The following is a 57,671-nucleotide window of genomic DNA, read 5'->3' as shown; positions in this document are numbered from 1 at the left end:
ACGTGCCGCCAAGGGCCAGGCCAATACCGATAACCTCGCGCATGCGCGGTTTGCGGCGATCGGTGATGCAGGTATATCCCATGATGATGACCAGCTGCAGGCACTGAAGGACCGTCGCGGTTCCGGCATTGGTCAGGCGCACGGCCGAAAGATAGCAAAACTGGTTAAAGAGCAGGCCAAAAGCGGTAAAGAGCAGCAGCTGCTTGCGATCAGCGGGCGTCGTCCAAAGCTTGACCAGGCGTGCGCGGTCGCGCGTGACAACCACGACCATAAAGAGCAGGCCGGCGAGAATCTGTCGTATGCTCATAAGCCACAGCGTATCGACATGGTAGGTATCGAACAAAAAACTCGCGCTGGTGCCCGAGAAGCCCCAAAACGAGCCGCCCACGAGCGTAGCCAACATGCCCACGATCATCTTGCGCGTCTGGGCATCGTTGAGGCGGTCGCGCCATGCACGGCGGGTGCTGCGGCTGAGCTCATCGGTGCCCTCGGGCACATCAATGTTCGATATATCGGTCATCGGCACCGAAGCCCCTGCGCCTTCGACCTGCTCGACACGCTCTTTGCTCATCCCGCTCCCCCGAAACAGCCTGGAAACAATTCGGCTTACCTTACCACGGCGAAGGCACCAGCTGGGGGCTTGTCCGCTTATCGGTAGGACAATTCCGCGGACGTCTCTTCCATGGTTCGGCATCGCAACGGCTTTGCATTATGCGATAGCCAAATCACGGCAGCGAGCTCTTTTAAAATGGGCGCGACAAAGCCCTTTGATTCCACAACGTTAGCGATTTTAAAAAATATTCTTGCCACCGAGTTCAAGCTCCGTTATATTATCCCTTGCGCACTTGCGCACCCTTGATCGGGCGTTTAGCTCAGGGGGAGAGCGCTTCCCTGACACGGAAGAGGTCAGAAGTTCAAATCTTCTAACGCCCACCAAATGTTCGCAGCCCAGATGCTATGCCTCTGGGCTGTTTTGTTTTATGTGCTAAGCCAAAAGGGCGCCGTGGCACCCAAAACCGCTTCGGCAGCTCCAATAACCATCCCAATCGAGGCTGATACCGCCTCTACATAACCGGCAATCATCCCGGCAGACCCCAAGTTGCTTCGGTATCGCCGGCAATTACCCCTGCCACACCCAAAGTCGCCCAGACAACCCCGGCGACCGCCCCAATCAGCCCCAAAATTACCCAAACAGCCTTGGCGACCGCCCCGATCTGGCCTTCGCAAGCCTCGCGGCCACATCCGGACAGCCTTCCCATAACCAGGTCTAATACTTTTCCCGAGAAGTGAACGACCTTATTTGGACCCCTGAAGCATCCACACTTTTTACAGCCAAAACCGCAGGATTCCAATGATAAAACCGCAGGAAATAAGCCACCAAAAGTGTCGATGTTTCGGGGGTCCGTTTTGACTCGTTCACTTCTCGGGAAAAGTATTAGACCTGACAATGAGGCCCTTGGTCCCATGCCCAGCAACCGCCCCTACCAATGTTGACGCGCCTCGATTACGGCCTGCCAAAGCTTAAACCGCTTCGCTTCGACGCGCTTGAGGGCAAAGTATCGCTGCTCCTCGCTCATGGGCTTGTTAAAAATGGGTCGCTTGTTCCGGTGCAGCTTCCGTCGGATGCGTTCGCACAGCCGAATGAGCTTGTCGTAGTCATTTGCCTGCTCAGTCGTCACGGTGAAGTGTGCCACGCCGCTCAACAGCTCCAACTCGTTGCGGCGCTCGGCATCCTTGTAAATCTTCTCGCGTCCGTCATGAATGGCATCGCTGTCGTAATCGACCATCGCGGTCAGCACCTCTGGCAGCAGCCCGGCCTTTACTTTATCCATGCCCACCTCGACTTTAGCCGTAAGCGTTATGTCGGGTGTGCGCTCCAACACGCGAAGCTTGTGATCACGTCCGTCATTGTATCCATCGCGAATGAAGACCTTCTTGTTAAGTTCGGCCTTGCCCAATGCATACCCGCCGTAGCGCGCAGGCAGCGACATAAACATGCAGAGCCCCGACTCCCTCGGAGAGCGCGACCCCTCGATCACATATGCAAGCAGCGCCTTTGCCTTCGCGATACCCCTCACCTTGGGTGACTTCTCGATATACGCCGCGATGAGCTCCTTAGTCGTGAGCCTGCTATCGCGCATGCCCGCATCCCTGCCTGTTACCCCACCGGGAGCAAGGTTATCCAGCCGGTAATCCGATGTCATCGCATAGCCGGCATAGACGGCCGCTGCCACATCGCCATCGTGCACAGCCTGCAAAAACGCCAGCTCGGGAGAGCACACATACGCATCAAGGTCGCCCATCCAGTGGCCCAGCGAGATAAACGAACCCGCCGGGAGCTCGTTGGTGCACAGATGCGTCTTAACATGCTTGCTCTGCCGACGGCCGGCGCGCGACGGCACCAGCAAATCCAGCGTTTCGATCCCCAGGTCATAGCGATCGATAACCTCCTGCGCTTCTTGGTCCAAGAGCGCACAGGCACCTGCAATCGACACGACCTCTGGCTCCGAATCCCCAAAGCGAGGGTTCGGCATGTGCGCCAACAGCGCCAATGCGGCGTTATGTGAAACGATAAAGTACCTCATGGCGCGAAGATAGCACGCACGCCGGCGGCGGCTGGCGGTTCTGCTAAGTTTCCGGTAAACGACCGGCGGTTTTTTCGCCGAGGTGCGCCAAAGTGTTCATTCGCCGATGCCCAAACCGCAATCCGTCAAGCTTTTGGCAAGGTTGCCGCCCAACTGGCCAAAAGCCGACCATCTACTTGCCAGTTTATCCAAGGCGTAACCAACCAGTCCGCACCGCGGCTTCTCGGCAAAACGCCACAACGTCCACACCCTGCGGTATCCTTGAGCCACTTACACCTGCAGCACCAAGGAGCCACCATGCGCACCGAGCTCGATGTTCCCTTTTCACACAAAGAAGAAGCCAAAGCGTTGGGCGCCAAATGGGACCGGACCAAGAAGATCTGGTATGTACCCAGCGGCGTCAACCCCGAGCCCTTTGCCGAGTGGCTGCCCGGTGTTGACCGATCCGACCCCTCTGCGCCGTATATATATCTAGTACTGGGCAAGCGCGAATGCTGGAAATGTCACAAAGAGACCTCGGTCGCGGCCTTCGGCATTCCCTATCGAACCGATGACAGCGAGGGCATCGCCATTGCGCACGCACCCAACAAGGCCGGGCATATTGCCATCGACACAGCCAATGCCAACGCGCTCGCCATTGTTCCCGCTCTTGGCTGCGTCCCGGGCGAGATCCGCGACTATCTTTCTAAGCGCTGTGGCTACAAGCCCGTAGGCGCGCGAGCCTCCAAAGCCCCATCGCTCGGCAACACGTGCACCAGTTGCGACGCGCTGCAAGGCAGCCGCTATCTGTTCGAAGAACCCACGTCCCCGTTTGCCCTCACTGCCATCAACAAGCTGCCGGCACTGGAGTTTGTGCGCGTCGAAGTTGCCGGCGTCTTTGGCGTCCCGGCCACGCGTACCAATTTTGACCAGGCACTCTTTACCTGGGCACGCGACCATCACGCCGAGTTCCACAAGAAGCTCGGTGAGGGAATTTATTTGTAGAGACGGAGAGGCCTTCACAGCCAGCTCCTCCGCATCGCCTATCCCTCGTCGCAAACGTCATACACGATATCGAGGCCGCAAACAGGGCATTTCTCCGGATACACCGGCATATGAACGCCCGTCCGTTTTCTCACTTCGTCGCTGAGTCTGTCGCGCGCATCGATGAACCGAATATCGAGACACGATATTTGTGAGCCGCAATAAGGACAGGCGACGGCAAACGACCCGCAATCAACCTCTACGCCCGGAAACATATTGTTGTCGATAAGGGCACACGGCAGTTTTCCGTACTTCCCCATCGCAATATCGCCTCGCCAGCTCACACGCGCTCCTCTCTCGCTATCCAAATCAGGAAGAGCATGCACCGGCGGGCGTGCACGAGATTGCATCGCCACGCGATCCGATCAAACAACACGATCGTAAAAGACCGCCGAAGCCAAATACGCTAATACGGCAGAAGCCCCGCCTTTTCACGCTTCTTTTCCGAGCGATCAAACTCAATGCGATGGGCCTCGAGAAACACCGCATTGGGTCGCCACTGACGCTCATTCGGCTGCCTTAGCGTCGCACCTGCAAAGGAAGCGTAGTCGGTCTTATCCAGCAGGTACGATCCGCACAGTCGATATTCGCCGCAAACAGGCTCAAACGAAATCAGATGAGCATCGAATAGAGCATGAAAGTCGCGCCGAAGTAGAATGCCGTTGCTGGCAACCTGCGATTTGGGTCCCGAGTAATTCTCGATATGTGCAGCCTCCAGTGCCTCGTTAACCCCACAACCCGACACCGCGCAGCGACCATCATAGGCGGCAATGAGCTGCTTGCGGAACCATTGCTGCCCCAATCGCTCGCGTCTCAACGCATAGCGAGCTTTTTCGTCATCGGTCGCACTCTGTCCGGCAAACTCAATGTCGGCTGACATGTGCTTCAGATAGCTCATGTCGGACGCAAAACGAGGATCAGGCCCGCCTTTATGAACGGGACCATGCAGAACAAACCAGCCGTTTTCGGGCTCAAACCGTTCAACAAACGCAAGGCCGAGCACCTTATAGCCCACCTCGGTTGCAAATATGACTCCAACTGGAACGCCATATTCCATGCAGTTGAGCATTTTACGGTTGTAATTCTGGTCTCGAGAACCAACGACACCTGGCGTTTGAACCGAATACTTAATGACCCACGTACCGTCATCCAAATAGAGCGGAGGAACATCGGTGTAGAAGCTCTTTTTAGAGTTATGGACCGAAAGCGCAAAGATCTTATTGGGATCTTGCTTCACCCGATCCTGGCCCGGCCAGAAGATCCCTGAATCCCGCGTTACGGGAAAGAAGTCCGCGCCAATTCTCAAACGATACTGATACTGAGGGCTATCTTCCTTGGTGCGGTGCGGAAGGCTGGTCCAAACGCCGCCGCGCTGCTCCTCACCCAGAAACCACTCCCATGCCTCAACGTATTCGGAAGGCACGAGACTGCAGGCACGGTCATAGCTTGGTCCATCCATCAACGGAGCAGCAAGGTCAATGTCGTTCATCGCCAGCACCTACAACCATACGAACGCGAGTCATGCCCCTCAATAATATGGCCGAGAGTCAATTATTACGAGATCTCATTCCGCGATCGGCACATCGTTGATGCTCTCGGTTTGCCGCTGGCGCGCTCATACCCCGCTATCCCACTCCCCTGTATACTGATGTAGCACATGTTTCATCCGGGCTTATTGGGCCGGATTGTTCATGGGAGGGTCTTATGGCTGCTTCGAATCCGCCTAAGGGAAGCGTTTCTTCTTCGTCCATCAAGCCGGTGACGCGCAAGGCCGTGCGCTGCCAGCGCGAGGTCGCTTGGCTTGTCACGCAGGCGGCGGGCAGGCTCGTGGCGACCACGGAGGACGTCAATGCGCCTACGCCGAGCTTTGTGTTAGCGGCGGCGCTGGATTTTGTGCGCCAATTGGAGCTTGCCGCACAGGATGCCAGCGGCCACCTCGACTACCAGAATGTTATGGCGCCCGACCTGCAAACGTTCTGCCACATGGCCAAGTTGCCCGCCGCGCCCAATGCACTTTCGGACGCGGGCTACATGTTTACGCTTTCGGGCGCGGACCTTATCCGCGACATCTATGCATACTGCAGCGAGCTCGCCGAGCGCCACGTCTTTGGCACGGCAGAAATCAAACCGGGAAATGTCATCAAGCTGGTTCTTAGGCTGTTCCTGATGGATGGGTTCGGGACTATGCCAGCGTAAGCCGGATTTTTAACTTCGCCGTCGACTGGGCAACAACCGCCTTACCTTAGCGGGCGCCAATCGAGAGTCGATTATTGGGTCACCTCGTCCGCTGGCGCATTTATTCCGCACGCTCCGACAGTCGATACTTGCGGTTGCGACTCGTCGCCGGCGCTGTAGGCTCAAGCTCGCCTTGAGCAATGAGTGTGTTGACGCGCGACCTAACCTGGGAAATTGTGAGCCCTGTGTGCTCCGCCAACTCGCGCGTACCCAGCTCACCGCAACGCTTAAGTGCCGCCACAATTAAGTCACCGCCGTGGTCGACCGGCTCGACCTTTGAGCGATAGAGAACCACTTTGAACCGATCGAATCCCGGGCAGAACAGGGGCTCGGCCAAACCATGAGCACACATGGCGTCGATCATCATCGGAATGCCCGAGCCATTGCCCTCAGCCGGCGAACCTGCGCCATCCGGCAGCGGAACAATCGACATGAGTTTCATGAGCGTCGCGTTGCGGCACCGGGAGCTGCCGTCAAACAAGTTCTCGCGAGTCTTTCCTCCGTATAGGCCGCCGGGGTTCGTCACTTCGATACGGTCATCAAAGACGTCAACAGCGACCGACTGCCCACAGAACCGATCTCCGTATTCTCGGTGGATTACGGCGTTGGCGATTGCCTCGCGCAGGACCTCCTCGGGAATCTCCAGCGAGTCGACACGCGAGACGCCTTGGATCGTCGAGGTTCGCCGCAAATTCTTGGCGACTGCCGCGACGGCATCCGAGATCATTTCGCCCAACGTTCCCTCGCAGATCGTACGGTCCATGAACCTCAACGACCCCGCCGCGCCCTTCTGCGTTCCGGCATAGACCGCCACATCGATAAAGAGCTTAGGATAGAACTGCTGAGGATAGGCACCCGCAGCCAGGAGCCCGGCCTTAGTAACTTTGCCCTGGGAGTCGAGGAAATTCAGGCGCTCCAGCTTCGTTTTCTTGTCCGGCGCGCCGCGCATTGCCCGAGGTGTCAGCGAGAAAGCACGCTCTATCGTGCGATCGGCCAGTGCCTCGTCAAGATCGCCTGCAACCGCGCCGGGCACTGCATCGCGATCGCTAGGACTCGTCCGCTCGTATGACGACAGTGCCAAAACCTCGGTCGATGAAAGTGGCACGTCTTTGTCATCAATGCGCTTGTAGCTGCCGCCCTGGGCGCCGCGTTCTATTACATAGCAGGGCTTGCTCGACGGGTCGAGCTCCTCAATCGTGATAACGAGAACCACGGTGCCCCGAAGCTCCACGCGCTCAATAGTGTATTTGGGCGGATTGGCCAGTTTTCCGCGACCGCCGGCATCACCCATGCCTGCGACAAATTGGTTGAGCACCTTCTCGGTCTCAAAGTCCTCAACCGGGACAAAGCCCGCGCGCTCGCTCACGCCGAGCACGATAATTCCGCCGGCGGTATTCGCGAATGCGCTAACCGTTTCCCATACGTCGCGAGAAAGCGTCGTGGCGCTCTCCTTGACCTCGACGCTAAGATCGTCCGAGCCCATGCGCCTTAAAGACTCGAGCAGACCGATCAGCTCGTTCTCGTTCATCTGCACGTCCTTTCGCTCGGTCCGGCGGAGAATGCCGCGAATAGATTTCCTTCGTCTCTCAGTTATCTCTCGTAATTATCTCTTGTCTCTCTGTTATCTCTCGTATTAGAGATGAGTGAAAGATGAGAGATAAGATATCTACCATCTGTTTCATTTAAACATGTTTTTGCTGGTAGAACAATCAGTATTGAGACAATACCGTGATTTCTTGTCTCTTTGCTGCTCAGTTATCTCTCATATTCATCTCTCGTCTTTCTGTTATCTCTCGTATTAGTGACGAATGAGAGATGAGAGATGAGAGATGCGCGGGCGGCGGATGAGCGTGGATTTTGGACGGTCGGGAAATGAGGGTGGATATTTGGACGGTTTTTGGACGTTTTGAGGCTGATTCCGTCCGAAAATCCACTCTCATTCGATAGGCGTCCAAGTTTCCACGCTCGCGCGGCGGGCACGCGGGGCCTTTGTCCAATCCGCCGACATCGTCTCCAGTTCGCCGCAGAGCCGCAGCCCCATATGGGTATACTCACGAGGATTCGACTCGATTCGCCCCCGCTGGGGCGTCAAAGGAGACTGCATATGCCCACCACCTCAACCGACCCGCGCGCCGCTGCCGCCGCGCTGCTGGTGCCCGGCACCACCTGTCACGGCTTTGCCGTCGAGCGCTGCGAGACCGTGCCCGAGCTCGACTCGGACGCCTACGTGCTGCGCCACACCGCCTCGGGCGCCCGCCTGCTGTACCTGGCGTGCGACGACGAAAACAAGGCTTTTGCCATTGGCTTTAAGACGCCGCCGGCCGATTCCACCGGCGTGTTCCATATCCTCGAGCACTCGGTGCTGTGCGGATCGGCCAAGTTTCCCGTCAAGGAGCCGTTCGTCGACCTGATCAAGAGCTCCATGCAGACGTTCCTCAACGCCATGACCTACCCCGACAAGACCATCTACCCCGTTGCCACCACCAACGAGCAGGATCTGTACAACCTGATGGACGTGTACCTGGACGCGGTGTTCAACCCGGCCATCTATACCAAGCCCACCATTTTTGAGCAGGAGGGCTGGCACTACGAGCTGGACCTGCCGAAGGGCGCCGAGGGCGAGGGCAACGGCAGTTCCGCAAGCCTGCGCGAGGGAACGCTACGCTATAACGGCGTGGTGTTCAACGAGATGAAGGGCGCGCTGTCCGACCCCATGAGCGTGCTGGACGACGCCGTCAACGCCGCGCTTTATCCCGACACCGCCTATGCGCACGAGAGCGGCGGCGACCCGCGCGCGATTCCTGCGCTCACCTACGAGCAGTTCCTGGACACGCACGCGCGCCACTACAATCCTTCCAACTCCTACATCACGCTCTACGGCGACCTGGATGTGGACCGTGCACTGGCCTTTTTGGACGAGCGCTATCTGTCGCAGCCAAGTGCCGCGAGCCGCCGCATGGACGCAGCCGTCGCCGCCGGCGAGGACCCGTCCACGCTGGCGCCCAATCCGCTGGTCGTGCAGGCGCCCGTGACCTGCGAGTACAAGCGCGTCGAGATGGCAACCACACCCGAGAACGCCCTGGTGGGCCTGGGTCTTGTGCTGGGCAGCGCGCTCGACCGCAAGCGCACGATCGCGGCGGACATCCTGTTCGAGGCACTGCTGGGTTCCAACGAGGCACCGGTTAAGAAGGCCATTCTGGCCGCCGGCCTGGGCGGCAACGTGGTGAGCTACACCGCGGCCGAGAGCCTGCAGCCCTACGAGCTCATCATGCTGCAAAACGCTCAGCCCGGCGTGGCGCGCGAGCTGCGCCGCGTGTTCCAGGACGCCTGCCGCGACCTGTGCGAGCACGGCGTTCCGCGCGAGCGCCTGGAGGCCATCATCAGCAGCAACGAATACGACCTGCGCCAGCGCGACTACGGTATCGCCGACGGCGTGGCCATTGCATGCGACGCGCTGAGCACCTGGCTCTACGATGACGACGCCGCGACGCTGGCGCTCAAGTACGGCCCGGTGTACGAGGAGCTGCGCGGCGAGCTGGACGGCAGCTACTTTGAGGACCTGCTGCGCGAGCTCGTGCTGGAAAACGACCACATGGCGCTGGTCGAGCTGGTTCCGGTGGATGCCGCCGAGGGTGCGGAGAGCGCCGAGGCCGCCGAGCTGGTAGCCAAGCGCGATGCCATGACCGATGCCGAGCTGGCCGATGTGGTCGAGCGCACGGCTGCGCTGCGCGCCGCGCAGGAGGCGGATGACGCGCCCGAGGCCAAGGCCACGCTGCCACGCCTGCGCGTGTCCGACATTGGCGAGGCACGCCCCGAGCCGCCGCTGGTCGTGGACACGACCGCGCCCATCCCCTGCCTGCGCCACGGCATCCCCACCAACCGCTTGGCCTACGCCATGCAGTATTTCGACCTGAGCTGCGTCGCGTTTGAAGACCTGCCCTATGTGACCCTGCTCTGCCGCCTGCTCAAACAGCTACCCACGAGCGAACACTCGGCCGAGGAGCTCGACAACCTCATCGCCGGCAAGCTGGGCTTTTTGAGCTTTACGACCGAGGTCATGACCCAGCCCGACGTGGACGGCGTGCGCCCCTACCTGCTAGTGAGCGCCGGCGCCCTGTCCGAAAAGATCGATGCGCTGGCGAGCCTGCCGCGCGAGGTGTGGTCGAGCACGCTGTTGCTCGATGCCGAAGCCGACCGCGTGCGCGACGTGCTCACGCAGATTCGCATTGGGCTTGAGCAGGGCTTCATTAACAACGGTCACTCGGCGGCGCTCGGTCGCGCGATGAGCTACAGTTCGCCTTCGGCCGTGGTGCGCGAGCAGCTTTCGGGCGTGGACTTCTACCTGTTCCTGCGCGATCTGCTCGACCACTTTGATGAGCGCCTGGACGACCTGCGCGCCAAGCTTGCCGAGCTGGCAGGCCGCATCTTTGTGTCCGATGGCTGTCTGGCGAGCTTTACCGGCAGCGATGAGGACTTTGACGCGTACTGGGCCGCCGCGGGCGACCTGGGGTTGGGCGCGGGCGACGGTGCTGTTGCCGGCCGCGACACGCTCGTGGTGCCGACGCCGTGCGACCGCCACGAGGCTTTTGTCATCCCCAGCGACATCTGCTTTGCGGCAAGCGCGTGCGACCCGCGTCGCCTGGGCATTGACGTGACGGGCGCCTGGGCGGTTGCCGCCAACGCGCTCTCCTACGACTACCTGTGGAACGAGATCCGCGTGAAAGGCGGGGCGTACGGCTGCGGATTCCGCGCGGCAGGTGAGCGTCAGGCGGCGTTCTACACCTACCGCGACCCGGCAATCGACCCCTCGATTGAGCGCGTGGCGCGCGCAGGCGAATGGCTCGGCGGTTTTGAGCCCGACGAGACAGCCTTTGAGGGCTTTATCGTGAGCTGCGTGAGCGGCATGGATGCGCCGGTGAAGCCGTACGCGCTCACCAAACGCCGCAACACGACCTACCTAGCCGGACTCAATCCGCATGCACGCGAGGAGCGCCGCGCCCAGATGCTCGCCGCCACGCCCGGTGAGCTGCGCTCGCTCGGCGCCGACGTGACGCGCATTGCAGCCGTCTCGCCCACCTGCGTCTTTGGCGGCCGAGACGTCATCGCCAAGAGCAACGCCGGCTTCAACGTCATCGACCTGCTGGGCTAACGCACAGCAAAGGTAGATTTTTGGGACATGCCTGAAAATCTACCTTTTCTTTTGCCGCTGCCTGGGCGGGGCAGCTCAGCCCGTCACACCAGTTTGTCTAAATCTGTAACATCTAGGCGGCAATATTGGCTCCAGATGTTACAAATCGAGACGTTTTCGGATGACGCCGGCCCTTTGTCTCAATCTGTAACATCTAGGCCCGATTTTGCCGAGTTACTGTTACAGATCGAGACACACCGCCGCGAACACCTACTCTTCGTCAAAACCCACGAAGGTGTCCATGAACTGCTCCCCTTGCGATGGTTTGCGTGGTGGTTTCGACATTTGACCAGATAAAACCTACCAAAATAAACCTGTCCCTTTTTGGTAGGTTTGAGAGAGGGGCCGGGATGGATAAGGCCGAGTTGCGGCGGGCGGTAATTGCCCGGCGCGATGCTCTAGATTTGGATATGCGGGCGGCAAAGTCTGCTGCTGTATGCGCGCGGCTCGTTGAGTTGCTGGGCGGCTCGGGTCCCGTGGCCCCGCGCACCGTTGCCGTCTATGCCGCCATGGGCTCCGAGGCAGATCCTGCCGCGTTTGCCGCAGCGGCCGCAAAACACGGCTGGCGCGTGGCCTATCCGTGCATGTTCTCGGCAGCTGACACCGTGGCTTGTGGCCAGCGCATGTGCATGCGGGCAGTTGCTGCCGGCGATGCGTCCGAGGCCCCGTTTATCGCCCACCCTACGCGGGCCTTCGCAGCCACGGACGTCGACAGCAGCCGCTTTCCTATCGTGCCTGCCGAGGCGCTCGATATGATCGTCGTGCCGCTCGTAGCCTTCGACCACACCGGCGCGCGCCTGGGCTATGGCGGCGGCTGCTACGACCGCTACCTGCCCACGCTCTCGCCCGCATGCCAAATCATCGGCATCGCCTTTGACGAGCAGCGTGTCGACCACGTTCCCACCGACACCCACGACCTGCCGCTGCCCCACATCATCAGCGCCTAACCGCCGTTGTATCGCACCCGCAAGATGGGCATCCGAAAATCCACGCTCGTCACGCCGCAGCCGCAGCCACAACCGCAACCGCGGCCGTAGCCTAGTGTTCCTCGCCGGCGCGGGCCAGGTCGTAGGGCGTGGTCTGGTAGACGTAGTAGTTGAGCCAGTTGGTGTAGAGCAGCTGGGCCTGGCTGCGCCAGACGTTGCGCGGCTCGGCGGTGGGGTCGTCACCTGGGAAGTAATGCGCCGGCACCTGGGGGTTGAGCCCGCGCTTCACGTCGCGCTCGTACTCCAGGCGCAGCGTGTCGGTATCGTACTCGGGATGGCCAAAGACAAAGAAGCGGCGGCTGTCGGTCGACTTGACGATGTACAGGCCCACCTCGTCTGATACGGCCACGACCTCAAGCTGCGGCTCGGCCTCCACGTCCTCGCGACGCACATCGGTATTGCGTGAGTGCACGGCATAGAAGCGGTCGTCAAAGCCGCGGACCAGCGGGCTTTGCGGCTTCACCAGATAATGCTCAAACACGCCGCTCGCCTTGGCCGGCAGGTCGCACTTCTGGATACCGTAATGATGGTAGAGCCCTGCCTGTGCACCCCAGCAAATATGCAGCGTAGAGTGCACGTGCGTGGTGGACCAATCCATGATCTGGCAGAGCTCGGGCCAGTAGTCGACCTCCTCGAACGGCATCTGCTCCACCGGCGCGCCCGTGATGATCAGGCCGTCGTAGTGGATATCGCGGATGTCGTCGAACGTACGGTAGAACGTCTCCAGGTGGCCGGCACTCACGTGCGTGGCCTCGTGCGTCTTGGTGCGTAGCAGGTCCACCTCTACCTGCAGCGGCGTGTTGGAGAGCTTGCGCATGATCTGCGTCTCGGTGGCGATCTTGGTGGGCATGAGGTTGAGGATGAGCACGCGCAGCGGACGGATGTCCTGGTGCAGCGCGCGGTACTCGGTCATGACAAAGATGTTCTCGCTCTCGAGCTGCGCGGCGGCAGGGAGGGCGTCAGGGATGCGAATGGGCATGGATGCTCCTTACGAGTCAGTTGCAGCTATGGTACAACGAGCGGCCCCATCCGCGCGAGTGCATCGCCCCGAGACACCGTCAGCGGCCCAAATCACTCCAAAAGTAGAGATTAAGGCATGTCCCAAAAATCTACGGCGCTTTAGCCTAGCAAAGTGGCAGCAGGACGCTACAATGGTTCGATGCGAAAAACTCGGCCGAAAGGATACGTATATGTACCAGACGCGTAAGATCGGTGTGGTCGGCCAGGGCCACGTAGGAGCACATGTCGCCAACAGCCTGCTCATGCAGGGCATTGCCGATGAGCTGTACCTCTGCGATATCAACGAGGCAAAGGTGACGTCCGAGGTCCAAGACCTGCGCGACTCCCTTTCGTTTGTTCCGTACAACACCAAGATCGTCAACTGCTACGACCACTACGAGGAGCTGGCCTGCTGCGACGTCATCGTCAACGCCGCCGGCAAGGTCGCACTGGCCGCCGGCAACCGCGACGGCGAGCTGTTCTTTACCACCGACGCCGCCCGCACCTTTGCCAAGCGCATCGTCGATGCCGGCTTCGACGGCATCTTCGTGAGCATCTCCAACCCCTGCGACGTCGTGTGCACCGAGCTGTGGCACCTGACCGGCTACGATCCCAAGAAGATCATCGGCTCGGGCTGTGGCCTGGACTCTGCCCGCCTGCGCACCGAGATCTCCAAGAAGGTCGGGGTGAGCCCCAAGTCCATCGACGCCTACATGATCGGCGAGCATGGCTTTAGCCAGCTGGCCGCCTTTAAGGCCGCAACCATCGCCGGCAAGAGCCTCAACGAGCTTCAGGCCGAGAACCCCGACAAGTACGCCTTCGACCACATGGAGGTCGAGGAGCTCGCACGCAAGGGCGGCTATGTGACCTACGCCGGCAAGCAGTGCACCGAGTACGCCGTTGCCAACTCCGCCGCGCGCGTCTGCGCCGCCGTGCTGCACAACGAGCACGCCGTGCTTTCGGCCTCTACGCTTATGACCGGCCAGTATGGCGAGGAGGGCATCTTTACCTCCCTGCCGTGCGTGATCGGCGCCGAGGGCGTCGAGGAGGTCTACACGCTCGACCTTTCCGAGCACGAGCTCGAGGGCTTCCACAAGAGCTGTCAGCACATCCGCGACAACATCGCCCAGCTCGACTGGTGGGACGCCGAGGCCTACGACGCCAAGTAGTCCGCCGGTTGATGCGACAACTCACTCATACGGACACAATGTAAAGCGGGCCGCGCCGGAAACCCACCGGCGCAGCCCGTTTTTTGACTCACGCGACACGCTTGCAGATTTAGGTCTAATACTTTTCCCGAAAAGTGAACGAGCAAAAACGAGCCCCCGAAGCATCGGCACTTTGTGGAGACCATTTCCTGCAGTTCCATTAAGATTTTCCTGCTGTTTTGGCGTCAAAAAATGTCGATGCTTCGGGGGTTCAAAATAGGTCGTTCACTTCTCGGAAAAAGTATTTGACTTCGTTTTTCGACAAACAGAAAGGGGCGCCGTAACGCAAACGGAGCCCGCGCTTGGCGAAGGACCCGTCATGAAAAATCGCGTTCCCCGTTACCTAGTACCGCTCGACGCCCATGTAGCGGCGAACCTCGGGACTGTGGTCAAATACCTTGCCGCGGGCGGCGCGCAGCTCACAGCTCATCGCATAGAAGAAGATCGGCTCCAGGTACGAACGCACGCTGGCGGGCACCTCGCCCACGCCGTACTCAAGCGCATCGAGCACCATGACTGTATCGGTGTGCGTGTTGAGAAATGCCAGTGCGCGCTCCTCCATGGGGCGGCACTCGCCAGCGCCAAGCTGCACAAAGTAGAACACGCCGGGCTCGGTAGCCTCGAAGGGACCGTGGAAATACTCGCCGGAGTGGATGTAGCAGCAGTGCTGCCACTGCATCTCCATGAGCGAGCAGATGGCCATGGCGTAGGTCTGGCTAAAGTTGGGGCCGGAGCCCAGGATATAGAAGAACTTGTGCTGCTGGCAGAGCTCGGCAAAGCGATCGCCCAGCTCGGCGTTGACCTTCTCGCGGGCAGCGGGCAGCAGTGCGTCCATCTGCTTAAGGCCGGCGTACATGTCGGCGAGCGCCTCGTAGCCCTCCTGCTGGTCGAGCAGCTCGGCGGCGATCAGAGCGCCGATGCCCTGCGGAACTTCGGCCTGCGACTCGCCCTTGCCCCACGGGTAAACCCAGGTGGTCCACTTGCCGTTATCGATCTTGGAGCCCGCGTAGTCAGTCATAGTCACGACCTCGGCACCGGCGGCCAGCGCCATCTCGCAGCCGTCGACGACCTCTTGCGTGTTACCGCTGTGGCTACAGGCGATGACGAGTGACTTCGGCCCTAGGCTCTTGGGGGCCATAAGGCAAAACTCGCGCGCCGTGTAGACCGTCGAGGTAAACGTGGTTGCCTCGCGCTTGAGCAGCTCATTAGCCGGCATAAGGTCAATCATCGAACCGCCGCAGGCGATCCAAAAGACATTCTCGATCTTACCCTTGCGCTCGATAATTTCCTGAACCAGATCGTGTGCGTTCACGGTGACGTTCCTCCCTGTGTGGCGGCTTTGAGCGACGAAAGCTCGTACCTGCGGTCGTTCTATGTTGTCCTATTTATAACACGCAAGCTGTCGCAGGTGAATTCATTTCACCAAACTTGTTCTGTATTGTTCTATCTATGGACGTTAGATGTCGAACACGTAGCGCGAGCCCACGATCTTTTGGCGCCCGAGCAGCAAGGGCCGCTCGTCCGCATCGGTAAAGTACGCCTCCATATAAAAGAGCGGCTCGCCGACCGGCACCTCCAACAGCGGGGCCGTCTGAGCATCGGCGAGCGCGATCTCCACGGTACAGGGATCGGACTTGAGCGGTGCGCGGCCCGAATGCACGGCAACGAGCGCAAAAATCGAATTGTCGGTGAGGTCCTCGTCGGCAAGCTGCTGCAGATAGGGATGGTCGGCCAGCACAAAGGCGTTGTTCTCGAGCATGACGGGCACGCCATCGGCCGTGCGCACGCGCTCGACCACGATGAGCTCGCAGCCGGGTTCCACGCCAAAAAACGCCGCGTCCTCGCGCGTCGCCGCAACCACCGTGCGCGACACCAGGCGCGCTCCGGCCGCCATGTCGTTGGCAGCGCAGGCCTCGGTAAAACTCTGGACGTCGCCTTTCTGGACAATCTTGCGCTTGAGCTTGGGCGCACACACAAACGTGCCCCTCCCCTGCTGACGGTTGAGATATCCCGCGCGCGACAACTCCTCAATGGCGCGACGCACGGTAATGCGCCCCACGCCGTAGGACTTCGCGAGCTCCATCTCGGAAGGAATGCGCGAGCCGGCAGCGTACACGCCGCGCGCGATCTCGCCCTTTAGGTCGTCCATAACCTGCTGGTACAGCGGCACGGCGGACACGTCAGTACGGTCGGTCTTGCTATCGGCTACCATCGTTACGCTCCATCCCGTGCATGCTCGGATTCAAACTCTTCAATCGCCGCCATAAACTGCTCGCCAAAGGCGTCGGCTTTTTTCTCACCAATGCCGTTGACCCGGATAAGCTCGTCGCGCGTCTGAGGGCGCAGGCGGCACAGACCGCGCAGGGCCTTATCGGAGAAGACCATGTACGGCGCCATCTCCAGCTCGGTCGAAATCTCCTTGCGGAGTGCCCGCAAGCGCTCGAACAGATCGGCATCGTCGCCCACGCGCGGGCGCTGATCCAGCTCGGCCTCCTCGCGCAGCAGATCCACCGCACGGCGGGCGCGGGCCGAGGCCTTGCGCTTGGATGCACGACGCTTAACGGTAAAGGCAAACGCCTCGTCCTCGACCTCGCCGGCACGCGGGCCCAGTCCCACGACCGGGTACTGTCCCTGTGAGGTTGCCAAATAACCGCGGCCGCACAGCTGGCCGATGATGTCCTTGATGCGCCCGACCGATTCGCTCGACAGCTCACCGTAGCCGCGGTCCTCGTCCAGATGCATCTGGCGAATGCGCTCGGTGTTGCCGCCGTGGAGCACGTCGGCGATCAGCGACTTGCCAAAACGCATGGGACGCGTAGCCACATAGCGCACGGCGGCGCGGGCCATATCGGTGACGTCCTCGACCTCGAACTGCGTGAGGCAGTTGCTACAGTTGCCGCAGCCCTCGGCGTCGTCCGTGGCGGCACCGCTAGCACCGGCTGCGGCGGTATGCTCGGCCGCAGCCTCGTCGCCAAAGTAGCGCAGCATGTATTCGCGCAGGCAGCCGGTGGTATTGCAGTAGCCCTCCATCTGGCTGAGCAGACGGTATCGATTCTGGAGCGCCCACGCGCGTTGCTCGTCATCGAGCGCCTCGTCGGCAACATCGCCGCGATCGATCAAAAAGCGACGCATACGAAAATCATTGCCGTTCCACAGCAAATGGCAGCTGGCTGGGTCGCCATCGCGGCCGGCGCGGCCCGCCTCCTGGTAGTACGCCTCGATGCTCTCGGGCACGTTGTTGTGAATCACGTAACGCACGTTGGGCTTGTCGATACCCATGCCAAAGGCGTTGGTGGCAACCATTACCTGGATATCGTCGTCGATAAAGGCGCGCTGGCTTTGCCGGCGGGCGTCGTTGCCCATGCCGGCATGGTAGCGGCCAACGCGAATGCCGCTGGAGCCCAGCGCCTCGGCAAGCTCGCTTGCCAGCGCATCGACGGTCTTGCGAGTCGAGCAATACACGATGCCGCTTTCGCTCGAATGTGCGATCACATAGTCGCGCACCCACGCGGCCTTGGCCTTGTCGCCCATCTCCTCGCAGCCAAAGTAGAGGTTCTTGCGATCGAAGCCCGTCACCACCGTCGCGGGGTTTTGCAGGCCGAGCATCTGCTGAATGTCCGCGCGCACGCGCTCGGTCGCCGTAGCGGTAAAGGCCGCCACGATGGGGCGCTGCGGCAGGGAATCGATGAACTCGCGAATCTGCAGGTAGGCGGGACGGAAATCCTGGCCCCACTGGCTTACGCAGTGAGCCTCGTCGATGGCCACGAGTGGCACGCCAATGCCGGCGGCGGCCTCCCGCGCAAAAGCTAAAAAGCGCGGCTCGAGCAGACGCTCGGGCGCCACGTACATAAGCTGGTAGCGGCCCTCGCGCGCCCGCTTGAGCACGGTGTTTTGCTGGGCCGGAGTAAGACTGGAGTTGAGATAGCTGGGTCGCGCACCCGCCGCGAGCAATGCACGGGTCTGATCCTCCATAAGCGACAGCAGCGGACTCACCACAAAGGTGATACCGGACAGCATGAGCGCGGGCACCTGGTAGCAAATGGACTTGCCGGCGCCCGTGGGCATAACGCCCAGCGCATCGCGGCCGGCAAGGATCGCATCGACCATGCGGTCCTGCCCCGGGCGAAACGAGGTGTAGCCAAAATAGGCGCCGAGCGTATCGAGCGCCATCTTCTGCATGCTATCGGTCATGGTTTCCTAACGTCCAAGTCATCTGCCGCCGATTATACGCCGCCACGCGGACCGGTGCCGCACGGCTGCCGGCCACGGGCAATGTAATCCGATGGGAACGAGCGTGGATAATCTCCCACTTTGAACCCGTACACAGGCCAAAAACGGTGGGTAGTCATTGGGGACATTCTTGACAAGCGCGGAAACGTCGCTGGTTGAGCATAAGTCAGCGAAAACGCCCCTAAGCGAGCAAGGTGACGTGAAAGAGGAGGGAAGCGTACTTCGGTACGCGACCGACGATTGAACGTCAGATTGCCGCTTAGGGGCGTTTGCAGCGTCGACCGGTCCGCCGTTCGTTAGAACGGCGGAACCAAAGGCGTAGCGTCGAGCCGTTACACGGTTTGGTAAAACCGCGTAACTTATATGACCATGACGTAGCGGCTACCCACGTAATACTGCTTGCCGAGCAAAACCGGCTCGCCATTGGGACCGGTAAAGCCGGCACGCAGGTTGAGCAGCGGATCGTGCGGAGCGATGCCCAGCTCGGCCGCCTGCTCGGCATTGGCGCGAACGGCCTCGACCGTGCGGTAGCCAGCCGAGGCAATCGGCGTTCCACCAACACGCTCGACCTCGGCAAAAATCGACTTGTCCTCAAGATCGGCCGTCAACAGCTCACGGTAGGCGTCAAAGGGCACAAAGATGTTCTCCTCAAAGATGGGCTCGCCGTCGGCCGTACGCACGCGCTTGATATGCAGCAGCAGCGCATCCTTCTGCAGGCCAAAGAACTCCATCTCGTTTTGGCGCGCCGGAACGATCTGGCGATCGATTACATGCGCGCCGGCCTTCATGCCATTGTCGGCACACAGCGCGGTAAACGTCTGCAGCATCGAGGCATGAAACTGGCGGTTGATGTGCGGCGTGGAGACAAACGTGCCACGGCCTTGCTGTTTAACCAGATAGCCATCGGAACACAGCTCCTCTACGGCGCGGCGCACCGTAATACGGCTCACCTCGTACTGCTCGGCAAGCTCAAGCTCGGACGGGATACGCTCCTTGGGTGCATAAACACCCTTCTCGATCGAATCCTTGATTTCGTCGTAAATCTGCTGGTACAGCGGCGCATTTTTGGGTGCAGGCATATCTAATCACTCTTATCGAAATATCGGAATAACAAATACGTATATAACGTCTAGTTTTATGTTACCTCATAACGATAAAACGATACACCCTCCCTACCAAAAAGGGACAGGATTGAGCAGAGCCGGCAAAATGCCAAATACCTTACTTGCCGTCGTCCTGCTGCAGGCTGTCCTGTTCGCTGAGGCGCACCTGCCTGCTGGCCATGCGTGCGGGCTTGTCGGGATCGGGAACGGCCGTGGGCATGGGTTCGTCGACATGACCGCCCCACCAACCGCCCACAAAGTTGAGCGTGTGGAACACGTTGATCACGGCGCCGGGATCAACCTCGCATACCAGCCTGATAATGTCCTGGCTCTCGTAGGTCGAGACAACGGTGTGCAGCAGGTACATCTTCTCGCGGCTGTATCCGCCGACGACCTCGGCGCAGCTAATGCCGTGCTGAAAATGGTTTACGTAGGCAGTCATGACCTCGTCTGCCTTACGCGTCGTGATCTGCAGCGTCACACGATCGTAGCGATGATAGAAACTGTCGATGGTCTTGGTCGAAATAAACTGAAACACAATGGAATACGCCGCCTTGTCCCAGCCAAACATAAAACCAAAGATTGCCAGGATAAAGCAGTTGAAGCCAAAGATGACGCCCCAGATGGTCTTGCCCGTGTGGTTGGAGACCCACAACGCGATAAAGTCGGTACCGCCGGTGGATGCGCCGGACTTAAGCGCGATGGCAGCACCCAGGCCCGAGACCACGCCGCCAAAAATGATGAGCATGATCTTGTCGCCCAAAAATGGAGCGAAGTGAAAAACGTTGAGGAACAGCGACGAGAGCACGACCTGCATCATCGAGAAGATGACGAAGCGCTTGCTAATGCCGTTCCAGCATAGGAGCGCCACGGGGATGTTGAGTGCGAGCATACCGAGCGAGATGTCGATGTGAACGCCACCTAGCGAGGTAACGCGATCGAGAAGGACCGCGACGCCGGTAAGACCACTCGGAAGCAGGTCAGCGGGCCAAATGAACGCCTGGATCAGGAATGTCTGGAGAACGGCAGAGACCGTGACTGCCACGGCAGTAATGGCACGGCGGACGATGGTGAGGCGGCCGAGTACGAGCACGCGGTCCGTGAGCTGATCGATGGCATCCGCCACGCAGGCTCCTTTCGAAGGCAGATATAGTTGTGGGGCATGCCCGCGATTGTAGCATGGAGCGTGCGGGGGCGCCTCAATTCACCCTCTCTCGACAACCATCAGAAGGACCGTGAGGCCGCTCAAAAGAAAAACGCCGTGAAGAGAGCGATCCCTTCACGGCGAATTCGGCATTTGCCCAGATAAAACCTGCCAAAATAAACCTGTCCCTAAATGGCAGGTAGGATGTCACACAGATTGTCGATGACAACGTCGGCGGCAGACTGGTCCAGGTTGACGCCCTCGTGCGGACGCAGCGCCAGGACGCGGGCGCCAGAGCGCTTGCCAGCCTCGATGCCCAGAGGCGAATCCTCGATAACCAGGCACTCGGCAGGCTCCACCCCCAGCGCCTCCATAGCACGCTGGTAGATCTCGGGGTCGGGCTTAAACGCACTGCACTCGTGACCGCTGATGGTGTAGTCCAGCACGTCGGCGATGCCGGCAATCTCCACCAGCTCGTCGATCAGCTCGCGATAGGACGAGCTCGCGATGGCACACTTCACGCCGCGCTCATGCAGCTCACGCATCACCGGCTCCGTCTGCTCGTTGAGAAGCTCGGCATACGGAACGGGGTGGTGCGGGCTGTAGACCTGCTTGTACTCCACGCGCAGGCGCTCACGCAGCTCAACATCGTCGGGTACCAGCGACTTCCAAATGGCCGGCTCGTTAGACCCCGAAAGGTCGGGGATCTCGTCAAAGTGGAACCCCTTCTCTTCCATAAACGCCACGCGGCGACGGTTGTAGAACCACTCGGTATCGACCAGCACGCCGTCCATGTCAAACAGCACTGCCTTGATCATACGCTCCTCCTTCCACCTGCCAAAAAGGGACAGGTTTATTTTGGTAGGTTTTATCTGGGGTTTGCGGCGCGACAAACACGCCCCCCAAAGCAAAAAAGGGGACGGGGCGAAAACCCCATCCCCTCTCAATCAACCCGTAAGGTCTACTTACTTGTGATTAGTAGGAAAGCTTCCACATGTAGCGACGCATGGTCAGCGGATGCTGACGGGCCTCGGCGATCTGGTTGCCGTACTCACGCATAACGGCGAGGTGCAGCAGCGGGTTGAAGTAGGTGACGACGCTCGCGGGCACGGCGTCAGCCAGGCCGTAGTCCTTGGAGTCGATCACAGCGACCTTGGCGCCCATGCGCTTAAGGAAGGTGAGGGCGCGGGCGTCCATCGGACGGGTAGCGCCATCGGACATGAAGAAGACGTAGGGCTTACCCTCGGTGGAAACCTCGAACGGGCCATGGAAGTACTCACCGGTGTTGTAGGCAGCGGCGTCGATCCACTGCATCTCGGTGAACAGGAAGGCGGCGTGAGAATAAGCCATCTTCTCGGAGGCACCGGAAGCCATGAAGTAGATCATCTTGTCGTCCTTGAAGTCCTGAGCGAACTGCTTGGCAAGACCCTTGGCGGACTGAGCGGCGTTCTCGCAGAGCTCGAAGACGTTGGTGAGGCCGGTGATCATGTCCTCGTAGTGGTCATAGCCCTCGGTCTGCTGAAGGATCTCGAGAGCAAGAGCGATGGCGTAGCCGGGCTTCTCGCACTTGGCAGCGTAGTTGGCGTGGAAGCCGTGGATGATGACGTGGTCGGCGTCGACGGTCAGAGCGGAGCCGGCCTTGTTGGTGAGAGAGACGACCGGGCAGTTGTGCTTCTTAGCGGTCTTGTTGGCCTCGACGGTCTCGGGCGTGGAGCCACCGAGGGAGCAGGTGATCACGAAGGTGTGCTCGTTGACCCAGGAGGGCGTGTCGTAGTTGAACTCGTTTGCGGTGAAGATCTGAACGTTCAGCTTGTCCGTGTTGTTGGCCAGGAAGTACTTGGCGGGGTAAAGGTCGGACATGGAAGCGCCGCAGCCAACGAAGGCGACGCTGTGGATCTCGTGGTTGGACAGGACGTCAGCGACGATCTGCTTAGGGAGGTTAAGGTCGATCTCGTACATCTGACACATTCCTTTCGATTTTTGCGGCGCCACTTTGCCGGACGTGCGCAGGATTACCGTGATTTGGACCGAGTCGCCGGCCCATTGAAGATGTGACATAGGGACTGTCCCTTTGACACATTTAGGGATGGAAGCCTGCCTGGGGTATGGGATGCCAGGCAGGCTCCCCGGGAAAAACGGTTAGACGCTTGGGCGCGACTAGGCCAGGATGCCGACCGCGGAGAGGGCGATGCCGCCCACGATGGCGATCACAAGAAGCCAACCGGTGTTGACGTTCTTCTTGATGAGCCAGTACATAAGGCCGGTGAGGCCAAGGGAAATCATCTGGGGCATCATGCCGTCCAGGATGTCCTGGATCACGACGGTGCCGTCAGCGAACTGCAGCGGGGTGGTGGCGCCGATCAGCGTTGCGATCATGCCGCCCACGGACATAAGACCCACGATGCCGCAGACATACATGAGCTTCTCCATGAGGTCGCCGCCCTGAAGCTTGCTCAGGTACTCGTGGCCGCCCTGATAGCCCATCTTGGCTGCGAACCACGTGATCAGCACGGAAGGCACGATGGAGATGAGCATGGCCAGGATCGGGCCCATGATGGAGCCCTGCTGAGCCAGCTGAACGCCCAGACCAAAGGCGATAACGCGGATGGTGCCCTGGAAGAAGGAGTCACCAATACCGGAAAGCGGGCCCATGAGGGAGGTCTTGACCGCGTTGATCGAATCGGGATCGAAGTTCTCGGGATCCTTGGCGTACTCCTCCTCCATGGAGGCGGCGAGGCCCAGGACGAAAGCGCTCGTCTGCGGAGTGCAGTTGTAGAACGCCATGTGACGGCGGTAAGCCTCTTTCTTGGCAGCGAGCTGCTTGGGGTCGGACTCATCCGGATAGAGGCGATCGAGCGTGGGAACCATGCCATAGAGGAAGCCCATGTTCATCTGACGCTCGTAGTTCCAAGAGGCCTGGATGGCCCAGGAGCGCCAGAAGAACTGGCTGACCTTCTTGTTCAGGGACACGTCCTTGGTTGCGGTTGCCATAGTGTGTTCCTCCTTAGTCTTCGTCGTCTTCGAGCGGATCGTAGTCGGAATCGACACCGGCGGCTGCATGGGAACCGTTGAACTTGAAGCCCATGAAGACGACAGCCAGGCACACACCGATCAGAGCGACCGCGATGACGGACAGGTTGAGGTAAGCGGCGAGCAGGAAGCCGATGAACAGGAACGGAGTCATACCCTTCTTGATCATCATGGTGAGCAGCAGGGCCAAGCCGTAGGCGGTCATGATCTTGGTCGAAACGTTAAGACCAGTGGACAGCCACTCGGGGACCATGTTGACGATGGCCTGAACCAGGTCGGTGCCAACAAAGACGGCGAGGAAGATCGGCAGGAAGTACATGACGGCGTACAGACCAGTGCCGACGCAGATGTGCATACGGTAGGCAGTCTTGAACTTTCCGTTATCGATCGCGCTATCTGCCACATGGGTGAGGGCGGCGATGATGGAACGGAACACGATGCCGAGGAGCTGACCCAGGACGGCGACCGGGATGGCGATCGTCATGGCAGTCTCGGCGGAAGCATCGGTCAGGCACGCAAAGGCAGCGGCCACGATGCCGCCCAGGACCATATCGGGCGGAACGGCAGCACCGACCTGCACCAGGCCCATGGACACGAGCTCGACGGCGGCACCGACGGCAAGGCCGGTGGGCACATCGCCCAGCAGCAGACCGACGAGCGTAGCGCCAACGAGGGGCTGCTCGAAGTTAAGACGACCGAGCAGGCGGGAGTCCCACATGCAGAACACGCCGACGAGGCCGACGAGCACCGCACTGATGAACGTATTCATACCCTTCTCCTTTCAGTCAGGCAAAAGCCTGGTTGACTACAGCTTGGCGTCGATGTCGACGCTCTGATACGTGGGGGTCTGCTGGACATAGAGCTTGATGCCCATGTCGAGCAGCTGGTTGATGTCGGCCTTCTGCGTGGCGTCGAAGAAGACGGAGCTGTCCTTGCCGCCGACCTGATCGGCACCGTCGTGGTTGGCGGTAGCGCCCAGGTTGATGGCGTCGAGCTTGTAGCCCTGGCAGAACTGCAGCATCTCGGCAGTGTTGCCAAAGACGAACATGACGCGCTCGCCGAGGGTGTTGAGCTTGTCCATCTTGGCGAGGGCACGCTCGACGGTGAAGACGTTCAGGCGCACGCCCTGGGGCTTGGCCAGCTTAAGAGCGCCCTTCTTGATGTCATCGTTGGCGGCAGCGTTGTCGACGACGATGATGCGCTCAGCCTGAACCTTGGTGGTCCAGGTAAAGACGACCTGACCGTGCAGCAGACGGTAGTCAAGACGTGCGAGGACGATCTTGGCGGGACCGGAGCTGTGACGGGACGCCTTGGCCTTCTTGGCGGGAGCCGCGACGGCCTCGACCGGTGCGTTGGGGTTGGTCAGACCAGTGCGGGCCTCGTTGATGAGGGCCGCGAGCTCGGTGCCCTTGACGGGGGCGGGGCTCATAGCGAGCGTGAGCGCCAGCGGGATGTTGAAACCGCTGACAACCGTGAACTTCGTGCCGTTCTTGGAAAGCTCGACCATGCTGTTGTTGACCGAGCTGCCGAGCATATCGGTCAGCACATAGACGGTGTCGTCCGCGTTGAACGTGGCGATCATGGCGTCCACCTTATTGGTGATGGGCTCCTTGTCGTCACGAGCAAGCGACACGACGTGGACGTTCGACACGTCGCCGAGAACCATCTCGAGCGTGTCTTTGGCGCCTGCGGCCAGGCCGCCATGAGATGCGAGAATGATCTGATTCATCTTGCCTCCTCCTTCTCGTTATGGTCATTATAACGTCTTATACGCTACTTATATTGATGATTAGTATAAAGACCGTTCGCGGTTAAAAATCGACCGTTTACGGGTTTAACGTACTCGAAACGTTGGGGCTGGATAAGCGGACACTGGCTGGATAACCCCAGGTCGGATGCCGCACGCAATTCCCTATCGCACGAAGTACCAGGGACTTTCCTGTACGGTGGGCTCCAGCGCGATGCCGGTGCGTTCCTTAAACAGATCCATGTCCTGCGATTTCTCCGTCCACCACGCGTTGGGCTTAAAGGTCATGCTCTCAATGACATGGCCGACAAACACACTGTTGCGCAGCTTGGAAAAGTCGGTATTCATGATCAGGATGGACGCGAGCACCAGCACGATGCCCAGGACCTTGATCGCGCCGGCGGGCTCGGCGTAGACACCAATGCCCAGCAGTACGGTGACAACTGTCTCGAATGACATTACGACGGGAACTTTCGACGTCTCGAGCCCCATGGACAGACCCTGCATATATAAGATGTAAGCCACGGCTGTGGGGATGAGTCCAAAGCCAAGGAACAGCAGCAGCAGCTGTGGCGACATTGCCGCGGCGACATCCGGCCACGGAGCCGCGATAGCTGCCATAACCGCACCGCCAAAAACAAAGCCCCAAAACGTGACAGCCAGCGGGTGGACCGTCTTGGTTGCTATTCGGCTAAACACCGCGAGCGACGCACCACAAAGGCCTGCAATCACACCCGACGTGACGCCCCAAACCGAAAAATGAAAACCGGAAAGGTCGCCATTGGTCACTGCAAGTACACAGCCAACGATGTTAAAGACAATGGCAACGAGCTTGTTAGGGGTCACGTCCTCGCGATAAAGCATGCGGCCGAGCATGACGCCAAACACCGGCGAGGTGTAGAGCAGCACCGAGGCCGTGGACATGCCCACCTCGCCCATGCACTCGTAATAGCAGGTGTTGGCGGCGGCCAAACCGACGATACCGACAAGCGCGCAGGGAACAAGCTCTTTAGGGCTTGCCTTGAACAGGGCCAGCGGACCCTGAGCCACGGTAGACCCCTCACCCGGGCGGCAGCCCATAAACATCAGGACCGGCGCCAAGATAAGCGCTCCGACCAACAAGCGAAAGGCAGCCATGCTCTGGGACGAAACGCCCATGGCCGAGATGCCGTTTACAAAGATTCCGATGCTGCCCCACATAAGCGCGGCGATCAGCACCAGCACATAGCCCAGATTGCTTTTCTTCAACGCAGCCTCCTCGGTATTGTTTCCAATATGTTTCATACTACGTTATAGTCGTTATATACATTTTTCAAGCCACAAATCGCCGAACGGAAAAATCTGCTCCCCCACATACTCATTGGGGACGTACTTAAATGACTAGTCATTCAGGAACGTCCCCAATGACTAGTCGTTTAAGTACGTCCCCAATGACTACCCAACGACTAGGACTGTCCCCAACTGCCGGCAGAAAGGGAACGTCCTCAACTGCCACATCTGAACCAAGGCGACTCCGATGCTTTGGCAACGTCAGCGAAAACCCGCCAGAGCGAGCAAGGTGCCTTGAAGCGAAGCGGCATTGACCTTCTGGTCATGCCGCCGAAGTTGAAAGGCAGATTGCCGCTCTGGCGGGTTTGCATCGTCGAGCCGTTACGCGGTTTGGCAAAACCGCGTAACTCCTAGTAGTCGAGCTTCCACATGTAGCGGCGCGTCATATAGTCCTTGTGGGTGACGGCAGAGAGTGCACGCATGTACACGTTGTTGAGGATCGGTGCGAAGATCAGGTGGTTGAAGTATTCGCTCACGCTGTCCTTGATGTCGTTGAGGCCGAGCTCCTTGGCGTCGAGCTGATAGACGCGCTCGCCACCGTACTGGTTGACGAAGCGGATGCCGCGCTCGTCGTTGCAGCGGCTGCGGCCGACGCTGATGAGCTGGAACAGCGAAGTGCGCTTGTCCAGGATCTCGAAGGGGCCATGGAAGAAGTCGCAGGTGTTGATGGTGCAGGAGTCGATCTGTAGCATCTCCTGCACGTTGCAGATGCTAAAGACGTAGGCGGCACCAAAGAGCGGACCTTGAGCCATCACGTTGATGCAGGGCTTGTCGGCGTTCTGCTCGGCCCACTTGGTAGCAAGCGGACGGGTGTACTCGACGGCCTTGCGATAGATGGGGTCGACCAAGTCGAAAGCGGCCATAGCGGTCTCGTACTCGGCATAGCCTTCGGTCTGCTGCGTGAGCTCCATGGCGATCATGGTCACGACGGCGGAGTTGGTGCGGCCCATGCAGGACTCGTCGACGGCCAGGCTGTCGTACTGAATCTTGTAGTCGCAGACCTCAGTGAGGGCGGATTCGTCAACATAGATGGCGATGGTGCTGGCGCCGTGGTCCTTGGCGACCTGGGCGGCGACGATAGTCTCCTTGGTGCCGCGCATGGACACGACGACGGCTAAGGTGTTCTCGTTAACGTAGGCAGGGGTGGCGTGCACGAACTCGTTGCTGGTGTAGCTGGAGCTCACGACCTGCGTGGCCTCGTGCTCCATAAAGTACTGGGCAGGATAGTTACCGCCGTTGGATCCGCCGGCGCCAATCCACACGACGCGCTTGATGCCGCCCTTGTCTGCCTTGTCGGCCAAAACCTGGGAGACGACATCCTTAACCTGTTCCTGAGTGGTCATCGTGCATCAGCCTTTCTTCTCGTTTGATGCTCATCACAGGCATACAAGTTACATACATGTTTTGGTTATGTCGACTAGTTGTATGCTATATTTGTCTTAGAAATTTTGCTGCTGTGGTTTTCGGTAGCTCGATACCAGCAGTTTTATTGTTTTATTAAATACATGCTTGCTTAGGTAAGCATACAGGTTAGATATAGGTTGGCAATATGGGCGTCACATCTAAAAAGAAACTGACCCAATACGAGCGCTTGGCGGGCACGCTGCGCGATCGCATCGCTGCCGGCACGTATGCGCGCGGAGACAAGCTGCCGTCCGAGATGGAACTCATGGACGAATCGGGGCTGTCACGCAGCACCGTACGCCACGCCCTTAAGGTGCTCGTTGATGAGGGCCTGGTGCGCACCGAGCGCGGGCGTGGCGCCTTTGTGGCCGACACGCCCGCGCTCCACGAGAACAACCTGGTGTTTTCGAGCTATACCAAGCAGGTCGAAGGCCAGGGCATGAAGCCCACCACGCGCACCGTGGACTCGGGCTTTGCCAAGGCGGCCGGCAGCATAGCTAAGTTCTTTGACGCCGCTGTGGGCAGCAAGCTCGTCAAACTTGTCCGCCTGCGCTACCTGGACGACGCGCCGCTGTGCCTGGAGACCACCTACCTGCCGCCAAGCTTCGAGACGCTCATCGATCGCGATATCAACGGTTCGCTCTACGCCACGCTGCGACAGGAGTTCCATCGCGCACCGGCACAGGGGCATAAGACCTTTGAGGTGTGCTACGCCTCGCAAAACGAGGCGTTTTTGCTCAACGTTGAGCGCGGACAGGCGCTGATCCTGATCACCGACTACGTCTACGACACCGACGGCCGACCGCTCCATGTCTCCAAGCGCATCCAACGCACCGACCGCGCCAAATACACCGAACCCATCGGCTAACCTGCCAAAATAAACCTGTCCCTAAATGGTAGGTTTGGGGAGGTCGGGGAACCAGGTTGGTTTGGGTTGGTTGGGCGTGCGCTCGGCTAGGACCAACTCCATCCAACACATGTCGTACCAGCGACCGAACTTTTGGGCGCAGCGATCGAAGGTGCCCACCAGGCGATATCCCATATGGGCATGGAAATCCTGACTGTTGTGCGTCAGGTACTCGTCGTCCTTGTCGTGCGGCACGGCGATGAGCGCGCACATGTTGGTGATGCCCATCGCGATCAGGCATTGCTTGAGCGCATCGTGCAGCTTGCGGCCCAGCCCGCCGTGGCGCACATCGCGCGCCAGGTAGATCGACGTCTCGACCGACCAGTCGTATGCCTCGCGGCTGTTGAGCGGACTCACATAGGCATAGCCTACCGGACGCCCGTCCAGCTCCATCACCAAATACGGGTAGCGCTTGAGCGTAAGCTCGATACGCCCGGCGAACTCCTCAACGCTCGGCACCTCGTATTCGCAGGTAATCGCCGTCTGGCGCACATACGGCTCATAGATGGCAAGCAACGCCGGCGCATCGTCGGGCGTCGCCAGGCGAATCGTCGGCTCGGACATTTCGGTCATACAACCCTTCCCCCTCAAAAACAAAGGCTGCCCTGCGCCAAGCTCAGGCGCAGGGCAGCCCCTTGTCACTACATCAGGCTACAGGACAGCCGCCAACGCGTCGATGTCCTCCTGCGTCGTGGCCCAGCTGGTGCAAAAGCGCACCACCGTGTGGGTCTCGTCGTACTTTTCCCAGTACTCAATCGAGGCATGCTCGCGAATGCGGGCCATGTCCTCGTTGGGCAGAATCACAAACTGCTGGTTGGTCGGCGTCTCCAAAAAGAACTGGTAGCCGCGCTCGTGCAGCACGCGACGCAGCGCCTGAGCGGTCTCGATCGCCTGGCGACCAATCTCAAAATACAGGCCGTCGGTAAAGAGCGCCTCAAACTGCACACCCGTCAGGCGGCCTTTGGCAAGCAGCGCGCCATGCTGCTTAATACGCGGAATGGGATGCGCCGGGGCGTGCATACCGCAGAACACCACAGCCTCTCCGCAGAGCGCGCCGCACTTGGTACCGCCGATGTAGAACACGTCGCACAGCTGCGCCAGCTCGGGCAGGGTAACGTCGCACTCATCGGCCGCCAGCGCATAGGCCAGGCGGGCGCCATCCACAAACAGCGGAATCTCGCGCTTCTGGCACACTGCGTGAATCGCCGCGAGCTCGGCCTTGGAGTACAGCGTGCCGTACTCGGTCGATAGGCTCACGTACACGGCACCCGGGAACACCGTGTGCTCGTAGCTCTCGTTTTCGTAGAACACCTGGATATAGTTCTCAAGGTCCTCGGCGTGCATCTTGCCCTCGTAGCCGGGGATGGTGAGCACCTTGTGGCCGCCAAACTCGATGGCGCCCGCCTCGTGGCAGGCGACGTGGCCGGTCTCGGCAGCAACGACGCCCTCGTACGGCGCGAGCAGCATGTCGATCACCGTCGCGTTGGCCTGCGTGCCGCCCACCAGAAAAAACACGTCGGCATCGGGGGCCTGACAGGCCTCGCGGATAAGCTGCTTGGCACGCTCGGTATGTGCATCGGTACCGTATCCGGGCTGCGGCTCCATATTGGTGTCGACGAGCGCCTGCAGCACCGCCGGGTGTGCGCCGTGGGAATAATCGTTGTTAAACGCGAGCATGGCAATCCTCTCTTACCGGGTATCGGCCAGATGATTCAAACGGAGCTATTGTACGCCGCTGGGATAGGCAATGCGCGCGGCAAGGCACTCAAGTGCCAGCACCAGGGCAAAACCGCAGCTCACATCACTCAAAAAGTGCGCTCCGACCACGATGCGGCCAAACGCGACGAACGCCACAACCACAGCCGCCGTCCAAAAGACCACACGACGGCGCGACGGCTTTTCCTTAAAGGCCGCTGCGGGAAGCCCGGCGAGCATAAGGCCGATTGCCGCGTGCGCCGCGTGTCCGCTCGCAAACGACTTAAAGCCGTCCTTGACTACACCGGCGGCAATATAGGCCCGCGTGTCGGGGTTGCCGATCACCCACCACGGCTGAAACTCGAGCCCCGGCGTCACCTCGATCACGCGCATGCGCGGGCGCGACCACAGTGGCTTGACGATCACGTTGAGGATGATGGCCTGAGCGACCCACACGGCAAGCACCATGAGCGCCCAGCGTGTGAGCTCGTCGGGCTCGGTCGTGCGCGTGAGGCGATAGACGATAAGGTTGGCGACGATGGCCAGCACAAACGTCAGCACCAACTGAGCCACGATGAGTTTGCCGCCAACCCTCAGGGACGAAACGATCTCGTAGCCGGTCAGGCCAACATTGACGAGGATGCCGAGCACGGCGAGCCATTTGCTCCCCCTGGAGTCGGGACGCACCGCGCGCACGAGCATAACGCCCGCGACGCTCGCCGTCAGCTCAAACGGCAGCTCGCCGGCCGCCTCGATAAAGCGGCCGTACATACTGCCGATGTTGAACAGCGCGCTCGAGATCTGATAATCGAAGAAACTGCCCACGCCCAGGCAGAGGGCAAGGATAACCGCGATAGCAGCGGCATCTTTCTTATAAATGTACCCGAACATGCTTTCCTTTCGATGGAACCAGATTGCCCAAATGGGGCGTTTACAACGTCGACCCGTTAGTCATCGTCGGACGTGCCCAGCTGCTGCAGCAGCATGAGTGCCGCGGCCACGGGGCCGGTGCCGTCGTTGGCGTCGAGACCGCGACCCAGGCCGCTGCCCGCGCCGGCGCCCGCCTTGTAGGGCACCGACAGTTTGCGGCTCTTGGGGAAGTTCACCGCGCCATAGCGGGTCTTAAGCTCATAGGCCACCTTCTTGGGAACGTCGACGCCCAAAAACGTGATGCGACCGCCGCTGAGCGTAACGCTCTCGAGCCCCAGGCGCTCGCCGCGAATGCGGATTCGCGCGCGATTGAACAGGTTGAGTCCCGCCAACGGCAGCTCGCCATGCGCGGCCTCGGTCTCTTCCTGCACCTCGTCGATGCTCTCCAGGTCCCCGGCCGCCGCAAGCTTACGGTATACGAGCACGCGCTGATCCACCGCCGGCAGGTACTCCTCGGACAAGAAGTAGTCGGCCGGCAGGTTAATACCCACGCTCGCCGCCTCCACACCGGCATCGTCGTCGCCGCGCGCCTCGGCCACGGCCTGGCCCAGCATCTGCGTAAACAGGTCAAAGCCCACGCTCGACAGGTTGCCGTGCTGCTCGGCGCCCATGAGCGAGCCGGCGCCGCGAATCTCCAGGTCGCGCATGGCGATGCGCATGCCGCTGCCCAGGTCCTGGAACTCGGAGAGTGCGGTCAGGCGTGCCGTAGCCTCCTCGGTGAGCGGCAGCTCGCCCGGGAACATAAAGTACGCGTAGGCTTGCGTGGCAGAACGGCCCACGCGGCCCTTGAGCTGGTAGAGCTGTGCCAGGCCCAAGCGCTGCGAATCCTCGATGATGAGCGTGTTGGCGGTCGCGTTGTCTATGCCGCTCTCCACGATGGTCGTGGCGATGAGCACGTCGATCTTTTTGGTCGCGAACTCGATCATCACGTCCTCGACCTCGCGAGGGCTCATCTTGCCGTGCGCCACGCCCACGCGCGCCTCGGGCGCGGCCTCGTGCACGCGTGCCACGGCGTCGTCGATGGTCTTGACGCGGTTGGACACGTAGTACACCTGGCCGCCGCGGCCCACCTCCAGGCGAATCGCCGCGCTCACCACGTCGGGGTCGTACTCCCCCACGTGCACGATCACGAGGCGGCGCCCGGTCGGTGGCGTGGTGATCAGGCTCATGTCGCGCACACCGCTCGTGGCCATCTGCATGGTTCGCGGAATAGGCGTGGCCGAAAGCGTGAGCACGTCAATCTGCTCGCGCAGGTTTTTGAGCTGCTCCTTGTGCTGCACGCCAAAGCGCTGCTCCTCGTCGATGATCACCAAACCCAGGTTCTTGGGGTTCACATCGGCCGAAAGCAAACGATGCGTGCCGATGAGCACGTCGATCGTGCCCTCGGCAAACGCCTTGAGCGCGCGCTTTTGCTGCGCCGGCGTGCGAAAGCGGCTGAGCACCTCGACCTCGAGGCCAAACGGGGCAAAGCGCTCAAAGAAGGTCTCGTAGTGCTGTTGGGCCAGAATGGTCGTGGGGCAGAGCACCATGACCTGACGGCCGGAGTCCACGCACTTAAACGCCGCGCGCAGGGCAACCTCGGTCTTGCCAAAGCCCACGTCGCCGCACAGCAGGCGGTCCATGGGCTTGGGCGCCTCCATGTCGGCCTTAATGTCGGCGATGGCCTCCAGCTGGTCGCGCGTCTCGTCGTAAGGAAAGCTCTCCTCCATCTCGATCTGCTCGGGCGTGTCGGGCGGGCAGGCGATACCGGTAATCGCCGAGCGGCGCGTATACAGATCGACCAGGTCAAACGCCAGCTTTTTGGCGTTCTTGCGCGCCTTGTTGGTGGCACGCGTCCAGTCGGCGGTGTTGAGTCTAGTCAGGCGCGGCTTGTCGCCGTCGGGACCAACATAGCGCGTGATGCGGTCGACCTGCTCGAGCGGCACGTAGAGCTTGTCGCCGTCGGCATATTCCAGCAAAAAGTAGTCGCGCTCCTTGCCGCCCACTTCCTGGCGCGCAATCTCGCTAAAGAGCGCGATGCCGTGGGTAGCGTGCACCACGTAGTCGCCCGGCTTAAACGGAAACGTGATCTGCGTAATGTCCACCTTGCGACGGCTGCGCGCGCGGTTGGCGTCCATGCGGGCATTGAGATCGGCGATCGAGAACACGGCTAGGTTGGCATCGGGCACCACCACGCCCTGCGGCAGGGCAGCATCCACAAAGGTCACGCGTCCGCGCGAGATGGTGGGTACGGCAGCACCGGCGGCAGCCTGGGCGGCGCCCGCCTCGAGCGAGCGGGCGTTGAGCGCGTCGGCCTTGCGCTCGCGAATTGCAGCATGAGCATCCTGGCGGGCAGCACGGTCGGCAGAATCTGCCGCTGCCACGCGTACGCGCTCGCCAATAACACCGGCGTTTTCGGGGGCGGCCGTCAGCGACTCCTCAAAGGTAATGCCCTCGTCGCCAAAGGTGAGCTCCATCGACTCGCGCGCTCCGCGGTCGGGAATGGCAAACACGCAGGCATAGCGCTTGCCCACGACTTCCTGAACGCGCGTCATAAAGCGGTTGTCCGAGCCTGCGATAGCCGGCTGCTCAATCTTGAGCTCTGCCGTAACCGCACCGCCGGCGCGGATCAGACTCACGTAGTTCAGGCGCTGCTGAGCACCAAAGTCGAGCTGCTGGGCGCGCACGTACAGGCCGTCCAAGCGGTCAATCCCCGCCTCGCCGGCGCGCGCCTCGATATCCTCGTAGGCACGCAGGCAGTCGTCGAACAGCGAGCGCGGCTCGGACAGAACCACAAGCGCCTTGCCGCTCACGTGCGCCAACGGGCTCACGGTCTGGCCGTACATCACCGGCAAAAAGCGATCGAGCTCGGGTGTGACGATGCGCGCATCAACCATCTCGAGCAGCGCCGCCAGCTTGCTGTCGCTCTGGCTTGCGCGATAGAGCGCCACGTGCATGTTGTGAACGGCTTCGTCGGTAAGCGCCAACTCGCGGCACGGGAAGATCTCGATGCTGTCCTCGTTGCCGATGGTTTGGCCCGTGGAGCTCACCATACGGCGAATGCGATCAATTTCGTCGCCAAAAAACTCAATGCGCACGGGCGCTTTCTCTTGTGCGGGGAATACCTCGACGGTGTCGCCGTGCACGCGGAACAGGCCGGGTGCGTCGGCGGCGCCGGCATTGGTATAGCCCATGCCCACCAGGCGCTGCGGCACTTCGTCAAAAGGAATCTCCTCGCCCACCGCAAAGGTCGTGGACTCCCAGTAGCAGCTCTCGACTGGCGGCACGCAACGCAGCAGCGCGCGGGCCGAGGCAACCATGATGCAGTTGTCCCCGCGCACGATACGCCCCAGAGCCTCGCAGCGCTGCGCCACCACGGCATCGTCGGGTGCCTGCTCGCGCCACGGATAGTCCTTGCGCTCGGGAAAGCGGCACACGTGCGCCAGGCCCACGTAGGCGGCCAGGCTGCGCGCGGCGCGATCGGCCGCGTCCTCGCCGCTCACAATGTAGACCGTAGGGCGCGGGCGGCGCGCAAACTGAGCAGCCGCCATAAGCGTGCGGCCCGACTGCGACACGGCCAGCGTCACATCCTCGCCGGCGTCGAGCCCGGCCTCGACGGTCTGCAAGGCCTCGGCAGTGTAGAGCTGCGCGGCTATACGGTGAATGAGCATGCTGTTCCTCCGGCATCGCAACGCCAAAAGCCCGCCGGGGCAAGCTCGGCGGGTCGTGCGTCAAAAGAGTATTGATTATCATGGTAGCGCATGAGGTGAACACGCCAGCGCACGCCAAACAGCTACCCCAAAACGCGCATGCTCGGGCAAAGGTCTGCCAGCGGGCACTCGTCGCACTTGGGTTTGCGGGCATCGCAGATCTCGCGGCCAAAGGTGATCCACTGGTGGTTGACCGATTCCCAATACTCGTGCGGCAAGATCTTGAGCAGATCCTGCTCGGTCTTGAGCGGCTCTTTGGCGTGCGTCTTGGGACTCAGCATCAGACGGTGCGCGATGCGGTTGACGTGCGTATCGACCGCGATGCCCTCGACAATGCCAAACCCCACGTTGAGCACGATGTTCGCCGTCTTGCGCCCAACGCCCGGCAGCTTGACAAGCTCCTTCATGTCGGCCGGCACCTCGCCACCGTAATCGGCGACGATCATCTGCGCGGCCTCCACGGCGTGCTTGGCCTTGCTCTTATAAAAGCCGAGCGACTTAATGGTATCTGCCACATCGGCAACGCTCGCCCCCGCCATGGCCTCGGGCGTGGGCCACTGGGAAAACAGCTTTGGCGTCACCTTGTTGACCTGCGCGTCGGTCGTCTGCGCCGAGAGCAACACCGCTATGAGCAGCCTATAGGGATTCTCGTGGTCCAAAAAACACTCAACCGGGCCATAGCGACGGTTGAGGCGCTCGCACACCTCAACGGCGCGCTCGCGTTTGGCGGCATTGGTCTCGCGTGGCATAACGACTCCTCGGATTGGCGGCATAACTTACCTATGGGCACGATTGTCCCACGTATGGGGTCTTTACGCCTCCAAAAATGCGCCGGTCTGGCGGCCCCACAAGCTTGCGTACTCGCCGCCTGCCTCAACAAGCTGCGCATGCGTACCGTCCTCGACAATCTCGCCGTCCGCCAGCACCACGATGCGGTCGAGCGCCGCCACGGTGGACAGGCGATGTGCCACCACAATAGAGGTGCGGCCGCGCATCAGGTTCTCAAGCGCCTCCTGCACCAGCGCCTCGGACTCACTGTCCAGGGCAGAGGTCGCCTCGTCGAGCACCAGAATCGGCGCGTCGGTGAGGATGGCACGGGCGATGGCCACGCGCTGGCGTTGGCCGCCCGAAAGCTTAACGCCGCGCTCGCCCACCATGGTGTCAATGCCCCGGGGCAGGCGGTCGATAAACTCCAGGGCATTGGCCAAGCGGGCCGCCTCGCGGATCTGTTCGTCGGTGGCGTCGGGGCGGCCGTAGGCGATGTTCTCGCGAATGGAGCGGTGAAACAGCAGCGCCTCCTGCGGCACGTAGGCAACCTGGCGACGCAGGCTCTGCTGCGTGCAGCGCGAGACATCCTGACCGTCCACGAGTACGCGACCGCCCTGTACGTCGTCCAGGCGTAGCAGCAACTTGGTGAGCGTCGTCTTGCCCGAGCCCGATTTGCCCACCAGGCCCACGCGCTGACCCGCCGCCACATGGAGCGTCAGGTCGTCGAACACGCTCTCGCCCGCCGCGGCGTCGCGGTATGCAAAGCTCAGGTGCTCAAAATCAATCGCGCCCTCGCCCACCTTGAGCTCGGGAGCGTTCTCGTCGTCTGCCACCAGACGCGGCTCGTCCAGCACGCGCGTCATCTCGGCCGCATCGCCCAGCGCGCGGTTGATGCGCTGCATCATGGAGCTTACGTAGTTCAGACGCATGGTGAGGTTGTACGTATAGGTAAAGATCATGACGAGCGCGCCGGCAGAGATGCCAAACCACGCGTTGCCGCCCGCGACGAACACGCTCACCACGGCCATGGTGATGACGATAAGGCCCGAGGTCGTAAAGTTACGCTGCATCATGGCGTGCATCGAAACCGTCTCGGCGTCGCGCGCGGCGCGGTCGGCGCTATCGAACAGGTCGCGCTCAAAGTCTTCGCGTCCGCAGGTCTTGACGGCCAGGATGTTCGTGACCGCGTCGGAAAGCACGCCCGACAGCTTGTTCTGCGCGGCGGACGTCGCGGCCGAAAGCGGCATGATGCGCTTATACATGAGCCAGACAAACGCAATGTAGACGACCATAATGCCCACCAGGATCACGGTAAACGTCGGCACCACCGGAGCGAGCGCCGCCACCGTGCAGACAACCGAGGTGATAGTGGGAATGAGCGAATACACCGTCACGTCCACCAGCCCCGTGTAGCCGCTCATAAAACGGCTCGTCTGGCTCACAAGCGATCCACCAAAACGGCTGGTGTGGAATGTCATGGATTGATTGGAGAGCGTGTCGAAGCACAAGCGCGCCAGGTGATAGTTACCCGCAATCTCGAGCTTGTAGACGGTGTAGTCCTGCAGCTTGGAGAGGATTTGGCCCACTAGGTTAACGAGCACGAGCGCCAGAATGTAGAGGCCAAAGACCTCAAACACCCGGTCGCCCGCCACGGGGCCGGCCTGGACGCGGTCGACGATAAGCGCCATCACGTAGGTGTTGGCAAACGTGAGCAAAAAGATGTAGCCCGCCGACGAGAGCACCGAGAGAAAGACGATCAGCGGCTGCGTGCGCGTGACGTCCCAGAAACGCTGTAGCGTGCGGCGCACGGTTGAGCGTTTGAGCGGACTGGTGCTTCTCTGTGACATGGGCTTCCTTTCACATATGGCGGGGCTAAACGTCATTGTTGCATACTAAAGCGCACTTCAGGCAAGCACGATGCGAAAAGCAGCGGGGCGCCCGCGTTTGCGCCGGTGCCCCACCGTCTTGTTGTGATTATTCCTCGTCTTCTTGGTCTGTGAGAAGGCCCGCGGGCGTGAGTCCCAAGATCTCATCAGCTTGGTCGGCGTCTTCCAGCGCGTCGATGTCCTTGAGTTTGCGCTCCATGACGTTGGTGCGCGTGGTGATGATGCCCTCGACCGTCTTTCCCGCGGTCTCGATTTGCTGCTGGGCGCGGCGCAGCGCCGCCTGATAGCGCGGCAGCTCGGCCTTGACGGCAGAAAGCACGCGCAGCACGTCATCGGTGCGTTTTTGCAGCCTAAACGTTTGGTAGCTCATCTGCAGGCTGTTGAGGATAGCCGCCATGGTGCTAGGGCCGGCAACGTTGACGTGATAGTCGCGACCCAGGGTCTCGATAAGTCCCGGACGACTGACAACCTCGGCGTACAGCCCCTCAAACGGCACGAACATAATGCCAAAGTTGGTCGTTGCCGGCACACTCAGGTACTTTTCGCAGATATCCTTGGCCTCGCGCTTGACCATGGCGTCGAGCGTCTTGCGCGCAGCGGCGACGGCCTCAGCGTCACCCGACTCCTGGGCGTCGAGCAGATGCTCATATGCGTCACCCGGGAATTTGGAGTCGATCGGCAGCAGCACGGGATCGCCCTCGTCTACCGGCAGCTTGACGGCAAACTCAACGCGCTCCGAGGCGCCGGGCTTGGTGGCGACGTTTTCCAGATACTGGTCGGGCGTAAGGATGTCCGCCAGGATTGCACCCAGCTGCACCTCGCCCAAAATGCCACGCGCCTTTACGTTGCCCAGCACGCGCTTAAGGTCGCCCACGCCGGTGGCGATGGACTGCATGTCGCCCAGGCCCTTGTACACGGCCTCGAGCTGGTCGCTCACCTGCTTAAACGATGCCGACAGGCGATCGTTGAGCGTGCGGGAGAGCTTCTCGTCCACCGTCGCGCGCATCTGATCGAGTTGCACGTTGTTATCTTTGCGGATAGCACCCAGCTGGGCATCGACCGTCTCGCGCACCTTGTCCAGGCGGTGCTCGATGCCCTCGCGGTTGGCACCGAGTTGTTGGGCCGTCTCGCGGCGCAGGTCATCCATCCGGTCACCAGCTTGCGAAAACTCGCGTGCGATGTTCAGGTAGCGTTGCTGCTCCACGGCCGCATCTGTCGTCTGCTGCTGCGCGATGGCATTGGCCGTGCGGCGGGTTTCGGCCAGCGCGACGTTCAGGGCATCGAGCGCGTTGTTGGCCTGCTCGAGTGCCGCCATCGCCTCCGCACCGCCATCGCTGCGCTCTCGCAGCTCGGCGCGAAGGCCCTTGAGCTGCAGGGCGCAAGCCACAGCCACTCCTACCGCTACCAAGGCGATCACGACCAGCACAATATCAACAGCAGACATAAACTCAGCCTAACAAACCCAATCGATCATCAATCAAAACCGCGATCAATCTTACCCCGCCACACGCACCGGGCGCCCGGCCCCTTCTTGGGCGCCCCTCTCCTCCGCATATTCCATAATGCGGCGCGCCGTCTCCCTGCTCACCTTTGAGTCATCGCCGGCTAAGTATGCGTACACGTTTCCCTTATTCAGATTCAAATCGCGGCAGAGACCGTAGCGCGTTACGCCCGATTCCCCTAGCGCTCCCAACGTTCTTTTTCGCATCAGAGCGTTGATCCTTCTGTCCGCCACTGGCTTTTCCTTCACCGCTCTATACGCACGCCAAACGTTGGCATAACGATTAGGGAGTTTGTCCTCGGCGCATAGAGATGCCAGGCTACCCGTTTGGGCGTACAAGGACAAAACGCCTCGGTAACCCTCTTCCATCCACGAACCCTCGGATAAGCCCAGAACGTATTCGGCTTTACCCTGCGCCAAAGCGAGCAAAAACAGGGGCTCCGCCACGCGCGGCGCAACCGTCGTCGCCTGCTTAACCAGTTTTCTAAAACTGAGCGACTGCTGTCCGGATAGCTCTCGGCAATAGCCTTTTAAGAATCCCTCAAAGGTCAGATTCAATCGAGCACCTCCTTTTTGTATTGCCTGTATGCGCAGACCATCTCTTGATAACTCCGCTCCGAAGGCGACGACGCCAGCGCCTCGCCCTCGTCGAATATAAGCCGTTCGAGCAGTCCCCAATCAAGTCGGTCGACGAATGCCTGGCTATGAAGATCGACGATGTCGTTCGGACGGTAGGCATAGAGCTTCATTACCGCCAGGTCTTCCAAGGATGGCGTAAAGTACCTGATAAAACGCGCCCCAATATCCAAGGGAATCAAACGATCTTCGTAATTGAATGGCATCTGATTACAATATGCCACCGCCATACCATTCACCTCGGGATATCGAGCTATGATCTCGCGGAGGCACCTGTCTGCCTCAAACACATCAATGTCATGTGTAACCGACCGATTCGTCACATCGTTAAGCATGAAGGCGCTCCCTCCCACCAATACAACGCTCGGTCTATCGTCTCTTGGACCTATTTCCAGCTCCGCCTCTTCGTCAATACCCAAAAGAGTCTGTTCTAAATCCTGCTTATGCATAGCAAAATCATATTATTATTCATCATCAATAATACTATTCAGTCGCACGACAGGACCCAAAGGATGCAAGAATTCTACTCGTGGCGATAATCCCTGCACCCTAGAAGTCCTAATGTGACAAACGCTAACTCTCCCAGCCGGCGCGGATGGTTGTTACGACATCGCCCAGGCGCTGGCCGAGAGCTGTCAAATGTTGGAGCACTTCGCTGGGCGAGGCGCCGTTGAGAATGCACGTGAGGGCATATGAGGCCAAGAAGATTGCCGCGAGTCCCAACGGGATCAGCACGATCATCGCCAGCGTACGCAGGCGCTGGGCCCAGCGACGGCGACGCGCACGACGCTTGTCGAACGCAAGCTCCTGCGCATATGAATCTTGCTGTACGGAATAGGCTCCTGGGTCCACCTCACCCGCAGACGATACCGCGGGCGCGGCGTTTTGCGCAGGAGGCTGGACGGCTGCCCCTTGTATTTGCATCTCCATAAGCCGCTGCTGTTGGCGCAGCATGCGCTCGGCTTGTTGCTGCGGGGTCTCAAGAAACAGATCCATGTTGGCCTCCTCAATAGGAGCATTCGATGCTTGCGCCCAGCATCCCGCACCATCGCGGCCGCGGCAATGAAATCCGCGGCAATAGCCGCAAAGATTCTTTTGCCAGAAAACTGTCGAAAAGTTCAACAACTCCCCTACCAGCACTTTCTTTGAGCTTTTTTCGCCAGCAATCTTTTGCCCTCTCGCCCTTGCGCCATCCGACCAAAACCTAACCAAAAGCTTGACGGAAATTGTGAAGACAGGGACCCCAAACAAAACGTGCCGCCCCAAAAGGGGCGGCACACAAACTAATCTATGAGCCAAAACTCGTTGGCAAGCCCGCGCCGTCAGAACCGCGGCGCATGCCTTTGCCTCGCGCGACCCTGCGAAGCCGTGAGCGAGAGGGAAAGGGATGCGCCGCGGTTCTGATGCCCGGAGCGGCGAGGCCGGCAGTTGCCCTGCGGAGCCGTGAGCGAGAGGCAAAGGTATTTCCCCGCCCTGCGCTCCGCAGCAGCCAGCGCCACGCGCTAGTAGTTCACCACCTGCTCCTCAAAGTACGCCTTGGGATGGTTGCAAACCGGGCACACCTCGGGCGCCTTGGCACCAACATGCAGGTGCCCGCAGTTCAGGCACTTCCACACCTTTACGCCCTCGCGCTCAAACACCTCGCCCGATTCAATGCGCTCGACGAGCTTGTTATAGCGCTCCTCGTGAGCCTTCTCGACAGCGCCAACGCCACGGAACTTCGCGGCGATCTCGGCAAAACCCTCCTCTTCGGCGGTCTTGGCGAACTCGTCATACATCGTGGTCCACTCGTAGTTCTCGCCCGCGGCGGCATCGCGCAGGTTGTCCAGCGTATCCGGAACAGCACCGTCGTGCAGGTACTTAAACCACAGCTTGGCATGCTCGGACTCGTTGCCCGCCGTCTCTGCAAAGATATTCGAAATCTGAACGTAGCCGTCCTTTTTGGCCTTGGATGCATAGTAACGATACTTGGTGTGCGCCTGGGACTCACCGGCAAAAGCGGTCTCGAGGTTCTTCTTGGTTTGAGAATTCTCAAAATCCATAGGTGTACTTCCCTTCAATACGCGCCGCCCATAGACTTTGAGCGGCATTGCCTTTAGGATACCCTCATGCCGAGAATCTAAACCTTACTATCCTGTTCTGCAAATTCGCGTCATCACACACTCAGCCAGCGCTCGCCTTCGGCACGACAAAAGCCTTCGCGCTCCAGGTCGGCAAGAATGCCCGCAATAAAATCGCAACCAACCGGTTCGCGACCCGCTGCGGCCTCCATCTTGTTAACGCCTGCAACAGCTTCAACAAGCGTTATGCCCGCCGGCTGTCCGTCGCGAGCTGCAAGCAGCATGCGCACGATATGGGCACGCTTTTGCCGACGCGAGCCCTCAAACTTGGACTGGCGGCTGTAGCCCGCCGAGCGCCTAGACGGATTGGGCAGCGTCTTTTTAAGATACGCGCCGTAATCCAGCAGCGCGTAATACCACGCGCGCGGCGTATCGGCATCGTCGAGCGGCACGGCAAAGGGAGCGACCTCATCCGCCGCCGCACCGGGCGCCGCCGGGCAGGCCGCCTGGATCAACGGCACCAGCTCGCGGTCGGGAACAGACGGAACGTCAGGAAAAAAGTGATGCAGAAAGACCGTGCGCACATTGGTCTCCAGGTACACTCCCGGAAGATCAAACGCAAACGACCGAATGCCCTGCGCCGTTGCGGGCCCAATACCGGGCAGCGCGACCAGGTCGCGTGTATCACGCGGAAACTCCCCATCCCAGTCCTCCACGAGTCGCTGCGCGGCCTTATGGAGCGCCAAAGCACGGCGGTTGTAGCCCATGCCCTGCCAAGCGTCCAAAACATCAGAAGGAGCGGCCTGGGCGAGAGAATGCACGGTCGGAAAGCGGTCGAGCCATGCCGGCATGCGCGTCTCTACGCGTGGAACCTGCGTCTGCTGCAGCATGACCTCGGAAAGCCAGATGATGTACGGGTCGCGTGTGCGGCGCCACGGAAGGTCGCGATAACGCAGAACCCCTTCCGAACGAATCATCGAACGAAAGGGGTCCTGAATCATAGCTATACTCCTTATGCGGCGCTACTCCTCCCGGCAAGCACACGCGCAAACGGCATACTCGGGAAAGGCGTCGCGGTCGGCGAACTTGGGATCGACGGCGGGGAACTGGCGGCGAGCGACGACATCGTCCAGCGAAACGGAATCGAGGTAGTCACGCATCAGCGCCTGGGCCCCAGCCCACAGGGGATGATAGCAGCACGTGCCCCTGCGCGCACAGTCGCCATCGAGTGCCGTGCAATCATTCATAACCATAGGGCCCTGAACGGCCTCGACGACCTGACGGATAGTGACCTCGCTCGGGTTGACCTTAAGACGCATACCGCCGTGGACGCCACGCAGGCTCTCCACAATACCGGCCTGAACCAAACCGTGTTGGATCGAACGGGCAAACGAATACGGAACATTGACCTCTTCGGCAGCAGTGCGAACAGAAAGCAACCGCTCCGGCTCCTCGGCAAGCATCGCAAGCATGCGGAGGGCATAATCAGTCTTCCTCGATATGTCCATGTTTCCCCTTTCAAGGAATACGAACAGCTCGAACGGGCTCCGGGGCCGAGCTTACGTCGAGACGCTAAATAACCGCCGGGACAACCAAATAGTGAATTAGATGTCCGCTGAAGGTCGAATCCAAAGCAAATTGCATCAGATTAGGCCAACAGTGGAATTTAGTATAACCTAACCCCCTGTTTCGTTGAACGAGTGTTGCGCAACAACCCCCCCCTGTTTAAACCGATATACTTAATTCATTTCCGCATTTCGGAAACAAGGAGCAGAATGAAAGGGACGGCCGAGCGGTTGTCCTATTAAACGCAAAAAGCCACGTCCGAAGACGTGGCTTTAATTGCGTTGGCGGGAAGTACGGGGCTCGAACCCGCGACCTCCGACGTGACAGGCCGGCGCTCTAACCAAACTGAGCTAACTCCCCAGGCAGTCGTTCGCGTTTGTTTCCGCCCGCGTGCGCTGCGGGGATTAGTATACACAGAAGTCTGTCCGCCGCGCAACAACTTTTTTGAAAATATTTTTTGGGTCCCTCCGGGAGGGTCTCCGGGGCCGGCTGGCGCGGGTTAAGTTTGCTGCTCTACAGTCCTGCGCAAGACGGAAAGCACATTAAGTGCTTTCCTTTGCGTGCGGAACTCGCGACAAACGTAACCCGCGCCAGCCGGCCCCGGAGACCCTCCCTGCCGTCACTATGTTCAACCAGTTTTGCGGGCGTGCGCCGCTGCGCGGCTAGCCCGCGTGCTCCTCGGCGGGGTTGGTCTGATTGTTCTTGTTGAAGCTCGGCCTTTGGCTCAAATGGAAACGGGGGATACATTGTGCATCCCCCGTTTTTGTTGCGGTTAGTCTAAGTCAATAAACTTGACGCTTAAGACCTTGCCGTCCTTGACGAGCATTCTGGCCATGGTGGGGCCCCGGGTGCCCCTGGGGTAGCTGGCGCTGCCTGGGTTGAGGACCAAGCAGCGGCCCACCTGGGCCTCTTTGGTTACGTGAGTGTGACCGTTGATGGCTACGTCCACGGATCCCACCGGGAGGTCTTCGCGGTAGTGGGCTACGGCAAACTTAAGGCCCTCGTAGCTAAAGAGCGCCAGACGGTCCACTTCGGGGCCGTAATCACGGTAGTAGTCGTTATTGCCCAGAACCGCTCGCACGGGGGCGATGGTTCGCAGATGTTCGTAGTCCATCTCCGACGTAAGATCGCCGGCATGGATAATCAGGTCCGCGCCGCTCAACTCATCTAAAAGCGCGGGCGACAGATAACCGTGGGTGTCCGAGATGATGTCGATACGCTTGGCGCTTGCACTGTTCATGGGATCCCTTCCGCAAAACGATTTGGTGCGTTCATACAAAAAGCCCCGCGGCTCCGCAGACGATTTTGGTCTACAGGGCTGCGGGGCCGGTGTGCTAGAGGCTCAGGGCCTTCTTGAGCGGTACGACGCGACGGCGCGAAACCGGTACGCGTTCGTCGACGCCCGTAATGCCCAGCTGGATAGCGCCCGAGGGGACCGTCTCGACGTCGGTAACACACGCCAAGTTAACGATATAGCGGCGGTGAACGCGGAAGAAGCCAAAATCACAGAGCTTGGCCTCGAACTGTGCCAGCGAGGTCGTCGACAAAAAACGGTCATCGACGGTATAGATACAGGAGTAATCGTCCTTGGCCATAATGAAGCGAATGTCGTCCACGGGGATGAGCACCTTGCGGCCGCCCTTCTCCACCGGGATGCGCTCGATGGTCACCTTGCTGTCCGCAACGGGCTTCGTGCGCTGCATGACCTTCTCGATTGCACGATCCAGGCGGGCTTCCTCTACCGGCTTCATCAGATAGTCGACGGCATCCACATCAAACGCCTCAACCGCATGATCGCTGTACGCGGTCACAAACACGATCGCCGGCGGATTCTTAAGCTTATGCAGCGCCTCGGCAAGTTGCAGACCCGAAGCGCCAGGCATCGAAATATCGAGGAACACGACATCAACGCGACTCTCCATAAGCATCTCGATGGCGGAGCGAACGCTCGACGCTTCTGTGATCGTGCCGATCTTGCCCGTCTGCTCGAGCAAGAAGCGAAGTTCCGAACGGGCCGGTGCCTCATCATCCACAATCATCGCACGCAGCATGGGGATAAAACCTTTCGTCAACAAACTACATCGGGCATACGCCAACCGGCGTTAAGCCCGTGACCAATTATTCTACTCTTGAATGTCGAAGATGCTCTCCGACAAATCGAGATGTAGGAGCACTTTAGCGCCCTTACCCGGCGCCGATTCGACGCGCGTATAGGAGTGCGGCCCATAAAAGCGATGAATGCGCTCCGAAATATTGTGCATGGCAACGCCGGCGCCGCCACCCTGCGGGGAGCTGGCGTCGGGACGGGCAGAGCGCTCGTCAAACAGTCTGGCAGCGATGCCCTCGTCCATGCCCACACCGTCATCGGCCACCGAAATCAAAATCGCATCGTCACCATCCCTGCGCACCGTCACGTCAATCTTCAGCGCACTGGCATCACCCATGCCGTGACGCACGGCGTTCTCGACAATCGGTTGGATCACAAATGCCGGAACCAGCGTGTCCTCGACGTCCTCGGACACGTCAAAGGTCGCCAGCACGCGATCCTCGCCAAAGCGCGCCTTCTCAAACGTCAGGTAGCGCTTGGTCTGTGCGACCTCGCGCGACACGGGAATGAGCGAGCCCGAATTGTCGAGCGTTGCGCGATAGAACGAGGAGAACTCGCGCAGCAGCTCGCGGGCGCGCAGCGGGTCGGTACGCGTAAACGATGCGATGGTGTTGAGCGTGTTGAACAGGAAGTGCGGGTTAATCTGCGCCTGCAGGGCACGCACCTCGGCACGGGCCGTGAGCTCCTTTTGCACCTCGAGCTCGTGAATGGCGAGCTGCGTGGACAGGATTTCGGCAAAACCCGAGGCGAGCGCATACTGGGTACGGTCGACGGCACGCGGGGTCTTGTAATAGAACTTGAGCGTGCCGACGGTGCGGTCGCCCACCTTGATGGGTGCGATGATGCCAGCGGGGACCTGGTTGTGTGAGCCATCCGAACCCACCACGTCCACCACACGGTTGAACGACTGGACGATACCGTGTTCGATGACGTAGCGCGTGGCGAGCGTATGAATGGGAGAATTGGGCAGCAGCTTTTCCTCAAACTCGCCCGCGCAGGCCAGTACGTTGCTCTCGTCGGTAACGGCAACTGTCATGGCGCGTGTCTCGGGCAAAATGCGCTGGCACACCAGACGTGCTGACTCCTGCGTCAGACCGCCTTTAATGTCCTCGAGCATGGCCGAGGCCACCGAGAGCGTCTCCTCGGTGTACTGCGAGCGAACCGAATCGGGATTGAGCGTCAAAAAGAAAAAGATACACAGGAAGATGCATAGCAGCGTACAGGCGACCACGGTCGCGATTGGATCGATTCCAGTCGCCAGGGCAAAAACAAAGTACACCAGCACACAAATGGCGCAGGATACGGCAATGATGCGAAAGATTGACATTGAACTATCGCGCTGGGCGCGGCGGTCGATCATTCAGTCCCCTCCAGGATGCTGGTCAGCTGGGCGTCACGCCAGAGCCCATCCATAATCTTGGGCCAGAAGCTCTGGAAACGCAGGTAGCTTGCGGCGTTTTGGCGTGCGTAGGTCCTGGCCTCGTCAATACCGTGGCGCCAAATGCGTAGGTATCCCTCGTGCTCGCGGGTAAAAATGCTGCGGACCATGGCAGTCTTACGCACGCGATCGTCAAGCTCGCGCGAAATCCACGGGCCCGGATAGGGCATGAGAGACGCGGCTGTAACGGGAATGAGCTCTTTCTGATGCGCGGCAAACATTAGCTTGGCACGTTCGTAGTACCAACGGTACACGTCCTGCATAAAGCGCGGCGAGCGTTTCTCGGACTCGGGCGGCAGATGGCGCACGGTCCACTCGTTATCAAACCATACGTCGTAGCCAAATATGCGCATATTAAAGAGGTAGTCCAGGTCCTCGCCACGAGTGATAAACGGGTCAAATGCCACGCGGGTAAAGGCGCGGGCATGGAGGGCCATAAGGCCGCCGCACACATAGTTTGAACGCGAAATACGGGTACCCGAGAGCGCCTTTTTCATCCAGCGATTGAACTCGATACGCTTGGTCCACCAACGGTGGCAGATGCCCACCTTGTCCGTGGGGGCCAGCGGCGATCCGTCTCGATCGTAAAAGTAGCCGCTCTTAACCAAGATCGGCAGGCCCTGACGCGTCTGCTGCCCCAACGCGTAAGTCGCGCGTTTCATAAAGTCGGCATCGATGACAGTCTCGTCGTCATCCAAAAAGATGACGGCATCGTGACCCAGCACGGCGGCACAGGCAAGTCCCATATTGCGGATGGCGCCATAGCCGCGCAGGCTCACGCATTCTCCCGAACCCTTGGGCGCAATCTGCGCTACGCGGTCGGCGATACGCGATGCCTGGGTATTGGTGACTACGGTAACTTTGAGCGTAGGGTGCGCGTCGACGATTTCGCGTACGCGCTTCGACACATCCGCCGTGGCCGAGATGGGACAGACCACCAAAAGGATGATTCGCGGAATATCGCGTACCTGCTCGAGCGAAGCAAGACAGCGATCGAGCTCGGGATTGGTGGCGTTGAGCTTCGTCGAGTGGTCATAGACACCGGGAGCGTTTGCATGGGCATCATCGCCCGCCCAATATGTTGGAATCACAACCGTGGCGTTCATGCCTTCCCTCCCTGCAACACAAAAACGAGGCGCCGCCAAACACAGGCGACGCCCCGCGACCTAGCTGATTCCATCATACCCACTTGGGCAAATCATTGCTCGCAAGTCGCAATGTTTATTGCGGATAACCCCAAAAGAGTACCGCGGACAGGCACAATAGCCGCTCGCTCCTATGCGGCATGCTCTGCCGCTCGAGTCATGCGAGACAGGCGGGCCAGCAGCATAAAGCCAACGACCAGCAGCACAGCAATGGAAAGAACGCCCAGCGACGGGTTGCCGGTCAGCGAGGTGACGACCGACACCAGAAAGGTGCCCATAACGCTTGCATAGCGCCCAAAGATGTCAAAGAAGCCGTAGTACTCGTTGGACTTTTCCTTGGGGATGATGCGGCCAAAGTAGCTACGGCTGAGTGCCTGCACGCCACCCTGGAACAGGCCGACCATAATGGCAAGCACCCAGAATTCAAAGGCGGTCTTGAGGAAAAACGCGGCGAACAGCACAATGCCCATGTAGGCGGCGACCGCCACCAGGATCATGTTGAGCGTGCCCACGCGTCCGGCGAGCTTGCCGTAGATGATGGCGGACGGAAAGGCCACGAACTGTGTAACGAGCAGGGCCAGTACCAGCTGGGTCGAGTCGATGCCCAGAGCCGAACCGTAGCTGGTTGCCATTGAGATGACCGTGTGTACACCGTCGATGTAGAAGAAGAACGCGATCATGTAGACCAGCACGGTCTTGTTGTGGGCGATCTCGCGCATGGTGTGTACGACCTCGGAGAACACGCCGCCCACGATGTGGCCGATGGTGTCCTCGGGACCGCGCTCGCGACCGTACTTTTGCTTATAGGTGCGAATGAGCGGCAGGGTAAAGATGAGCCACCAGGCGCCAGTGATGACAAACGACAGACGCGTTGCCAGCATGGTGGGGACGCCAAGAGCGGGACCACCCATGATAAGCGCCAGGCAGATGATGAACGGCACGGTGGAACCGATGTAGCCCCAGGCATAGCCCGAGCTGGACACGGCGTCCATGCGCTCGTCGGTGGTAATGTCGGGCAGCATGGCGTCATAGAACGTCATAGAAGAGTTAAGGCCGATGGTGCACAGCACGTACACGGCCAAAAATGCCATGGCGGACATTGGGATAGCCTGCGCCAGGCAAAGCACCAAGCCCGTGAGGAAGAAGCCCAAGAAGAACTTGATCTTGTTGCCGGCGTAATCGGCAAGCGCGCCCAGAATGGGCATGAGCATGGCAATGACCAGCGAGGCAATCGTCTGCGCGCTACCCCAAGCGACCACCAGGTCGGCCGAGGAAGCACCGGTATTGATGGCGTTAAAGTAGATGGGCACCACCGAAGTGTTGAGCAACACGAGGGCCGAATTGCCCACATCGTACATAACCCAGTTACGCTCGAGCTTGGTGTATTTCATGGACAGGGACCCTTCGTATTCGCCCGATATGCAGTCAGTTCATCGTACCCCAATTGCACAGAGGCACCGGTAAGGATTCGGCAAAGGGACACGCACGAACCCTACTCCTCGCGGTCGAACTCTTCGTCAGCGCCGAGTACGCGACCGCTGTAATTGACGTGGTTGGTCACGGCCTCCATATCGCCGGTCTCGATAAAGCGGGTGACCGTGCACTCGTAATCGACCAGCGCGCGGTCAAAGACCTCGGGGAAGCTCTCGTTCGAGACCTCATCGGTAAAGGGATTCTTCCACGTCAGATGGCCCAGATTGCCGGTGCGCTCGGGCGGCTCGGTCGTCACGCGGTGAGCAAGGCCATCGAGCAGGGAGTAGTCGTGTACTAGGCCCTCGACCAGGGCGATTGCACGCGTCTTGACCGAGCCCGCCGGTTCAATGGCGCGATAGAGCAGCTGCATGTCGGCAACGGCGGCACCGTACTCCCCCGCTGGGATATCGATACCGTACACACGCCCGGCAACATAGCTCATCAGCACGCCGGCCACGCGATTGATGCGGTCGGTGGTGACGATCTCGCCCGCCGGCGGATAGTCCTCGACCGTGGCCCCGTCGCGCTTGAGCTGCAGCATCAACACGTCCAGGTCACTTTCGAGCACCGCATGGACCTGGCTGCCCGAATCCCCCAGCTCGGGATCGGACTCGACAATGCCAAACTGCTGCTCGTAGACAAAGGGGTGGGCATTACGGTCGAGCACGTAGTGCGACAGCAGGCCCAGCGCAAAGGCGCGGCCCAAGTTGGCATCGCGCGGGAGCAGATGGGACACGCCGTCGCGCAGGCACGAGAACTGGCGCGACATGCGCGAGCGATGCATGGCCTGCGCCAGCAGCGTGCAGTCGGAAACGCGCGGCGTCAGGATGTGGAAGAAAAACGGGTCGGGACCCTGGTTGCCCAGGATAAAGGCAATGCGTTCCTCGTCGGACGTAATGACGCCCTGCGGCAGACGATCGATGCTTTCCTCGCCAAACAGATGATGCGTAATAAGCGCAGGCATAATGATCCTTTCGATTTCATTCGATGTCACCCATTATGCCCACCGCGCGGCCATGCCAAACCCGCGTCGGCAAACGATGGCATGCGGACCGTCTACACAAGCCCCAGGCGCGCCTTAACCTCGGCAGCGCGACGACGGGACACGGGCACCGTCGAGGTTACGCGATCGAGCCTGAGTTCCATAAGGCCCGTAGAACCGATCTCGACATTGTGCACGTCTTCCAAATTGACCAGATAGCTGCGGTGGACACGGATAAAGCCCTCGGAGGCCAGGCGCCGCTCGAGCGATGAAATCGACTCATTGATCAGATATGTTCCCTCGGCGCAGACGGCGTTGCAAAAATCGGCGCGCGCCTCAAAGTAGCAGACATCCGCCACGGGAATGAACACCTTTTTACCCCCACGATCCACCGTCAGGCGCAAAGGCTGGCGCGGAGCATGGACGACACGGCGAGCGCCCAGGGCGGTCTCGATCTTATCGAGCGCCTTTGACAGGCGAGCATCCTCGACCGGCTTTACGATGTAATCGACGGCATCGAGGTTATAGGCATCGGCCGCATACTCGGCAAATGCCGTCACAAACACCACGACCGGCGGTGTCTTTAGGTTCTGAAGCGTCTCGGCAAGCTCAATTCCCGAGCGACCGGGCATAGTAATGTCTAAAAACAGCACGTCGGGCTTGTTCGACAGAATCGATTCCACGGCTTCGGTGACATTGCCCGCCTCGGCAATCTGGCCCACACGCGCATCCTTTTCCAACAGATAACGTAGCTCAGCCCTAATTGGAGGCTCGTCATCAACCACCAAGATGTTCCAGCCTTCGGACATATGCGCTTCCCCTCTTTTTTCTCTCAATCCAACCGCGTGCTACACCGTTAGCGGCGCCGGCTCATGCGGCTCGCCGTTCAACTCAACGATGACCTGCGTTCCCACGCCCTCCTGGGACTTCACACGCATGCCAGAATCTTCTCCGTAAAAGAAATGGATGCGCTGAAGCACGTTGAAGAGCGCCAGGCCGCAGCCTCGCTTGACGGAGCCGTCGGCGGTAATGCTTTCGGGCTCCTCTCGGCGATGCTGCTCAAACAGATGCGCGCAGACTTCTTCGCTCATACCGATGCCGTCATCTTCGACGATGATCTCCAAGCCGTCATCGGTCTCAAAAGCCCTAACACGAATGGAAAGCGGCTCGGTCTCGCGCTGCGCATGCTTGATGCAGTTTTCGAGCAGCGGCTGCAAGATAAACGGCGGCACCAGGCTGTCGCGCACCTCAAAGTCGATGTCGACCGAAACGCGCAGACGGCCGTCGCCATACCGGGCCTGCATAAGATTGATATAACGGGTGCCCTGTTCCACCTCGTGCTCGAGCGTGGTGAGCGTATCGGAGTCAGAAAGCGTCTGACGATAGTAGTTGGAAAAGTCGATCAGCAGCGATCGCGCCTTGTCGGGCTCGGTTCGAACGAGCGAAACGATCGTGCTAATGGTATTGAATAGAAAATGCGGATCGACCTGCGACTGCAGAGCGCGGAGCTCAACGCGGGCCGTGAGCTCATCCTGGCGCTCGAGCTCAAAGCTGGCGAGCTGCGTCGAAATGAGATCGGCGAAACCCGAGGCAAGCGCCGTCTGGCGCATATCGATGCTGCTCAGGCGGGGGTAATACAGCTCGAGTGTGCCCACGCAATGACCGCGCACGCTAAGCGGCGCGACAATACCGGCACGCAGGCGGGGAAAATAGCCGCCCGTCTCATTGGAGGCATCACGCGAAAACACGCTCTGCTCGCCCGTCTCAATCACGTTGAGCGTGGTCTTGAGCACTACCGGGGTTCCGGCAGGGCACTTTGCCGAGTCCTCGCCCCAGCTTGCCAGCACCTGCCTGCCGTCAGTAAAGCAGATGGCAGAAGCGATGGTCTCGGACAGGATGATTTTAGAGGCACCCAGGGCCGCTTCGGGCGTAAGGCCGCGCGACGTGTAGGCGAATATTTTTGATGCGATGGCGAGCGTGCGGTCGGTTGCGCTCGATGTGAGGTCATCGGGGACCACAAAGACATACGAGAAGAAGAAGCACAGCATGACCAGGCCGGCAATAACGACAACGCCTGGAACGGGATTGGGATTATCGGTTAAATCCCAGATAAGCAGCAAGATAAGCGCCGGAACGACAACACCGAGTAGGATGGCCTGAACCACATGCTGGGCCGTACGAAAGACCTTGGTAGAGTTGTAACTCTTGCCCAGAATCAGCCTATTGAGATCCACCGTCATCCCCTCTTGTCCGTAGTACCGATAGCAATAAAGAGGGCCGCAAGCGACCCTCTCCATTGCATTATGCAATCAAAAACTGTGTTTTACATCCAGCCATCGACTAACGGTAGCTTAGGCGCTGTACTTGTTTGGCTCGCCGAAGGTGCCGGCCTCGACAATCCAGCCGTCCTTCATGATGACGTCCATGTTGTCGGTGTTGAGCACGTGGATGTCGGCGGCGACGTCACCGTTGACGACCAGCAGGTCGGCGCACTTGCCGGCCTCGATGGAACCGGTCTCGTCCTCGATGTGGCACATCTTGGCGCCGTTGAGGGTGGCGCAGGTGATGGTCTCGACCGGGGTGAAGCCGATCTTGTCGACGAACTCGTACATCTCCTCGATGGAGCAGGTGCCGTACGGGGTGACGAAGGAGAAGGAGTCGGAGCCGATCGTCATGACGACGCCGCGCTTCTTGGCCTCGCGCAGGCAGTCATAGTTGCGCTGCAGCTCCTTCTCGACCAGGGTACCCTCGTACTTGTCGTGCAGCTCGGGGACGTAGACGGGAGGATAGGTGGCGTACCAGGTGGGCAGGAAGGCGATCGTCGGGGTGAAGAAGGTGCCCTGCTCGGCCATGAGGTCCATGGTGCGCTCATCGATATCGAAGCCGTGAATCAGCTGCTCGCAGCCAAAGCGAACGGAATCGTAGGCGGCGGCGTGGTTGTTGTAGCAGTGGCTCCACACGGGGATACCGACCATCTTGGCCTCTTCGACCACGGCCTGGATCTCCTCGGAGCAATAGTGCTGGTCGCGACCGGAGTCCCAGCGCCAGATGCCGCCACCGGTAGCCCAGATCTTGATGGCATCGGGGTTCTCGCGCAGGCGACGACGGACGGCCTTGCGCAGATCCCAAGGACCGTCGACCTGGTCGCCCCAGGGATGGGATTCCTTGTTGAGCTCCTGGGTGCAGTGGTGGGAGTCACCGTGACCGGCAACACGGCAGAAGCCGAGGCCGGTGGCCAGAACGCGCGGACCCTTAAAGACGCCCTTGTCGATGCAGTCGCGAATCTGGATACCAAAGCGGCCGATCTCGCAGACGGTGGTGAGGCCGTGGGTGAGGCAGTCGTAGGCCTGCTTGACGGCGACGGCCTGCTTCTCGAGGAGCGGCTGCATGACCCAATCGGTGTCATCGTCGGTCAGGTTGCCCGAGAAGTGCAGGTGGGTGTCGATCAGGCCGGGAAGGACAGTCTTGCCGGCGGCGTCGATAACCTCAACGCCCTCGGGAAGGTCCTGCATAACACCGGCGTACTCGATCTTGCCGTTATCGTCGACGAGAACGAGGGAGTTCTCGACCGGCTCGGCACCGGTACCGTCGATGAGCTTGCCGCCAACGATTGCATACTTAGTGGACATGGTTCCTCCTTATGGATCCATATAGTGGGTGAGGCCGTGTTGGGTTAAGGCCTCACAAAGCTACCCAAGTGATGCCGGGTTCGGTACGCGGGAGAGAGGGCACCGCGCACCCAATCCGCCCCGGCTCAGCGTTACTTTTTGCGGGAATTGGTGAAAGCCATGAGAGCCAGGCCAATAGCCAACCAGCCGATCACGATGCTCCACTCCACCATGTTGAGGGAGGCGGGAGAGAACGGAATCACGAGCAGGCCGATGATGATGGCGCAGGCAGCGATGGCGAGGCTGATGCCAAACTTGCCGCCGGGCACCTCGTAGGGACGAGGTAGGTCGGGCTCGGTGAAGCGCATGCGCAGGCAGGCAAGAGCGACCATGCCGCAGGAGAAGATGAAGGCGAGAGCCGACACATTGGTCAGAGGGATGAGCATGTTCTTGCCCAGGAACGGACCGACGACGGTGATGATGGCCAGAACGACGCAGGCGAGCTTGGGAGCGCCGGAATTGGGATCGACCTCGGCAAACTTCTCGGGCAGCTGGCCCTTGCGGCCCATGGCGAGCATAATGCGGCTCGTGGCGCCGTAGAAGGAGTTCATCGGGCCCATGGGTCCAAGCGTGGCGATGACGAGCATGGCCAGGTACAGGAGCATGTTGATGCCCTTAAGACAGGCAAGCGCGGGAACGGGGCTCTTAACAAACTCATGCCAGTCAAGGATAGTGCCGAACGAGTAAATGCAGACCATGTAGAAGCCGCCGGCGGCCAGCAGGGCCAGGGAGATGATCTTGCCGAACTTGTTCCAGTTAAGGCCCTCGGCTGCTTCCTCAGCCTGCTGAGGAATGGTGTCGAAACCGGCGTAGAAGAACGGGGTCAGAACCAGGACCGACACGATACCGGCGAACAGGCTGGTGCCCTCGGTGGCGGCCTTACCGCCGCCAGCACCGGCGACCTGGGAGAACACAGGCATGGCGTTGTTCGGCGAGCCGGTGAACAGCGAGACGCCCATGGCGAGTAGCATGCCGCAGAGCAGGGCCTTGGTCAGGAAGGCTTGGAGCTTGGCGGCCGAGCTGGCACCGCGGAAATTGAGGAAGATGACGTAAACTGCAAAGCCGAGCGCGATCAGCGTCGGGAACAGGTAAACGTCGGCGCCCAGGATGGTGTAGAGCTTGATGGCGCGCAGCCACTCAAGACCGGGCAGGCTACCGAACATCTCGGACACGAGAGTCGAAATGGCAATGGCCTCCCACGGGCACAGGATGCCGTTGCCCAGGGCCAGGAGCCAACCGGTGATGTAGCTCAGTGTACGGCCAAAGCTACGATCGACATACTCGACGATGCCGCCCGAGATGGGGATAGCAGCCGTAAGCTCACCGAAAACAGCTCCGACGGGCACGAGGAAGATTGCACCCAAGAGGAATGCGATCATAGCGGGAACGGGACCGCCGCCCACGACCATCCAGTCGCCGACCTGCAGAACCCAACCGGTACCGATGATGGCACCGAAACCGATGGTGAAGAAGTTCCAGAGCGAAAGCGTTTTCTTCATGCCGCCGGTATCCTCGACTGCAACTTCTGCGTTCTTGTCCGCCATTGTTCCCCTCCTTTCCTTTCTGACGCCCCTTGGCGTCACCCCTTGCACGGCCTGTTTTGCCGCGCACTTTTTATTTCATGGCTTTAAGATACGGCCTTGGCACAGCAACGCCACTCGTAGCTCGACCGAAGGCAGAACTGCAAAACGAGCGGCGCCGTTTTTGGGACGAACGGCGAGGGGCGCCACTCGGTGCGGGCGTCCGTTTTGATGACGCGACTCAATCGCTCGCGGAGGGCGTCGCTTTATGACGCCAGGCTCGCTCCCGTCCATGCCGCTTACCGAGGTTTTGGTGTATGTCCTCATTTGCTGCACGTCTTTTTTGTAGGATGGACGGGTTATACATGAGACGAGGCGGTGCAAATGGCATACGAATACAACGGCGGCGAACGACAGCGAAACGTTCGCCTTGCCGGGCGTACCACGCCAGCATCCAGGAGTGTTTCTGACAACGACGGGCCGCAGCGTCCGCAGGATCGCCCCTCGTCGTCTATGCCGCAGAATACCAGCACGCGTCAGGCGGGTCGCCCATGCTCGGGCACCCGTCAACGCCGGGCCGAAGTGCCTCGGCGGCAGAAAATCGATCGGCGAAAGTCTGACAACCACATCAGCCGTTTCTTTTCGAAGCCCCGCGGCGGACGCGGCGCAAAGCAGCCACGGCCGCTGGGACGCGGCCGGGCCGCCAATCCGCAGATTCATCGTCTCTGTCTTGCCCTGTGCTCCATCATGGCATGTCTGGCATTTGTGTATCTGGGGTCGTGTGCCTCGCATGGCTCTGCCGGCCTAGAGCCCACCGCCGAGGAAAAGCTCCTCAAAGCCCCAGTCGCACCCGGCTACTCGTTTGCTTTTTCGACCCCACGTTCGCAGTGGAGTGCCGGCACCATGCCGCATATCTACCAGATCGACCCCGCATGGTCGGAGCTGCCCTACGCCGGCGGAACTATCCGCCAAAACGGCTGCGGACCCACCTGCCTCACCATGATCTACATCTTTACAACGGGGCGCACCGATATGACGCCGGTCGATATGTGCGCCCTTTCCGAGGCGGGCAACTATGCCCCCACCGGTGCCACCGAGTGGTCGTTTATGACGAGCGGCGCCGCGCAGCTGGGGCTTAACGGGACGCAGCTCTACAACAACCGAGACTCGATGGCCCAGGCCTTGCGCTCGGGTGCTCCCGTAATCGCCGTCGTGCGTCCCGGCACGTTTACCAACGTGGGTCATTACATCGTGCTCTACGGCATTGACGACGCCGACCAAATCGGTGTCTACGATCCCAATTCGCCCAGCCGTAGCGCCCGCCGTTGGGGCATCGTAGAAGTCCTCAACGAAATCGAAGCCATGTGGGCCTACTACTAGTCATTGGGGACAGACTTAAATGGCCAGCCATTAAATGACTAGCCACTGGGGACGTCTTTGCAGACGACCGCTCGCGCTGCCGAAAAGGACTGTCCCAAGATGCCGGCAG

49 protein-coding genes and 2 tRNA genes (1 of these 51 running past the window's edge) are annotated in these 57,671 nt (G+C 60.2%); 9 read left to right on the top strand and 42 right to left on the bottom strand.

What is annotated here, in order from left to right; genetic code table 11:
- Positions 1 to 571, bottom strand: the 5' portion of a protein-coding gene (locus tag ACQRAJ_RS04625; protein ID WP_427728446.1) for a DMT family transporter. 452 nt of this gene lie to the left of the window's left edge; the window shows 571 of its 1,023 coding nt (coding positions 1-571); it begins with the start codon at positions 569 to 571; its stop codon lies off the left edge, out of view.
- A 290-nt stretch (positions 572 to 861) separates the two neighbouring features.
- On the opposite strand from ACQRAJ_RS04625, the gene ACQRAJ_RS04620 reads away from it, so the two are divergent.
- Positions 862 to 936, top strand: a tRNA-Val gene (locus tag ACQRAJ_RS04620).
- Positions 937 to 1,481: 545 nt separating this feature from the next.
- Here ACQRAJ_RS04620 and ACQRAJ_RS04615 read toward each other — a convergent pair.
- On the bottom strand, positions 1,482 to 2,495 hold the full coding sequence (locus ACQRAJ_RS04615; protein ID WP_154517598.1) for a hypothetical protein: 1,014 nt from the start codon (positions 2,493 to 2,495) through the stop codon (positions 1,482 to 1,484).
- A 387-nt stretch (positions 2,496 to 2,882) separates the two neighbouring features.
- Here ACQRAJ_RS04615 and ACQRAJ_RS04610 point away from each other — a divergent pair, with 387 nt between their 5' ends.
- Positions 2,883 to 3,569, top strand: coding sequence for a DUF5710 domain-containing protein (locus tag ACQRAJ_RS04610; protein ID WP_427728448.1), 687 nt, complete (start codon positions 2,883 to 2,885; stop codon positions 3,567 to 3,569).
- A gap of 38 nt (positions 3,570 to 3,607) precedes the next feature.
- Here the strand turns inward: ACQRAJ_RS04610 and ACQRAJ_RS04605 are convergent, their stop codons facing one another.
- On the bottom strand, positions 3,608 to 3,892 hold the full coding sequence (locus ACQRAJ_RS04605; protein ID WP_427747842.1) for a hypothetical protein: 285 nt from the start codon (positions 3,890 to 3,892) through the stop codon (positions 3,608 to 3,610).
- A 122-nt stretch (positions 3,893 to 4,014) separates the two neighbouring features.
- Positions 4,015 to 5,097, bottom strand: a complete 1,083-nt coding sequence (locus tag ACQRAJ_RS04600) for an HNH endonuclease (RefSeq protein WP_427728450.1) — start codon at positions 5,095 to 5,097, stop codon at positions 4,015 to 4,017.
- A gap of 215 nt (positions 5,098 to 5,312) precedes the next feature.
- Here ACQRAJ_RS04600 and ACQRAJ_RS04595 point away from each other — a divergent pair, with 215 nt between their 5' ends.
- Positions 5,313 to 5,804 (top strand): hypothetical protein, encoded by a 492-nt coding sequence (locus ACQRAJ_RS04595; protein WP_427728452.1) that lies wholly within the window; start codon positions 5,313 to 5,315, stop codon positions 5,802 to 5,804.
- Between the two features lie 100 nt (positions 5,805 to 5,904).
- On the opposite strand, the gene ACQRAJ_RS04590 is transcribed toward ACQRAJ_RS04595, so the two are convergent.
- Positions 5,905 to 7,371 carry an ATP-binding protein gene (locus ACQRAJ_RS04590; protein ID WP_427747841.1) on the bottom strand — a complete coding sequence of 489 codons (1,467 nt, stop codon included), beginning with the start codon at positions 7,369 to 7,371 and terminating at the stop codon, positions 5,905 to 5,907.
- A gap of 576 nt (positions 7,372 to 7,947) precedes the next feature.
- Between ACQRAJ_RS04590 and ACQRAJ_RS04585 the strand changes: the two genes are divergently transcribed.
- Positions 7,948 to 10,992 (top strand): insulinase family protein, encoded by a 3,045-nt coding sequence (locus ACQRAJ_RS04585; protein ID WP_427747840.1) that lies wholly within the window; start codon positions 7,948 to 7,950, stop codon positions 10,990 to 10,992.
- 389 nt (positions 10,993 to 11,381) lie between these two features.
- Complete coding sequence (locus tag ACQRAJ_RS04580; protein WP_427747839.1) at positions 11,382 to 11,978, top strand: 5-formyltetrahydrofolate cyclo-ligase; 597 nt, start codon at positions 11,382 to 11,384, stop codon at positions 11,976 to 11,978.
- Between the two features lie 91 nt (positions 11,979 to 12,069).
- On the opposite strand, the gene metA is transcribed toward ACQRAJ_RS04580, so the two are convergent.
- Positions 12,070 to 12,996 (bottom strand): homoserine O-acetyltransferase MetA, encoded by a 927-nt coding sequence (metA, locus tag ACQRAJ_RS04575; RefSeq protein WP_427719472.1) that lies wholly within the window; start codon positions 12,994 to 12,996, stop codon positions 12,070 to 12,072.
- Between the two features lie 211 nt (positions 12,997 to 13,207).
- Here metA and ACQRAJ_RS04570 point away from each other — a divergent pair, with 211 nt between their 5' ends.
- Positions 13,208 to 14,185 (top strand): L-lactate dehydrogenase, encoded by a 978-nt coding sequence (locus tag ACQRAJ_RS04570; protein ID WP_152067319.1) that lies wholly within the window; start codon positions 13,208 to 13,210, stop codon positions 14,183 to 14,185.
- 382 nt (positions 14,186 to 14,567) lie between these two features.
- On the opposite strand, the gene ACQRAJ_RS04565 is transcribed toward ACQRAJ_RS04570, so the two are convergent.
- The 12 genes from ACQRAJ_RS04565 to ACQRAJ_RS04510 form a co-directional block, all read right to left on the bottom strand.
- Positions 14,568 to 15,536 carry an SIS domain-containing protein gene (locus ACQRAJ_RS04565; protein WP_427747838.1) on the bottom strand — a complete coding sequence of 323 codons (969 nt, stop codon included), beginning with the start codon at positions 15,534 to 15,536 and terminating at the stop codon, positions 14,568 to 14,570.
- Positions 15,537 to 15,680: 144 nt separating this feature from the next.
- Positions 15,681 to 16,436 (bottom strand): GntR family transcriptional regulator, encoded by a 756-nt coding sequence (locus ACQRAJ_RS04560; RefSeq protein ID WP_427747837.1) that lies wholly within the window; start codon positions 16,434 to 16,436, stop codon positions 15,681 to 15,683.
- Between the two features lie 2 nt (positions 16,437 to 16,438).
- On the bottom strand, positions 16,439 to 18,415 hold the full coding sequence (locus ACQRAJ_RS04555; protein WP_427747836.1) for a RecQ family ATP-dependent DNA helicase: 1,977 nt from the start codon (positions 18,413 to 18,415) through the stop codon (positions 16,439 to 16,441).
- 398 nt (positions 18,416 to 18,813) lie between these two features.
- Positions 18,814 to 19,533: a GntR family transcriptional regulator gene (locus ACQRAJ_RS04550; protein ID WP_427728466.1), complete on the bottom strand. Its 720-nt coding sequence runs from the start codon at positions 19,531 to 19,533 to the stop codon at positions 18,814 to 18,816.
- A 142-nt stretch (positions 19,534 to 19,675) separates the two neighbouring features.
- On the bottom strand, positions 19,676 to 20,683 hold the full coding sequence (locus ACQRAJ_RS04545) for a YitT family protein (RefSeq protein WP_427719479.1): 1,008 nt from the start codon (positions 20,681 to 20,683) through the stop codon (positions 19,676 to 19,678).
- A 206-nt stretch (positions 20,684 to 20,889) separates the two neighbouring features.
- On the bottom strand, positions 20,890 to 21,519 hold the full coding sequence (locus ACQRAJ_RS04540) for an HAD family hydrolase (RefSeq protein ID WP_427728927.1): 630 nt from the start codon (positions 21,517 to 21,519) through the stop codon (positions 20,890 to 20,892).
- A gap of 157 nt (positions 21,520 to 21,676) precedes the next feature.
- Entirely contained in the window at positions 21,677 to 22,660 is a 984-nt protein-coding gene (locus ACQRAJ_RS04535; protein WP_427728925.1) for an SIS domain-containing protein, read from the bottom strand.
- Positions 22,661 to 22,858: 198 nt separating this feature from the next.
- The gene (locus ACQRAJ_RS04530) at positions 22,859 to 23,692 is read right to left on the bottom strand and encodes a PTS system mannose/fructose/sorbose family transporter subunit IID (protein ID WP_427728924.1); all 834 of its coding nucleotides are present in this window, start codon (positions 23,690 to 23,692) and stop codon (positions 22,859 to 22,861) included.
- 13 nt (positions 23,693 to 23,705) lie between these two features.
- Positions 23,706 to 24,500: a PTS mannose/fructose/sorbose/N-acetylgalactosamine transporter subunit IIC gene (locus ACQRAJ_RS04525; RefSeq protein WP_154518546.1), complete on the bottom strand. Its 795-nt coding sequence runs from the start codon at positions 24,498 to 24,500 to the stop codon at positions 23,706 to 23,708.
- A 36-nt stretch (positions 24,501 to 24,536) separates the two neighbouring features.
- A complete protein-coding gene (locus ACQRAJ_RS04520) occupies positions 24,537 to 25,460 on the bottom strand; it encodes a PTS mannose/fructose/sorbose transporter subunit IIAB (RefSeq protein ID WP_154518543.1) in 924 nt (307 codons plus the stop codon).
- Positions 25,461 to 25,643: 183 nt separating this feature from the next.
- Positions 25,644 to 26,726 carry a DMT family transporter gene (locus ACQRAJ_RS04515; protein ID WP_427728920.1) on the bottom strand — a complete coding sequence of 361 codons (1,083 nt, stop codon included), beginning with the start codon at positions 26,724 to 26,726 and terminating at the stop codon, positions 25,644 to 25,646.
- A 431-nt stretch (positions 26,727 to 27,157) separates the two neighbouring features.
- Positions 27,158 to 28,150 (bottom strand): SIS domain-containing protein, encoded by a 993-nt coding sequence (locus ACQRAJ_RS04510; protein WP_427747835.1) that lies wholly within the window; start codon positions 28,148 to 28,150, stop codon positions 27,158 to 27,160.
- Between the two features lie 206 nt (positions 28,151 to 28,356).
- Between ACQRAJ_RS04510 and ACQRAJ_RS04505 the strand changes: the two genes are divergently transcribed.
- Complete coding sequence (locus ACQRAJ_RS04505; RefSeq protein WP_427747834.1) at positions 28,357 to 29,079, top strand: GntR family transcriptional regulator; 723 nt, start codon at positions 28,357 to 28,359, stop codon at positions 29,077 to 29,079.
- 21 nt (positions 29,080 to 29,100) lie between these two features.
- Here ACQRAJ_RS04505 and ACQRAJ_RS04500 read toward each other — a convergent pair whose 3' ends face one another.
- The 10 genes from ACQRAJ_RS04500 to ACQRAJ_RS04455 all read right to left on the bottom strand — a co-directional run bounded on the left by ACQRAJ_RS04500 (position 29,101) and on the right by ACQRAJ_RS04455 (position 41,219).
- On the bottom strand, positions 29,101 to 29,691 hold the full coding sequence (locus ACQRAJ_RS04500; protein WP_427747833.1) for an N-acetyltransferase family protein: 591 nt from the start codon (positions 29,689 to 29,691) through the stop codon (positions 29,101 to 29,103).
- A gap of 78 nt (positions 29,692 to 29,769) precedes the next feature.
- Positions 29,770 to 30,795, bottom strand: a complete 1,026-nt coding sequence (locus ACQRAJ_RS04495) for a threonine aldolase family protein (RefSeq protein ID WP_427747832.1) — start codon at positions 30,793 to 30,795, stop codon at positions 29,770 to 29,772.
- 45 nt (positions 30,796 to 30,840) lie between these two features.
- A complete protein-coding gene (locus ACQRAJ_RS04490) occupies positions 30,841 to 31,704 on the bottom strand; it encodes a phosphatase PAP2 family protein (protein ID WP_427747831.1) in 864 nt (287 codons plus the stop codon).
- Between the two features lie 56 nt (positions 31,705 to 31,760).
- Positions 31,761 to 35,393: a transcription-repair coupling factor gene (gene mfd / locus ACQRAJ_RS04485; RefSeq protein ID WP_427747830.1), complete on the bottom strand. Its 3,633-nt coding sequence runs from the start codon at positions 35,391 to 35,393 to the stop codon at positions 31,761 to 31,763.
- A gap of 122 nt (positions 35,394 to 35,515) precedes the next feature.
- Positions 35,516 to 36,181: an endonuclease III gene (nth, locus tag ACQRAJ_RS04480; protein WP_427747829.1), complete on the bottom strand. Its 666-nt coding sequence runs from the start codon at positions 36,179 to 36,181 to the stop codon at positions 35,516 to 35,518.
- A gap of 63 nt (positions 36,182 to 36,244) precedes the next feature.
- On the bottom strand, positions 36,245 to 38,047 hold the full coding sequence (locus ACQRAJ_RS04475; RefSeq protein ID WP_427747828.1) for an ABC transporter ATP-binding protein: 1,803 nt from the start codon (positions 38,045 to 38,047) through the stop codon (positions 36,245 to 36,247).
- Between the two features lie 127 nt (positions 38,048 to 38,174).
- Entirely contained in the window at positions 38,175 to 39,530 is a 1,356-nt protein-coding gene (locus ACQRAJ_RS04470) for a DNA recombination protein RmuC (protein WP_427747827.1), read from the bottom strand.
- Positions 39,531 to 39,581: 51 nt separating this feature from the next.
- On the bottom strand, positions 39,582 to 40,145 hold the full coding sequence (locus tag ACQRAJ_RS04465) for a hypothetical protein (protein ID WP_427719501.1): 564 nt from the start codon (positions 40,143 to 40,145) through the stop codon (positions 39,582 to 39,584).
- Positions 40,142 to 40,672 (bottom strand): DUF6036 family nucleotidyltransferase, encoded by a 531-nt coding sequence (locus ACQRAJ_RS04460; RefSeq protein ID WP_427747826.1) that lies wholly within the window; start codon positions 40,670 to 40,672, stop codon positions 40,142 to 40,144. Before ACQRAJ_RS04460 ends, ACQRAJ_RS04465 begins: the two co-directional genes overlap by 4 nt.
- Positions 40,673 to 40,796: 124 nt before the next feature.
- On the bottom strand, positions 40,797 to 41,219 hold the full coding sequence (locus ACQRAJ_RS04455; protein WP_427747825.1) for a hypothetical protein: 423 nt from the start codon (positions 41,217 to 41,219) through the stop codon (positions 40,797 to 40,799).
- Between the two features lie 26 nt (positions 41,220 to 41,245).
- On the opposite strand from ACQRAJ_RS04455, the gene ACQRAJ_RS04450 reads away from it, so the two are divergent.
- Positions 41,246 to 41,431 carry a hypothetical protein gene (locus tag ACQRAJ_RS04450; RefSeq protein WP_427747824.1) on the top strand — a complete coding sequence of 62 codons (186 nt, stop codon included), beginning with the start codon at positions 41,246 to 41,248 and terminating at the stop codon, positions 41,429 to 41,431.
- A 294-nt stretch (positions 41,432 to 41,725) separates the two neighbouring features.
- On the opposite strand, the gene rbr is transcribed toward ACQRAJ_RS04450, so the two are convergent.
- The 14 genes from rbr to ACQRAJ_RS04380 form a co-directional block, all read right to left on the bottom strand.
- The gene (rbr, locus tag ACQRAJ_RS04445; protein ID WP_154518486.1) at positions 41,726 to 42,265 is read right to left on the bottom strand and encodes a rubrerythrin; all 540 of its coding nucleotides are present in this window, start codon (positions 42,263 to 42,265) and stop codon (positions 41,726 to 41,728) included.
- Positions 42,266 to 42,378: 113 nt separating this feature from the next.
- Entirely contained in the window at positions 42,379 to 43,284 is a 906-nt protein-coding gene (locus tag ACQRAJ_RS04440; RefSeq protein WP_427719505.1) for an adenine glycosylase, read from the bottom strand.
- Between the two features lie 21 nt (positions 43,285 to 43,305).
- On the bottom strand, positions 43,306 to 43,791 hold the full coding sequence (locus tag ACQRAJ_RS04435; protein ID WP_154518481.1) for an RrF2 family transcriptional regulator: 486 nt from the start codon (positions 43,789 to 43,791) through the stop codon (positions 43,306 to 43,308).
- 340 nt (positions 43,792 to 44,131) lie between these two features.
- Positions 44,132 to 44,209: transfer RNA gene (locus tag ACQRAJ_RS04430), tRNA-Asp, on the bottom strand.
- Positions 44,210 to 44,621: 412 nt separating this feature from the next.
- Entirely contained in the window at positions 44,622 to 45,089 is a 468-nt protein-coding gene (locus tag ACQRAJ_RS04425) for a YfcE family phosphodiesterase (RefSeq protein ID WP_154518649.1), read from the bottom strand.
- Between the two features lie 94 nt (positions 45,090 to 45,183).
- On the bottom strand, positions 45,184 to 45,900 hold the full coding sequence (locus tag ACQRAJ_RS04420) for a LytR/AlgR family response regulator transcription factor (protein WP_154518646.1): 717 nt from the start codon (positions 45,898 to 45,900) through the stop codon (positions 45,184 to 45,186).
- A gap of 72 nt (positions 45,901 to 45,972) precedes the next feature.
- Positions 45,973 to 47,316, bottom strand: a complete 1,344-nt coding sequence (locus tag ACQRAJ_RS04415) for a histidine kinase (RefSeq protein WP_154518643.1) — start codon at positions 47,314 to 47,316, stop codon at positions 45,973 to 45,975.
- On the bottom strand, positions 47,313 to 48,500 hold the full coding sequence (locus ACQRAJ_RS04410) for a glycosyltransferase (protein ID WP_427747823.1): 1,188 nt from the start codon (positions 48,498 to 48,500) through the stop codon (positions 47,313 to 47,315). Before ACQRAJ_RS04410 ends, ACQRAJ_RS04415 begins: the two co-directional genes overlap by 4 nt.
- Before the next feature lie 170 nt (positions 48,501 to 48,670).
- Positions 48,671 to 49,930 (bottom strand): MFS transporter, encoded by a 1,260-nt coding sequence (locus ACQRAJ_RS04405; protein WP_427728898.1) that lies wholly within the window; start codon positions 49,928 to 49,930, stop codon positions 48,671 to 48,673.
- A gap of 101 nt (positions 49,931 to 50,031) precedes the next feature.
- The gene (locus ACQRAJ_RS04400; RefSeq protein ID WP_427747822.1) at positions 50,032 to 50,976 is read right to left on the bottom strand and encodes a zinc dependent phospholipase C family protein; all 945 of its coding nucleotides are present in this window, start codon (positions 50,974 to 50,976) and stop codon (positions 50,032 to 50,034) included.
- 92 nt (positions 50,977 to 51,068) lie between these two features.
- Entirely contained in the window at positions 51,069 to 51,803 is a 735-nt protein-coding gene (locus ACQRAJ_RS04395) for a LytR/AlgR family response regulator transcription factor (protein WP_154518631.1), read from the bottom strand.
- A 39-nt stretch (positions 51,804 to 51,842) separates the two neighbouring features.
- Positions 51,843 to 53,228 (bottom strand): sensor histidine kinase, encoded by a 1,386-nt coding sequence (locus ACQRAJ_RS04390; RefSeq protein ID WP_427728891.1) that lies wholly within the window; start codon positions 53,226 to 53,228, stop codon positions 51,843 to 51,845.
- 117 nt (positions 53,229 to 53,345) lie between these two features.
- Positions 53,346 to 54,623 carry a metal-dependent hydrolase family protein gene (locus ACQRAJ_RS04385; RefSeq protein WP_154518625.1) on the bottom strand — a complete coding sequence of 426 codons (1,278 nt, stop codon included), beginning with the start codon at positions 54,621 to 54,623 and terminating at the stop codon, positions 53,346 to 53,348.
- 131 nt (positions 54,624 to 54,754) lie between these two features.
- Positions 54,755 to 56,206, bottom strand: a complete 1,452-nt coding sequence (locus ACQRAJ_RS04380) for an APC family permease (protein WP_427728889.1) — start codon at positions 56,204 to 56,206, stop codon at positions 54,755 to 54,757.
- Between the two features lie 723 nt (positions 56,207 to 56,929).
- Here ACQRAJ_RS04380 and ACQRAJ_RS04375 point away from each other — a divergent pair.
- Positions 56,930 to 57,562, top strand: coding sequence for a C39 family peptidase (locus ACQRAJ_RS04375; protein WP_427747821.1), 633 nt, complete (start codon positions 56,930 to 56,932; stop codon positions 57,560 to 57,562).
- Positions 57,563 to 57,671: the final 109 nt, after the last annotated feature.

The organism is Collinsella sp. SGI.184, assembly GCF_050313415.1.
Taxonomy (GTDB): Bacteria; Actinomycetota; Coriobacteriia; order Coriobacteriales; family Coriobacteriaceae; genus Collinsella.
This window is presented reverse-complemented; position numbering and strand designations above follow the sequence as displayed.

Excerpts from the sequence above, each read along its gene's own strand:
- ACQRAJ_RS04610 (WP_427728448.1), top strand. The coding sequence starts at position 2,883 with ATGCGCACCGAGCTCGATGTTCCCTTTTCACACAAAGAAGAAGCCAAA.
- ACQRAJ_RS04600 (WP_427728450.1), bottom strand. The coding sequence starts at position 5,097 with ATGAACGACATTGACCTTGCTGCTCCGTTGATGGATGGACCAAGCTAT.
- ACQRAJ_RS04595 (WP_427728452.1), top strand. The coding sequence starts at position 5,313 with ATGGCTGCTTCGAATCCGCCTAAGGGAAGCGTTTCTTCTTCGTCCATC.
- ACQRAJ_RS04590 (WP_427747841.1), bottom strand. The coding sequence starts at position 7,371 with ATGAACGAGAACGAGCTGATCGGTCTGCTCGAGTCTTTAAGGCGCATG.
- ACQRAJ_RS04585 (WP_427747840.1), top strand. The coding sequence starts at position 7,948 with ATGCCCACCACCTCAACCGACCCGCGCGCCGCTGCCGCCGCGCTGCTG.
- ACQRAJ_RS04580 (WP_427747839.1), top strand. The coding sequence starts at position 11,382 with ATGGATAAGGCCGAGTTGCGGCGGGCGGTAATTGCCCGGCGCGATGCT.
- metA (WP_427719472.1), bottom strand. The coding sequence starts at position 12,996 with ATGCCCATTCGCATCCCTGACGCCCTCCCTGCCGCCGCGCAGCTCGAG.
- ACQRAJ_RS04570 (WP_152067319.1), top strand. The coding sequence starts at position 13,208 with ATGTACCAGACGCGTAAGATCGGTGTGGTCGGCCAGGGCCACGTAGGA.
- ACQRAJ_RS04560 (WP_427747837.1), bottom strand. The coding sequence starts at position 16,436 with ATGGTAGCCGATAGCAAGACCGACCGTACTGACGTGTCCGCCGTGCCG.
- ACQRAJ_RS04555 (WP_427747836.1), bottom strand. The coding sequence starts at position 18,415 with ATGACCGATAGCATGCAGAAGATGGCGCTCGATACGCTCGGCGCCTAT.
- ACQRAJ_RS04550 (WP_427728466.1), bottom strand. The coding sequence starts at position 19,533 with ATGCCTGCACCCAAAAATGCGCCGCTGTACCAGCAGATTTACGACGAA.
- ACQRAJ_RS04540 (WP_427728927.1), bottom strand. The coding sequence starts at position 21,519 with ATGATCAAGGCAGTGCTGTTTGACATGGACGGCGTGCTGGTCGATACC.
- ACQRAJ_RS04535 (WP_427728925.1), bottom strand. The coding sequence starts at position 22,660 with ATGTACGAGATCGACCTTAACCTCCCTAAGCAGATCGTCGCTGACGTC.
- ACQRAJ_RS04530 (WP_427728924.1), bottom strand. The coding sequence starts at position 23,692 with ATGGCAACCGCAACCAAGGACGTGTCCCTGAACAAGAAGGTCAGCCAG.
- ACQRAJ_RS04525 (WP_154518546.1), bottom strand. The coding sequence starts at position 24,500 with ATGAATACGTTCATCAGTGCGGTGCTCGTCGGCCTCGTCGGCGTGTTC.
- ACQRAJ_RS04520 (WP_154518543.1), bottom strand. The coding sequence starts at position 25,460 with ATGAATCAGATCATTCTCGCATCTCATGGCGGCCTGGCCGCAGGCGCC.
- ACQRAJ_RS04510 (WP_427747835.1), bottom strand. The coding sequence starts at position 28,150 with ATGACCACTCAGGAACAGGTTAAGGATGTCGTCTCCCAGGTTTTGGCC.
- ACQRAJ_RS04505 (WP_427747834.1), top strand. The coding sequence starts at position 28,357 with ATGGGCGTCACATCTAAAAAGAAACTGACCCAATACGAGCGCTTGGCG.
- ACQRAJ_RS04500 (WP_427747833.1), bottom strand. The coding sequence starts at position 29,691 with ATGACCGAAATGTCCGAGCCGACGATTCGCCTGGCGACGCCCGACGAT.
- ACQRAJ_RS04495 (WP_427747832.1), bottom strand. The coding sequence starts at position 30,795 with ATGCTCGCGTTTAACAACGATTATTCCCACGGCGCACACCCGGCGGTG.
- ACQRAJ_RS04490 (WP_427747831.1), bottom strand. The coding sequence starts at position 31,704 with ATGTTCGGGTACATTTATAAGAAAGATGCCGCTGCTATCGCGGTTATC.
- mfd (WP_427747830.1), bottom strand. The coding sequence starts at position 35,393 with ATGCTCATTCACCGTATAGCCGCGCAGCTCTACACTGCCGAGGCCTTG.
- nth (WP_427747829.1), bottom strand. The coding sequence starts at position 36,181 with ATGCCACGCGAGACCAATGCCGCCAAACGCGAGCGCGCCGTTGAGGTG.
- ACQRAJ_RS04475 (WP_427747828.1), bottom strand. The coding sequence starts at position 38,047 with ATGTCACAGAGAAGCACCAGTCCGCTCAAACGCTCAACCGTGCGCCGC.
- ACQRAJ_RS04470 (WP_427747827.1), bottom strand. The coding sequence starts at position 39,530 with ATGTCTGCTGTTGATATTGTGCTGGTCGTGATCGCCTTGGTAGCGGTA.
- ACQRAJ_RS04460 (WP_427747826.1), bottom strand. The coding sequence starts at position 40,672 with ATGCATAAGCAGGATTTAGAACAGACTCTTTTGGGTATTGACGAAGAG.
- ACQRAJ_RS04455 (WP_427747825.1), bottom strand. The coding sequence starts at position 41,219 with ATGGATCTGTTTCTTGAGACCCCGCAGCAACAAGCCGAGCGCATGCTG.
- ACQRAJ_RS04450 (WP_427747824.1), top strand. The coding sequence starts at position 41,246 with ATGCTTGCGCCCAGCATCCCGCACCATCGCGGCCGCGGCAATGAAATC.
- rbr (WP_154518486.1), bottom strand. The coding sequence starts at position 42,265 with ATGGATTTTGAGAATTCTCAAACCAAGAAGAACCTCGAGACCGCTTTT.
- ACQRAJ_RS04440 (WP_427719505.1), bottom strand. The coding sequence starts at position 43,284 with ATGATTCAGGACCCCTTTCGTTCGATGATTCGTTCGGAAGGGGTTCTG.
- ACQRAJ_RS04435 (WP_154518481.1), bottom strand. The coding sequence starts at position 43,791 with ATGGACATATCGAGGAAGACTGATTATGCCCTCCGCATGCTTGCGATG.
- ACQRAJ_RS04425 (WP_154518649.1), bottom strand. The coding sequence starts at position 45,089 with ATGAACAGTGCAAGCGCCAAGCGTATCGACATCATCTCGGACACCCAC.
- ACQRAJ_RS04420 (WP_154518646.1), bottom strand. The coding sequence starts at position 45,900 with ATGCTGCGTGCGATGATTGTGGATGATGAGGCACCGGCCCGTTCGGAA.
- ACQRAJ_RS04415 (WP_154518643.1), bottom strand. The coding sequence starts at position 47,316 with ATGATCGACCGCCGCGCCCAGCGCGATAGTTCAATGTCAATCTTTCGC.
- ACQRAJ_RS04410 (WP_427747823.1), bottom strand. The coding sequence starts at position 48,500 with ATGAACGCCACGGTTGTGATTCCAACATATTGGGCGGGCGATGATGCC.
- ACQRAJ_RS04405 (WP_427728898.1), bottom strand. The coding sequence starts at position 49,930 with ATGAAATACACCAAGCTCGAGCGTAACTGGGTTATGTACGATGTGGGC.
- ACQRAJ_RS04400 (WP_427747822.1), bottom strand. The coding sequence starts at position 50,976 with ATGCCTGCGCTTATTACGCATCATCTGTTTGGCGAGGAAAGCATCGAT.
- ACQRAJ_RS04395 (WP_154518631.1), bottom strand. The coding sequence starts at position 51,803 with ATGTCCGAAGGCTGGAACATCTTGGTGGTTGATGACGAGCCTCCAATT.
- ACQRAJ_RS04385 (WP_154518625.1), bottom strand. The coding sequence starts at position 54,623 with ATGTCCACTAAGTATGCAATCGTTGGCGGCAAGCTCATCGACGGTACC.
- ACQRAJ_RS04380 (WP_427728889.1), bottom strand. The coding sequence starts at position 56,206 with ATGGCGGACAAGAACGCAGAAGTTGCAGTCGAGGATACCGGCGGCATG.
- ACQRAJ_RS04375 (WP_427747821.1), top strand. The coding sequence starts at position 56,930 with ATGGCATGTCTGGCATTTGTGTATCTGGGGTCGTGTGCCTCGCATGGC.